General features: G+C 41.8%; 63 protein-coding genes and 21 tRNA genes. 25 read left to right on the plus strand and 59 right to left on the minus strand.

The genetic code is table 11. The features are described from left to right. Nucleotides 1-16 precede the first annotated feature (16 nt). Nucleotides 17-238: a hypothetical protein gene (locus tag H6G92_RS28505; protein WP_190898846.1), complete on the minus strand. Its 222-nt coding sequence runs from the start codon at nucleotides 236-238 to the stop codon at nucleotides 17-19. A 32-nt stretch (nucleotides 239-270) separates the two neighbouring features. Then, nucleotides 271-405 (minus strand): hypothetical protein, encoded by a 135-nt coding sequence (locus tag H6G92_RS40505; RefSeq protein WP_277926787.1) that lies wholly within the window; start codon nucleotides 403-405, stop codon nucleotides 271-273. Nucleotides 406-443: 38 nt separating this feature from the next. Between H6G92_RS40505 and H6G92_RS28510 the strand changes: the two genes are divergently transcribed. Further along, nucleotides 444-617, plus strand: a complete 174-nt coding sequence (locus tag H6G92_RS28510; protein ID WP_190898848.1) for a hypothetical protein — start codon at nucleotides 444-446, stop codon at nucleotides 615-617. Nucleotides 618-721: 104 nt separating this feature from the next. Here the strand turns inward: H6G92_RS28510 and H6G92_RS28515 are convergent, their stop codons facing one another. After that, nucleotides 722-946 (minus strand): hypothetical protein, encoded by a 225-nt coding sequence (locus H6G92_RS28515; RefSeq protein WP_190898850.1) that lies wholly within the window; start codon nucleotides 944-946, stop codon nucleotides 722-724. Between the two features lie 710 nt (nucleotides 947-1,656). Between H6G92_RS28515 and H6G92_RS28520 the strand changes: the two genes are divergently transcribed. From H6G92_RS28520 to H6G92_RS28530, 3 genes are all read left to right on the plus strand, one after another. Further along, the gene (locus tag H6G92_RS28520) at nucleotides 1,657-1,953 is read left to right on the plus strand and encodes a hypothetical protein (protein ID WP_190898928.1); all 297 of its coding nucleotides are present in this window, start codon (nucleotides 1,657-1,659) and stop codon (nucleotides 1,951-1,953) included. Between the two features lie 608 nt (nucleotides 1,954-2,561). Then, entirely contained in the window at nucleotides 2,562-2,873 is a 312-nt protein-coding gene (locus H6G92_RS28525; RefSeq protein WP_190898852.1) for a hypothetical protein, read from the plus strand. A gap of 12 nt (nucleotides 2,874-2,885) precedes the next feature. After that, nucleotides 2,886-3,089 (plus strand): hypothetical protein, encoded by a 204-nt coding sequence (locus H6G92_RS28530; RefSeq protein ID WP_190898854.1) that lies wholly within the window; start codon nucleotides 2,886-2,888, stop codon nucleotides 3,087-3,089. A gap of 797 nt (nucleotides 3,090-3,886) precedes the next feature. Here H6G92_RS28530 and H6G92_RS28535 read toward each other — a convergent pair. The 3 genes from H6G92_RS28535 to H6G92_RS28545 form a co-directional block, all read right to left on the minus strand. Further along, nucleotides 3,887-4,126: a hypothetical protein gene (locus H6G92_RS28535; RefSeq protein ID WP_190898856.1), complete on the minus strand. Its 240-nt coding sequence runs from the start codon at nucleotides 4,124-4,126 to the stop codon at nucleotides 3,887-3,889. A gap of 121 nt (nucleotides 4,127-4,247) precedes the next feature. Next, entirely contained in the window at nucleotides 4,248-4,463 is a 216-nt protein-coding gene (locus tag H6G92_RS28540; RefSeq protein ID WP_104909965.1) for a Nif11-like leader peptide family natural product precursor, read from the minus strand. A gap of 195 nt (nucleotides 4,464-4,658) precedes the next feature. Beyond that, on the minus strand, nucleotides 4,659-6,491 hold the full coding sequence (locus H6G92_RS28545) for a protelomerase family protein (protein WP_190898858.1): 1,833 nt from the start codon (nucleotides 6,489-6,491) through the stop codon (nucleotides 4,659-4,661). A gap of 191 nt (nucleotides 6,492-6,682) precedes the next feature. On the opposite strand from H6G92_RS28545, the gene H6G92_RS28550 reads away from it, so the two are divergent. Next, nucleotides 6,683-6,844 carry a hypothetical protein gene (locus H6G92_RS28550; protein WP_176726887.1) on the plus strand — a complete coding sequence of 54 codons (162 nt, stop codon included), beginning with the start codon at nucleotides 6,683-6,685 and terminating at the stop codon, nucleotides 6,842-6,844. 37 nt (nucleotides 6,845-6,881) lie between these two features. Here H6G92_RS28550 and H6G92_RS28555 read toward each other — a convergent pair whose 3' ends face one another. The 8 genes from H6G92_RS28555 to H6G92_RS28590 form a co-directional block, all read right to left on the minus strand. Next, the gene (locus tag H6G92_RS28555) at nucleotides 6,882-7,388 is read right to left on the minus strand and encodes a GIY-YIG nuclease family protein (protein ID WP_242059341.1); all 507 of its coding nucleotides are present in this window, start codon (nucleotides 7,386-7,388) and stop codon (nucleotides 6,882-6,884) included. Between the two features lie 4 nt (nucleotides 7,389-7,392). Next, a complete protein-coding gene (locus H6G92_RS28560; protein WP_190898860.1) occupies nucleotides 7,393-9,564 on the minus strand; it encodes a hypothetical protein in 2,172 nt (723 codons plus the stop codon). Then, on the minus strand, nucleotides 9,561-10,226 hold the full coding sequence (locus H6G92_RS28565) for a hypothetical protein (protein WP_190898862.1): 666 nt from the start codon (nucleotides 10,224-10,226) through the stop codon (nucleotides 9,561-9,563). Before H6G92_RS28565 ends, H6G92_RS28560 begins: the two co-directional genes overlap by 4 nt. Beyond that, entirely contained in the window at nucleotides 10,213-10,407 is a 195-nt protein-coding gene (locus tag H6G92_RS28570) for a hypothetical protein (protein ID WP_190898864.1), read from the minus strand. Before H6G92_RS28570 ends, H6G92_RS28565 begins: the two co-directional genes overlap by 14 nt. Nucleotides 10,408-10,493: 86 nt before the next feature. After that, the gene (locus H6G92_RS28575) at nucleotides 10,494-10,703 is read right to left on the minus strand and encodes a hypothetical protein (RefSeq protein ID WP_190898865.1); all 210 of its coding nucleotides are present in this window, start codon (nucleotides 10,701-10,703) and stop codon (nucleotides 10,494-10,496) included. A gap of 110 nt (nucleotides 10,704-10,813) precedes the next feature. Next, on the minus strand, nucleotides 10,814-11,050 hold the full coding sequence (locus tag H6G92_RS28580; protein ID WP_242059342.1) for a hypothetical protein: 237 nt from the start codon (nucleotides 11,048-11,050) through the stop codon (nucleotides 10,814-10,816). Between the two features lie 67 nt (nucleotides 11,051-11,117). Further along, nucleotides 11,118-11,762 (minus strand): hypothetical protein, encoded by a 645-nt coding sequence (locus H6G92_RS28585; protein ID WP_190898867.1) that lies wholly within the window; start codon nucleotides 11,760-11,762, stop codon nucleotides 11,118-11,120. 3 nt (nucleotides 11,763-11,765) lie between these two features. Beyond that, a complete protein-coding gene (locus H6G92_RS28590) occupies nucleotides 11,766-12,134 on the minus strand; it encodes a hypothetical protein (protein WP_190898869.1) in 369 nt (122 codons plus the stop codon). A 291-nt stretch (nucleotides 12,135-12,425) separates the two neighbouring features. Between H6G92_RS28590 and H6G92_RS28595 the strand changes: the two genes are divergently transcribed. The 10 genes from H6G92_RS28595 to H6G92_RS28640 all read left to right on the plus strand — a co-directional run bounded on the left by H6G92_RS28595 (nucleotide 12,426) and on the right by H6G92_RS28640 (nucleotide 22,973). Beyond that, complete coding sequence (locus tag H6G92_RS28595; protein WP_167407759.1) at nucleotides 12,426-12,572, plus strand: hypothetical protein; 147 nt, start codon at nucleotides 12,426-12,428, stop codon at nucleotides 12,570-12,572. A gap of 54 nt (nucleotides 12,573-12,626) precedes the next feature. After that, entirely contained in the window at nucleotides 12,627-13,286 is a 660-nt protein-coding gene (locus H6G92_RS28600) for a Uma2 family endonuclease (RefSeq protein WP_190898871.1), read from the plus strand. Beyond that, entirely contained in the window at nucleotides 13,279-13,449 is a 171-nt protein-coding gene (locus H6G92_RS28605) for a hypothetical protein (protein WP_190898873.1), read from the plus strand. Before H6G92_RS28600 ends, H6G92_RS28605 begins: the two co-directional genes overlap by 8 nt. A gap of 351 nt (nucleotides 13,450-13,800) precedes the next feature. Continuing rightward, a complete protein-coding gene (locus tag H6G92_RS28610) occupies nucleotides 13,801-14,130 on the plus strand; it encodes a hypothetical protein (RefSeq protein WP_190898875.1) in 330 nt (109 codons plus the stop codon). After that, nucleotides 14,127-17,975 carry a plasmid replication protein, CyRepA1 family gene (locus H6G92_RS28615; protein ID WP_190898877.1) on the plus strand — a complete coding sequence of 1,283 codons (3,849 nt, stop codon included), beginning with the start codon at nucleotides 14,127-14,129 and terminating at the stop codon, nucleotides 17,973-17,975. The genes H6G92_RS28610 and H6G92_RS28615 overlap by 4 nt, the downstream gene beginning before the upstream one ends. A gap of 234 nt (nucleotides 17,976-18,209) precedes the next feature. Then, on the plus strand, nucleotides 18,210-19,391 hold the full coding sequence (locus H6G92_RS28620; RefSeq protein ID WP_190898879.1) for a hypothetical protein: 1,182 nt from the start codon (nucleotides 18,210-18,212) through the stop codon (nucleotides 19,389-19,391). Next, entirely contained in the window at nucleotides 19,388-20,566 is a 1,179-nt protein-coding gene (locus tag H6G92_RS28625) for a glutathionylspermidine synthase family protein (protein ID WP_190898882.1), read from the plus strand. The genes H6G92_RS28620 and H6G92_RS28625 overlap by 4 nt, the downstream gene beginning before the upstream one ends. Before the next feature lie 349 nt (nucleotides 20,567-20,915). After that, nucleotides 20,916-21,728 (plus strand): tryptophan-rich sensory protein, encoded by an 813-nt coding sequence (locus H6G92_RS28630; protein ID WP_190898883.1) that lies wholly within the window; start codon nucleotides 20,916-20,918, stop codon nucleotides 21,726-21,728. Between the two features lie 119 nt (nucleotides 21,729-21,847). Continuing rightward, nucleotides 21,848-22,651 (plus strand): aldo/keto reductase, encoded by an 804-nt coding sequence (locus tag H6G92_RS28635; protein ID WP_190898884.1) that lies wholly within the window; start codon nucleotides 21,848-21,850, stop codon nucleotides 22,649-22,651. Between the two features lie 91 nt (nucleotides 22,652-22,742). Continuing rightward, nucleotides 22,743-22,973 (plus strand): hypothetical protein, encoded by a 231-nt coding sequence (locus H6G92_RS28640; RefSeq protein ID WP_190898886.1) that lies wholly within the window; start codon nucleotides 22,743-22,745, stop codon nucleotides 22,971-22,973. 22 nt (nucleotides 22,974-22,995) lie between these two features. On the opposite strand, the gene H6G92_RS28645 is transcribed toward H6G92_RS28640, so the two are convergent. The 30 genes from H6G92_RS28645 to H6G92_RS28790 all read right to left on the minus strand — a co-directional run bounded on the left by H6G92_RS28645 (nucleotide 22,996) and on the right by H6G92_RS28790 (nucleotide 30,890). Then, nucleotides 22,996-23,955: a ParB/RepB/Spo0J family partition protein gene (locus H6G92_RS28645; protein WP_190898887.1), complete on the minus strand. Its 960-nt coding sequence runs from the start codon at nucleotides 23,953-23,955 to the stop codon at nucleotides 22,996-22,998. After that, nucleotides 23,952-24,719, minus strand: coding sequence for a ParA family protein (locus H6G92_RS28650; RefSeq protein WP_114084207.1), 768 nt, complete (start codon nucleotides 24,717-24,719; stop codon nucleotides 23,952-23,954). The genes H6G92_RS28645 and H6G92_RS28650 overlap by 4 nt, the downstream gene beginning before the upstream one ends. 373 nt (nucleotides 24,720-25,092) lie before the next feature. Continuing rightward, nucleotides 25,093-25,175, minus strand: a tRNA-Ser gene (locus H6G92_RS28655). Between the two features lie 93 nt (nucleotides 25,176-25,268). Further along, nucleotides 25,269-25,342: transfer RNA gene (locus H6G92_RS28660), tRNA-Ala, on the minus strand. A 5-nt stretch (nucleotides 25,343-25,347) separates the two neighbouring features. Then, a tRNA-Arg gene (locus H6G92_RS28665) sits at nucleotides 25,348-25,421 on the minus strand. Nucleotides 25,422-25,427: 6 nt separating this feature from the next. Beyond that, nucleotides 25,428-25,503, minus strand: a tRNA-Val gene (locus tag H6G92_RS28670). Between the two features lie 5 nt (nucleotides 25,504-25,508). Then, a tRNA-Gly gene (locus H6G92_RS28675) sits at nucleotides 25,509-25,579 on the minus strand. A gap of 8 nt (nucleotides 25,580-25,587) precedes the next feature. Further along, nucleotides 25,588-25,660: transfer RNA gene (locus H6G92_RS28680), tRNA-Thr, on the minus strand. A gap of 3 nt (nucleotides 25,661-25,663) precedes the next feature. Then, nucleotides 25,664-25,741: transfer RNA gene (locus tag H6G92_RS28685), tRNA-Met, on the minus strand. A gap of 2 nt (nucleotides 25,742-25,743) precedes the next feature. Then, nucleotides 25,744-25,817: transfer RNA gene (locus tag H6G92_RS28690), tRNA-Leu, on the minus strand. A 50-nt stretch (nucleotides 25,818-25,867) separates the two neighbouring features. Beyond that, nucleotides 25,868-25,940: transfer RNA gene (locus H6G92_RS28695), tRNA-Lys, on the minus strand. Nucleotides 25,941-25,962: 22 nt separating this feature from the next. After that, nucleotides 25,963-26,091 (minus strand): hypothetical protein, encoded by a 129-nt coding sequence (locus H6G92_RS40510; RefSeq protein WP_256090779.1) that lies wholly within the window; start codon nucleotides 26,089-26,091, stop codon nucleotides 25,963-25,965. 102 nt (nucleotides 26,092-26,193) lie between these two features. After that, nucleotides 26,194-26,267, minus strand: a tRNA-Gln gene (locus tag H6G92_RS28705). Between the two features lie 5 nt (nucleotides 26,268-26,272). Beyond that, nucleotides 26,273-26,347: transfer RNA gene (locus H6G92_RS28710), tRNA-Asn, on the minus strand. Between the two features lie 9 nt (nucleotides 26,348-26,356). Then, nucleotides 26,357-26,430 (minus strand) — tRNA-Phe (locus H6G92_RS28715). Nucleotides 26,431-26,436: 6 nt separating this feature from the next. Continuing rightward, nucleotides 26,437-26,510, minus strand: a tRNA-Arg gene (locus H6G92_RS28720). A gap of 6 nt (nucleotides 26,511-26,516) precedes the next feature. Next, nucleotides 26,517-26,604: transfer RNA gene (locus H6G92_RS28725), tRNA-Ser, on the minus strand. A 62-nt stretch (nucleotides 26,605-26,666) separates the two neighbouring features. Continuing rightward, nucleotides 26,667-26,735: transfer RNA gene (locus tag H6G92_RS28730), tRNA-Lys, on the minus strand. Nucleotides 26,736-26,760: 25 nt separating this feature from the next. Next, a tRNA-Trp gene (locus H6G92_RS28735) sits at nucleotides 26,761-26,831 on the minus strand. 2 nt (nucleotides 26,832-26,833) lie between these two features. Continuing rightward, nucleotides 26,834-26,908 (minus strand) — tRNA-Ile (locus H6G92_RS28740). Between the two features lie 5 nt (nucleotides 26,909-26,913). Next, a tRNA-Cys gene (locus H6G92_RS28745) sits at nucleotides 26,914-26,987 on the minus strand. 6 nt (nucleotides 26,988-26,993) lie between these two features. Next, nucleotides 26,994-27,067 (minus strand) — tRNA-Arg (locus H6G92_RS28750). Nucleotides 27,068-27,070: 3 nt separating this feature from the next. After that, nucleotides 27,071-27,147, minus strand: a tRNA-Glu gene (locus H6G92_RS28755). A 3-nt stretch (nucleotides 27,148-27,150) separates the two neighbouring features. Beyond that, nucleotides 27,151-27,226 (minus strand) — tRNA-Asp (locus H6G92_RS28760). Between the two features lie 202 nt (nucleotides 27,227-27,428). Next, nucleotides 27,429-27,965, minus strand: coding sequence for an HNH endonuclease (locus tag H6G92_RS28765; protein ID WP_190898922.1), 537 nt, complete (start codon nucleotides 27,963-27,965; stop codon nucleotides 27,429-27,431). A 78-nt stretch (nucleotides 27,966-28,043) separates the two neighbouring features. After that, nucleotides 28,044-28,262: a hypothetical protein gene (locus H6G92_RS28770; protein ID WP_190898888.1), complete on the minus strand. Its 219-nt coding sequence runs from the start codon at nucleotides 28,260-28,262 to the stop codon at nucleotides 28,044-28,046. A gap of 224 nt (nucleotides 28,263-28,486) precedes the next feature. Continuing rightward, complete coding sequence (locus H6G92_RS28775) at nucleotides 28,487-28,783, minus strand: HNH endonuclease (RefSeq protein WP_190898889.1); 297 nt, start codon at nucleotides 28,781-28,783, stop codon at nucleotides 28,487-28,489. Nucleotides 28,784-28,839: 56 nt separating this feature from the next. Continuing rightward, nucleotides 28,840-29,028: a hypothetical protein gene (locus H6G92_RS28780; RefSeq protein WP_190898890.1), complete on the minus strand. Its 189-nt coding sequence runs from the start codon at nucleotides 29,026-29,028 to the stop codon at nucleotides 28,840-28,842. A 44-nt stretch (nucleotides 29,029-29,072) separates the two neighbouring features. Continuing rightward, nucleotides 29,073-30,185: a tyrosine-type recombinase/integrase gene (locus tag H6G92_RS28785; RefSeq protein WP_242059344.1), complete on the minus strand. Its 1,113-nt coding sequence runs from the start codon at nucleotides 30,183-30,185 to the stop codon at nucleotides 29,073-29,075. A 189-nt stretch (nucleotides 30,186-30,374) separates the two neighbouring features. Further along, on the minus strand, nucleotides 30,375-30,890 hold the full coding sequence (locus H6G92_RS28790) for a hypothetical protein (RefSeq protein ID WP_190898891.1): 516 nt from the start codon (nucleotides 30,888-30,890) through the stop codon (nucleotides 30,375-30,377). A 155-nt stretch (nucleotides 30,891-31,045) separates the two neighbouring features. On the opposite strand from H6G92_RS28790, the gene H6G92_RS28795 reads away from it, so the two are divergent. Both H6G92_RS28795 and H6G92_RS28800 read left to right on the plus strand, forming a co-directional pair. Further along, nucleotides 31,046-31,870: a hypothetical protein gene (locus H6G92_RS28795; RefSeq protein ID WP_190898892.1), complete on the plus strand. Its 825-nt coding sequence runs from the start codon at nucleotides 31,046-31,048 to the stop codon at nucleotides 31,868-31,870. 197 nt (nucleotides 31,871-32,067) lie between these two features. Continuing rightward, complete coding sequence (locus H6G92_RS28800; RefSeq protein WP_190898893.1) at nucleotides 32,068-32,931, plus strand: DNA/RNA non-specific endonuclease; 864 nt, start codon at nucleotides 32,068-32,070, stop codon at nucleotides 32,929-32,931. A gap of 5 nt (nucleotides 32,932-32,936) precedes the next feature. On the opposite strand, the gene H6G92_RS28805 is transcribed toward H6G92_RS28800, so the two are convergent. Continuing rightward, a complete protein-coding gene (locus H6G92_RS28805; RefSeq protein ID WP_190898894.1) occupies nucleotides 32,937-33,341 on the minus strand; it encodes a nuclease A inhibitor family protein in 405 nt (134 codons plus the stop codon). A gap of 309 nt (nucleotides 33,342-33,650) precedes the next feature. Here H6G92_RS28805 and H6G92_RS28810 point away from each other — a divergent pair, with 309 nt between their 5' ends. Beyond that, nucleotides 33,651-34,076, plus strand: coding sequence for a hypothetical protein (locus H6G92_RS28810; RefSeq protein ID WP_190898896.1), 426 nt, complete (start codon nucleotides 33,651-33,653; stop codon nucleotides 34,074-34,076). A 67-nt stretch (nucleotides 34,077-34,143) separates the two neighbouring features. Here the strand turns inward: H6G92_RS28810 and H6G92_RS28815 are convergent, their stop codons facing one another. Then, nucleotides 34,144-34,494, minus strand: a complete 351-nt coding sequence (locus H6G92_RS28815; RefSeq protein ID WP_190898897.1) for a hypothetical protein — start codon at nucleotides 34,492-34,494, stop codon at nucleotides 34,144-34,146. 239 nt (nucleotides 34,495-34,733) lie between these two features. Between H6G92_RS28815 and H6G92_RS28820 the strand changes: the two genes are divergently transcribed. Further along, nucleotides 34,734-35,531, plus strand: coding sequence for a peroxiredoxin-like family protein (locus H6G92_RS28820; RefSeq protein WP_190898898.1), 798 nt, complete (start codon nucleotides 34,734-34,736; stop codon nucleotides 35,529-35,531). Between the two features lie 28 nt (nucleotides 35,532-35,559). Here the strand turns inward: H6G92_RS28820 and H6G92_RS28825 are convergent, their stop codons facing one another. From H6G92_RS28825 to H6G92_RS28855, 7 genes are all read right to left on the minus strand, one after another. Continuing rightward, nucleotides 35,560-35,697: a hypothetical protein gene (locus H6G92_RS28825; protein ID WP_190898899.1), complete on the minus strand. Its 138-nt coding sequence runs from the start codon at nucleotides 35,695-35,697 to the stop codon at nucleotides 35,560-35,562. A gap of 72 nt (nucleotides 35,698-35,769) precedes the next feature. Then, nucleotides 35,770-36,099 (minus strand): hypothetical protein, encoded by a 330-nt coding sequence (locus H6G92_RS28830; RefSeq protein ID WP_190898900.1) that lies wholly within the window; start codon nucleotides 36,097-36,099, stop codon nucleotides 35,770-35,772. A 58-nt stretch (nucleotides 36,100-36,157) separates the two neighbouring features. After that, entirely contained in the window at nucleotides 36,158-36,373 is a 216-nt protein-coding gene (locus H6G92_RS28835; protein WP_190898901.1) for a hypothetical protein, read from the minus strand. Nucleotides 36,374-36,504: 131 nt separating this feature from the next. After that, the gene (locus tag H6G92_RS28840) at nucleotides 36,505-37,926 is read right to left on the minus strand and encodes an FAD-dependent oxidoreductase (protein WP_199345014.1); all 1,422 of its coding nucleotides are present in this window, start codon (nucleotides 37,924-37,926) and stop codon (nucleotides 36,505-36,507) included. A gap of 497 nt (nucleotides 37,927-38,423) precedes the next feature. Beyond that, nucleotides 38,424-38,876: an Hsp20/alpha crystallin family protein gene (locus tag H6G92_RS28845; RefSeq protein ID WP_190898903.1), complete on the minus strand. Its 453-nt coding sequence runs from the start codon at nucleotides 38,874-38,876 to the stop codon at nucleotides 38,424-38,426. Between the two features lie 587 nt (nucleotides 38,877-39,463). Beyond that, nucleotides 39,464-40,024 (minus strand): GIY-YIG nuclease family protein, encoded by a 561-nt coding sequence (locus tag H6G92_RS28850; protein WP_313890003.1) that lies wholly within the window; start codon nucleotides 40,022-40,024, stop codon nucleotides 39,464-39,466. 143 nt (nucleotides 40,025-40,167) lie between these two features. After that, complete coding sequence (locus H6G92_RS28855) at nucleotides 40,168-40,974, minus strand: class I SAM-dependent methyltransferase (protein ID WP_190898905.1); 807 nt, start codon at nucleotides 40,972-40,974, stop codon at nucleotides 40,168-40,170. 41 nt (nucleotides 40,975-41,015) lie between these two features. Here H6G92_RS28855 and H6G92_RS28860 point away from each other — a divergent pair, with 41 nt between their 5' ends. From H6G92_RS28860 to H6G92_RS28870, 3 genes are all read left to right on the plus strand, one after another. After that, a complete protein-coding gene (locus tag H6G92_RS28860) occupies nucleotides 41,016-41,354 on the plus strand; it encodes a hypothetical protein (RefSeq protein ID WP_190898907.1) in 339 nt (112 codons plus the stop codon). Between the two features lie 797 nt (nucleotides 41,355-42,151). Next, the gene (locus H6G92_RS28865) at nucleotides 42,152-42,346 is read left to right on the plus strand and encodes a hypothetical protein (protein WP_190898910.1); all 195 of its coding nucleotides are present in this window, start codon (nucleotides 42,152-42,154) and stop codon (nucleotides 42,344-42,346) included. Nucleotides 42,347-42,508: 162 nt separating this feature from the next. Further along, nucleotides 42,509-42,889 (plus strand): hypothetical protein, encoded by a 381-nt coding sequence (locus H6G92_RS28870; RefSeq protein WP_190898912.1) that lies wholly within the window; start codon nucleotides 42,509-42,511, stop codon nucleotides 42,887-42,889. Between the two features lie 656 nt (nucleotides 42,890-43,545). On the opposite strand, the gene H6G92_RS28875 is transcribed toward H6G92_RS28870, so the two are convergent. From H6G92_RS28875 to H6G92_RS28895, 5 genes are all read right to left on the minus strand, one after another. Then, a complete protein-coding gene (locus tag H6G92_RS28875; RefSeq protein ID WP_190898914.1) occupies nucleotides 43,546-44,259 on the minus strand; it encodes a hypothetical protein in 714 nt (237 codons plus the stop codon). A 734-nt stretch (nucleotides 44,260-44,993) separates the two neighbouring features. Beyond that, complete coding sequence (locus tag H6G92_RS39750) at nucleotides 44,994-45,134, minus strand: hypothetical protein (RefSeq protein WP_242059345.1); 141 nt, start codon at nucleotides 45,132-45,134, stop codon at nucleotides 44,994-44,996. 950 nt (nucleotides 45,135-46,084) lie between these two features. Then, a complete protein-coding gene (locus H6G92_RS28885) occupies nucleotides 46,085-46,288 on the minus strand; it encodes a hypothetical protein (protein WP_190898854.1) in 204 nt (67 codons plus the stop codon). 12 nt (nucleotides 46,289-46,300) lie between these two features. Further along, on the minus strand, nucleotides 46,301-46,612 hold the full coding sequence (locus tag H6G92_RS28890; protein ID WP_190898852.1) for a hypothetical protein: 312 nt from the start codon (nucleotides 46,610-46,612) through the stop codon (nucleotides 46,301-46,303). A 608-nt stretch (nucleotides 46,613-47,220) separates the two neighbouring features. After that, nucleotides 47,221-47,517: a hypothetical protein gene (locus H6G92_RS28895; RefSeq protein WP_190898916.1), complete on the minus strand. Its 297-nt coding sequence runs from the start codon at nucleotides 47,515-47,517 to the stop codon at nucleotides 47,221-47,223. A 710-nt stretch (nucleotides 47,518-48,227) separates the two neighbouring features. On the opposite strand from H6G92_RS28895, the gene H6G92_RS28900 reads away from it, so the two are divergent. Further along, on the plus strand, nucleotides 48,228-48,452 hold the full coding sequence (locus H6G92_RS28900) for a hypothetical protein (protein WP_190898850.1): 225 nt from the start codon (nucleotides 48,228-48,230) through the stop codon (nucleotides 48,450-48,452). Nucleotides 48,453-48,556: 104 nt separating this feature from the next. On the opposite strand, the gene H6G92_RS28905 is transcribed toward H6G92_RS28900, so the two are convergent. Beyond that, nucleotides 48,557-48,730, minus strand: a complete 174-nt coding sequence (locus H6G92_RS28905; RefSeq protein WP_190898848.1) for a hypothetical protein — start codon at nucleotides 48,728-48,730, stop codon at nucleotides 48,557-48,559. A gap of 38 nt (nucleotides 48,731-48,768) precedes the next feature. Between H6G92_RS28905 and H6G92_RS40515 the strand changes: the two genes are divergently transcribed. After that, on the plus strand, nucleotides 48,769-48,903 hold the full coding sequence (locus H6G92_RS40515) for a hypothetical protein (RefSeq protein ID WP_277926787.1): 135 nt from the start codon (nucleotides 48,769-48,771) through the stop codon (nucleotides 48,901-48,903). Between the two features lie 32 nt (nucleotides 48,904-48,935). Further along, nucleotides 48,936-49,157 carry a hypothetical protein gene (locus H6G92_RS28910; protein ID WP_190898846.1) on the plus strand — a complete coding sequence of 74 codons (222 nt, stop codon included), beginning with the start codon at nucleotides 48,936-48,938 and terminating at the stop codon, nucleotides 49,155-49,157. Nucleotides 49,158-49,173 lie beyond the last annotated feature (16 nt).

The raw sequence follows: 49,173 nt of genomic DNA on the forward strand, positions 1-49,173 counted from the left end.
CGGTTGAAATTCTCAATCAGGGTTTAAAAGATTTGGTTGAGGAAGCTTCTAAATATAAAAAGTCACAGTGATTCGCGAATATCATTCGCGAACCAATTTCCCCTTTCCACATCCCGTGAAAAGTCAGATACTGATGAATCCAGACCCCAGATTCAGACATTGGTTCATTGACCAGATGCTGCCTGATTTCCTTTAATTGTTGAAGCTTCTCTATGATTTGGTCAATGCGATCTGTCATGGTAGTTACAAGAGTTATGCCTATTGAAAATTTTAAGGCATAACTACTTTAACTGCGAAGCGGTGTCCGCGATGGCTACACCCGCCAAAGGCATCGCCTACCGAGCGCGAGAGCATCTCTAAGACGGCTGGCAATTTCCCCAGGTGTGTATGGCAGCTACGCTCCATATTGCATCTATCCGGTTAGACATTTTTACTAACTAGTTTTGAGATTGATAACAGGTTGTGAATATTGGCTAGGAGGTGAACTGCGATCGCTTGCCTCACCCCTTCAGACGTTAAAGCCACCGCTCTTGATTTTGCTCCCGGCAGTAGTTAGACAATGGCCGCGATGCCTGCGGTTCTTGCTAGCCGAAGCACCTTCTTCGGCCTATGCTTAATTCCCGAAGCGATCGCTTTATCCCAATTAATTCTCTAGCAACTTACTGATGCTAGCTTTTATACGGTTTTTGGTAGTCACCACTGAGAATAGCCGTATTTTGTATCAAGCTCTGATACCGTAGTCACGCCCTCTATATAAATAGATATTAATCATCATGACTACCAAATTCATCGTGACTACCAAACCATGACTACCAAACCCCAAATCCCCAATCTCAATTCTTGGCTTGGCTACGGGCAACCACTTCATTTCTGTACTAGCTTGGCAATGCTGGTTTTTATACGGTTTTTGGTAGTCACCACTGAGAATAGCCGTATTTTGTATCAAATTCTGATACCGTAGTCACGCCTTCTATATAAATAGATATTAACTATCATGACTACCAAATTCATCGTGACTACCAGACCATGACTACCAAAACCCTAAACCTCCAATCTCAATTCTTAGCATGACTACGGACGAGCGCATCATTTCTGTACCCACTTGGTAATGCTGGGTTTTATACAAAATTGGTAGTCACCACTGAGAATAGCCGCATTTTGTATCAAATTCTGATACCGTAGTCACGCCTTCTATATAAATAGATATTAACTATCATGACTACCAAATTCATCGTGACTACCAAACCATGACTACCAAAAACCCAAATCCCCAATCTCAATTCTTGAGGTGACTACGGGCGTAGCTTGCCGCCAACTCTTGGAGACGCACTCACGTTTGGCATCGCTTCATTTTTGTACTCACTTAGCAATGCTAGTTTTTATACAATACTTAGTAGTCACCACTGAGAATAGCGGCATTTTGTATCAAATTCTGATACCGTAGTCACGCCCTCTATATAAATAGATATTAACCATCATGACTACCAAATTCATCATGACTACCAGACCATGACTACCAAAACCCTAAATCTCCAATATATTTTTAGGTTATTGGGCCACCAGGGCAGGGCGATCGCTCCTACTCCCTTGACACTAGCTTGACTGTATTGAACATTAGACGTTAGACGTTAGACGTTAGGCGTTGGGCGTTGGGCGTTGGGTGTTGGGCGTTGGGCGTTGGGTGTTGGGCGTTGGTCATTAGTCATTGGTCATTGGTCATTGGGTGTTGGGTGTTGGGTGTTGGGTGTTGAATGTTGGGTGTTGGGTGTTGGGTGTTGGGTGTTGGGTGTTGGGTGTTGGGTGTTGGGTGTTGGGTGTTGGGTGTTGGGTGTTGGGTGTTGGGTGTTGGGTGTTGGGTGTTGGGTGTTGGGTGTTGGGTGTTGGGGAAGAGGCGATGCCAAAGGCAAGCTACGCTCTACTCCCCTGGTGGCCCGATTAAACATTGAAGATTAGGGATTGGGTGAAATGGGCGTTGTCATTCCATCTGTGAAACCTGATCTTGTTTTGTCGTTCTTTTGTCGTTCTTTTGTAGTCAATTTGATCTGATTGCGATCGCCTCTGCCATCTCACCCAATACTGCTAAAATAATTTTTTACTCGAAATTTTCATTTTTTCGCCTCAAACGCCATGCAAAAATGGCTCAAATTTAAGTTACCCAAAATAAGCGTAATGGGTACGGTTATTTTATTCTCTAAACGAAGAATTGTTGACAGCAAAAAATAGCGATTCCCCAAACTAGTCCTAGAGCTGTCCTAGAACAGTCGTAGACTAGTCGTAGAGAAATTAGCAATTGCTCCCCGTGATTCCCGAAACTAGTCATACAGCAATCCTAGAGCAGTCGCAGACTAGTCCTAGAACAGTCCTAGAGAAATTGTGATTTGGTATACAATTTTGCTATTTAAAACCCACTAATTACATAGACTTAGTGGGGATTATGACTGAGTTTGTAAAGGAAAATATTTCGGTTAGACTTTAATTCAGTTCTGCATTTTGATTCTGCAAAGTGATATTGCTCCCGCGACGCTGCTGTGATTAATCCACACAAATTTTTGCATAAAAAAATGAAACAGAGCCAACAAGTAATTCTTTCAATTAAGCGAAGGGTAGACACTATCGACGGGCAGATAATTAGTTATCTGAAAACAGAACCTTTTGGTTTAGGCAACTTACCTCAAATAGTGATGTTGACCCTCAAACAATATTGGTTGCCTTTCACCATCTCTGCTGATTCCGTCGATGGTGAAGAACTCAGGCAGAAGGCAATTTGGTCAATTAAAAAATTAGAAGCACAGGCGGCTTTGATTCGTGAGGTTTTTCTGGAATCTCATGTCAAAGACGACGCTGGTGATAGTCTACCCGCCCACCGGAGGTGATCTCTCCTAACAGTGGCGTGGTCAGGTGACACGATCGCTCTGTGTTACCTTGCCTCCCAATTGAGATTTTGGTTGTCACACAAAGCGATCGCTTCTCTCCACTCCCAATACCAAACGGTATTGGGAACTTTTGCATTGAGGGAAGCAGGAGGGAAAGAACTAATTGTCTATCAACTCTTTCCTCCCCTGCCCCTCTGCTCTAGACCTCTGCTTTGATTGGATATTGCAGTTGTAAAACCTCAGTCGCTTTTGTAGTCCTTTTGTAGTTTTATCGGACTCATTTTTGGCTGATTCTTGATTTTTACCTCAACAAACTTTCCGCCAAATATGGCGTACTGTGCGTCAAAAAAAGATGGATTACAGCGCTTAAAACCTTTTAAGCTTGTTTAAAATTAGTAGGTAAATATGGGGATAAATCGGGTGACTTTTGGGATTTATTGGGAATTATTGAGCTAATGAGAATTTGGTGACTGGAAGATGTTGAAGAGGTAAAAAAATCAGCGATGAATTTGAATTTGCGTTCTGGAGGATTGGGATATATTGAGTTTAATTGGTGAGAATTGGGGAAAATCGGGAATTTTGGCGATTTTCGGTGTCATGCACAAAACAGCAAAATCAAAGCACAATTGTAATCTTTCACAAGATTTATTTACAAAGGCTGAAGGTATTACGGTATAGGCGTTTTCGCCTTTTAGGAACCATTCTTAACAAGGGGTCAAAAACGGGGTAAATTTTTGTAGATTTAATGTTGAATCTTGGTTCTCTTTCCAGGGGAATGCTCAACGTTCACTTTGTTTGTGATCTCCAGCCCGATAACGCCGCTTTAGTTTCTCCCTGCCTTAAAACCTTCACCGTTCAAAAATTCTTCATTTATCAGCAACAGAATTTTATCTGTACACTTCCCCTTGTTGGCATAGCTGGCATAGACAATAAAAAGCCCTCTAAAAATTGATTCTAAAGGGCAGTGGGAAAAATTATTTGGTGTGAAGAGCTAGATGTACTAGGTTCTGTTGCTAGATACGATCAGAGTTGTCCCCAATCGGATCTTCAGTAACTACAGGTTGAAATTCATCAAATCCGGTTATTGCTGGGGGAAATGTTGTCCAGAAGTTCCATTCCACTGCGGATAATTTAGGAAATTTCGGGGCATCGAAAGAAGGGAGCAGTTGCAAAGATATCTGGAAGTAACGGATGAGCAGGTGTTGGGGGCGGCGGCGAGTTTGGCGATGTTGTCGCCTGTGGGTAGAAGTCATGTAGAGATATTTGCCCATTCACTACATTTACGCGGCTTATTTCTCATCCTGGGGAGAACCTAAAAGCGATCGCTATTCATCCCTCTGCCTTCTGCCTTTTTCAAAAATTCTCGCGTGACCCCTAGTTGTACTCTCCAGGAAGATCAGTTTTTCTAACAGTAATGCTGCCAACTTTCTTGCCTGACATTCTCAATAATTCATCACCTGAAAATTCAAAACCAAGCTTTAGTGCTATTCGCGCAATATCATCTGCGGTTGGTGCTGCAAGCACCTCGTTTTTAAGTTCAGGTTCAGACTGCATTTTCTTTAAAAATGCTTCGATTTGCTCAAAAGCCATATTTAAAATTTGATCCTCGCTAGCTACTCGTAATATAAAGAAAAACAGCAGTATATTTTTTAAGACTAGCAGCACAAGGGTATCAAGATTCGGGGGAAAGATGATTATAGCGACGCGCTGATCTTCATTTATCAGAATCTTGCTTATAAGAAATCACGTTTTGATAAGTAATCATTATCCTACTCCAGATCCGTTTCAGCTTCTCCCTGCCTTAAAGCCTTCCCCGCTTAGAAATTCTTCATTTACTAGCAACAAAATTTTATTTGTGTCCTTGCCTTTGTTGGCATAGCTAGCAGGGTTACTGGGATCTTTTTTATTCTCCATACCGAATTTCGCGTTATGGCTGATTATTTCGTCTTTGTGTTGCTCAATCCAGTCGCGTACCAACAAGCCGTTACAGCCTGATAAATCTCTCAAAGCTTGGTTAGTAATTGCTAGGCGATCGCTGTCCCCAGTTGCCACAGTATCGTTATAAAGACAAATTGCCTGATAAGACCTACGAATTTTTTCTACAGCTGCTAAGGTTGCCTTGCTCCCCCAGACCTCAGCATCAGTTTTGGCTTGCCAGTCAATCTCTTCTTTGATGGGTGTGACTTTGGCGGCCGTAGCCTTGGCAGACGGGGCGATTGCTCCCCCAAGAGTAACCTTGTTCACCACTTCAATAATTTTCGCTTCTAACCAAGAATCTAGCTCGGTAACGTTGAGAGTAACTGTTTGTGGTTGCTGTGGTGCTGTGGTTTCCATTGCTGCTTTCTCCTGTTGTAATTGGTTATTGGCTTGCTCTAACTGGTTATTTGTTTCAGTTAACTGCTTAATTTCTGCTTCTAACTGGGCAATTAATCGCTGTGATTCCTGTAACTGCTTCGCAACATCAACGCGGTTTTTGTGGTGTTCAATCAAACGGCTGACTACCGATTGCTGATTTGGTAAATTCCATTGGGCTTGCAATTCCTTGAGATATTCAAAATCAGCAGGGATAGCCCGAACTTGAACTAGTTTTTCTTTCTCTGGTGCATCTGGGAAGCCTACAGGCTTTATGGTGTAGTAGTCTGCATACCCCAAAGTGGTTACAAGGTTTTGTAAATCCCGATCAGTGGGAGCATCCTTGACAAAGTGTCCAGCTAACCTTGCAGCATGGAGCATTTTAGAACCTGTTGAACCCTGGCAATCCCTCTCTGTAGCCAGCGCTAAATATGCAGCCCGGAGCGCTTTGCAGTTGTCTTGTTCTTCCCCGTGTCGGAAATTTAAGATGGGGGCAATGTCTCCCTTATCCCCAAAGTACGCCCGTACTACCCGATTCAATGAACCGTTGCGGCGGCTGTCAATGGCGCGGTTTTGTGCTGCTACATCTGTAAGATTTTCGTTAGCCACCTCTGTTAAAAGTGCTTTAGTTGATGGTTCTTTTCTTAGCCAGTTCAACCGCTCGATGACGTAACTAGCAGGGTAAAGGGTAGCGATCGCAAATACTGGCTGATCTCCCCGTTTCTTCCCTTGTCCAGTGAACATTACCTGATAGCTTTGACCCTCAACAGCTGCAAACTTAGCACGAGCGAGAATTTCATGGGGACGGCGGCCGGTGGCAGCAATCAAGCCTACTGCTACCTCATGGAGGTCTTGGGATTCTAGCAGTTTACCCGTTACCTCTAAATATTCGTCTGGGCTGATTTCTTGAGCATTGTCTAGGCGTAAGCTTACCCGTGTGGTTTCGTTGCGTTCTTCCCAGTCTTTCTTATCCAGACCACACAGCAATAAAACATAGTGCTTTAACTCATAACCTGTTACGTTGCCTTGGGCATCATGCTTGGGTACAGAATCAGCGTTTTTCCCTTGATCTAAGGGGAGTGACTTGAATTTTTTATAGAAGCCAGCCCGACTCAGCACAGTACCTAAGCTTTTAATGCTGTAGCTGGTTTTGGTGTTAATAAACTCGTTAAAAGCTTCGCAGTGTGGCTTGATATCTTCAAGGCTTTGCAAATCCTTGACCGCTTCAAAAAGTTGCTCCACTTGCTCTTGAACTGCTTTTGACATCTGACTGACTCCCTTTTATTTCTAAACTGTTATTAATCTAACTAACAAGTTATTTAATGTCAATAACCTGTAAGATATATTTAACAGGTTATTGAAGTTAAATAACAGGTTAAGCTACGCTAATAACAGGTTGAAAAAACCACAGAAAAAGCGGGCTACTAACCCGCAGCTTAAAAATAAAAGGTATTCTCATGTTACTCACAATTGCTAAACCTCAACAATTCCAACCTACTAGCGACTACTTTGACGGAGAATTCGACGCGGCGATTGGATTACCACCCAAAAGCCAGGATGGAGACTACTGGCGGGGATATCTCGCCAAGGTAAACGAGACTGGTAACACACCGTTCTAAAACCCAAAGGGAGGCTAACAACCTCCCTTAATTTTGCTTACTTTGTCAATTTCTCTTGTGGCTGTATCACGGAGTTAACTGGTTGATTTGTAAATCTGCCAGCGATCGCACCCACGGACAATAGCCCGATCATGCTGAAAATGATTAGCTTAATTGGCAAGTCGCTAATGCTAAAGACGTGTAGCGATCGCTTCTCAAATTCCCAGTTAACCATCAGAAATTGCACTGGATTAAAATCAAACCACTCTTGACTTTTGATTAACTCAACATTGCATTGGCTAAATTGTTGATGTAATTCACCCTCTACATCTGCCATATCCTCTACATAAATAGTCTTGAGGATTTTCACGTTACAAGGTGGTTGATTCCTATGAAAGTTATCAAGTCGAGCTTCGGGATTACGAGATAACCCAATTTTGCAACGACGGAGGTAACAACCAGGAATTAGCCCGTGATAGCCCTCTGCTTCCATTAAATAGATAAATCCCGGCTCATGGTCATTTTTAGGCTGATAGATAAGTGTCGTAATATCATCCAAGTCCATATATTTATTTCCAAACTATTTTGTTAGAAACTGTTATTTTTTTGCAGTTCAAACAGTAATATCTTTTATCCTTTCTCACGGTTAGATTTGCGTGACCACAGTGGGGACAATAAGGCTTTGTGTCACTTTGGCGGCTACCCCCTATAGTCGGAAATGACGCGACTGACATCACCGTGTCAGTGCTTACTGTGCTTGGCTTTAAAGTATCCCTTGTCAATCTCGTGTCATTCGTGTCAGGGGACTTGGCAACCCTTGCCAGTCGCTTTGTATCCTCTATTTCTTGATAGTTAAAACTGACTTTATCTAAATTAGGTAAAAAATAAAGTTTGGGTGAGCGAGAATCGACTACTAAGGCTACTCTTAATAATCTCGCATCATCGGTAACTAACTCATTTTTATGGTCGATGTATTCTTCAATTGCGTCTAAGTTCCGAATCAACTTAGCCAAGTTAGACTCGCTGTTTTTCCCCTTGCCGTAGGTATTCAGATAATGTCTGATTTTGGGAATGCCAATGATTATTTCGGTAAAAAGTGACCGATCATCATTAGTAAAACCTGGGATTTGTTTGGTCATCACTGATTGACCAGACACAATCCAGCCGATGTTATTATGACCAAACTGTTTCAGAATCTTCTTGAGGTTTTCCCCTGCCTTGTATGGCTCACTGCAAGAATTTAGGGTGTTATCTAATTCATCCCATGCCCAAATTTGAAAGAAGTTAGCAGCGAATGTGGGGTTTTGAACTCGAAAATTTCCGTCGTCTAGGCAATCATCAAAGGATTTAATCGCGGCTGTTGTGTCGCCATACTTAAGGAAATGCTCTAAAGGATAGTTGCTATCTTTGAGTGAAGCAACAGCACCAGGATAAGACACTGTAACCAGAGTATTAGGCACTTTCTCGCCCTTGCCAGTATTGCCACGAGTACAACCAGCTTTGAGAATTTCGCTAATCATTACCGCAGTGGTTGGGGTTTTACCAACGCCCGGATCTGCAATCAGCCGATAGCGGATAGGGTGAGAAGTGACGTAGTTTATAAATTCGTCAGGAGTCCCAACCATCAGCTTAATTTCATCTGTTTTGATGGCTGGGCCCATACGGTAACTGACCACAATACAATCGGTTATTTCTAGCTTGCGAACGCTTGTTATTTTGAATAGTCCTAACTTTTTAGCCAGCGTGTCAGAATGTTTGCTGATTGCTTCTGCAATGGCTTTGGGATGCACAGACCGGGAATAGCCATAGCCAATGTCTACAACACCGTCAGGCTTCACCTGAAAGCCTTTAACGCTCAAAGCTAGCCTGAGATCACTAAACAAGGTACGCGCTATTTCGTTGGCGATTTTCCCGTTGATATCAAAGCCAAATTCACCATACACGGGTTCTATTAAATCACCAAGCAATTGTTGCTGTAGCTGACCTATACGCTCGTTTAGTAATTCGATTTGCAAAAGATAATTTTGGCGCTCACTAGCGATTGCCTCCCCAACCTCATCTAAATTTTCGTTGTAGCTACTTGCTAAACTCTTGATAATTTCTGCTTTGCTTTGATGTCCGTGCGCTACCTTCTCACCCCAGGATTGCAGCCGTCTAAATAACTGCATAGCTTCACTGGTTATCGAGTCATGCTCTAAGTAAATTTTCTCTAATTCCTGAGACTTAGCAAGTTGAAAACGTTGATTAGCTTCCGTTTCTACTTGAGATTTAAAGTTAAATTCCCATTGCTCACATTCGGATTCTAAATATTCAATACGTTGTTTTTCTTGCTGTGATTGGGTAAACGCTTGGTTCAACTTAGCTTGCAGTTGGGCAATTAAACCCGTGTTTTCTAGCTTGCTGTGACCTAACGAGTTGATGGTATTTCTTGCTTCTTTGAGTTCATCTCTCAAGGATTCTAGCTGGCTGCTAGCGTTAGTTAACTTTGACTTGCAAGTGTCAAAATCCCTAATTATTTTATGCAGTGTCTTACCTGCTTGTTCGTTTTTACTTTCAGCATCATTTAGCAATCTCTGTGATTTATTATCCGCGATAAAGTAAGTAATAAAACTTGCTGGGAATGCTCCCACACCAAGCATAGAGATTACTTTGGCTATATCGTTGGTGAACCCTCCAGAAGCTACTGCCAAGCCAGCGCACAAGCTAAAAGCACTTAGCCCTAAGCTGTAGGATAATCTCATGATTTTACCTCCAGATAATCACCCAATTGGGCTTTGAAGCTTGCTAGATTGCCCTGTGATTCAACAGTTTTTAGTCGCAATTCTTCAGCTTTAATTTGTGCTTGTAACAACTTTTGATTTAGTTCGTCTTTGCTATAAACCGAGATATTCGTGTCAGCGCTCGTCTTAACTTGACTAACATCTAAAGCAACTGATTTTTGGGTAGTTACCTCTTTTTGATTAAGGTAATCCAAATAATTACCCTTGACTTTTTCAATCTCGGTAGCTGCTTGGATGCCAGCGCCAAAAGCCTTTGAGTGTTTACCAATTACAGTAAATTTCTCGCGTGTTAGGTCGAGCGCTGCCCCGGTCAATTTGAGCGATCGCGTTGCACCTTCATAGATTTTCATCCCTTTATCAAGCTGGCTTTGAGTTGCCTGTGGGAGAGTTTCGGGAGGATTTAGGGGATCTGAAATATGGTATTGATTGGGTTGGAATGGTGGCATCATTCCCGGTACTAAGTCAGGGGTGACAGTTAGTAAGCCAGGGATGCGGCTATCTATGGGAGTAGTCGCAGGGGTAGCAGATGTGGAATTAGTGCTAGATGTCGAGTTTTGGTTACGCCCTGCTAACTTCTCAGCTACAGCTTTCGCGGCTGCTTTTGTAGTGTCAATTCTTGCCATTGCTCAAAAACTTTCTAGTGTTCAGTAAGGATTGATATTTAATTTCTAATTGCCTAAATGCCTTGTCTATTTCGCTAAATTCAAGTGCTAATTCCTCATCTAAGTCATATTTTTTCAGGACTTTGTTTAGCTCTTTCTCATCCGTCTTTGCATTCTCAATTTGACTATTTAGTTCGTCCATATTGCTAATAAGAAATTGCAAAATTAAAAAAGCCAATCAGCGAACTTATCTGAATATGCGTCATGGCTTTGATATTTTTTAGCAAATTAGTTGAGCTTTGTGAGAGCTAGATATTCAACATCATCAATAGCCGCTAACACCTCATTTAGTGCTTGAACTGCGTCGCCTAACATCAAATCATTGTTAGTTGAAAAATATTCATGCTGTTGGATTTTCTGATAGTTAGCATCGCTCAAAACTACTTGTAAGGATGCTGAACAACCTCTCAGAATTGCTTTGATTTGTTCTGTATTCATGAGATAATTTTTCTGTAGTTTTCATCGGCGGAGACTGCATTCCATTTGCTATTCACAGGCGATCGCTTACTTTGTCCAAGACAGCGATTGCTTTGTATTGCCACCGAAAATCATTCTGTAAAACCTTCAAACCGAGATACTTCTAACTCAGCATTAGCAGCCGATTCCAAGTAGTTGAAATATTGCTTAACGTCACCAAGAGCTACATCACAATCAAAACGCAAGCCTTTAAACTGTGGATGCTGGCGAATTTGCCCAAGTAATTCCTGAGCTTGAGCAACTAGCTCTGGTAAGGAATTACCGCTCATATTTACCTCTGATTCAATGCCGGAAATTGTAAAAGTCATGGCGTTAGTACTCTTTCTAATAACCAGTTAACAAAGTCGAGGGGAGATAACAGGATGTTGATCGCTCTCACGCGATTAGCTTTTTTCCCAGTTCGGTGATGATGCCTTCAATTTCTTGGGTCAGGTCAGTTTCATCTGGGGTAACTTCTGGCTTTTGTTGTGCAAGTCCAGCCAAATCTCTAATCGCTCCCAAATATCCTTGCTTTTGGTGTTGCCAGTGCTGATTGATACTCTCTGTTAGTTCCGTATCTCGCACAGCTAAGTTATTTAGAATCAGTTGGTTCTTAACTTGGGCTATAGCGTCTACTGCTGCAATTTCTTCTGATGCCTGCCTAGTTAGCTGTTCAATCAGCGTCATTTGGGCGTTAGGGCTTGAGCCGGGGGTAGGGGCTGTTAGATGTTGCTGTTGCCCTTGTAGGGATAGGGCATTTTGTGGCTGTTCTGTAGCTGGCTCAGATGTTTGCTGTGTTAAATTTTGTGAATTTTCAGGTAACTCTGAGGTGCTAGCCACAACTGGCAATTCTGGTTGAAAGTATAAGGCGATCGCTTCTAAATCTAATTCCGAAACTGCCTTTACAGTGTCGAAATCATCAGGGCGAACATGGCTTAAAGCCAGTCTCAAGCTCTGTTCCGTGGTCATATATCTTAAGCAAGCATCATGAATGCTTACTGTGTCTGCTGTTGGTGCTGTGGTTCTCTTCCGTGTTGCCATGATTTACGCTCCCTTTTGGATTTTTTGGATTTGCTGGAATGCTTGCTGATAGCGGTATCTAGAAAAATCATTCGGGTTTTTGGCGATATAGCCTTTGACCCGTTCGCTGCGTCGTAGCTGTGCCATTAGCCGCCCTACTCTGCCCAAAACCCATGCTTGGTAGGGTGATAAGGGTGATTCCCGGTCGTAGCTGCCATCGTGGTTTTTTGGGTAGGCATCTCTGAAACTGGGAATTCTCCAGAAGGCTAAATTCTCCCAAGTGACCAAAGTAGAACGGCTTACACCCAAAACCTCAGCTAAATATGTCTTGGTAGATGGAAAATCTAAAAATAAATCTAAATCTGTAGAGTGTTTACTCCGTCTAGGTTTCATGGGTTTACTACAGTAATCAATGTGAATCAGATAGTAACTAGCTAGCAATCAGAAGAAGTACACATCACGATGTAGCACCTAAACGCTAAACCCCTTACTGTGTAAGTCGCTGGGGTACTCGTAGGACGCTAATTAGTGACTTGTTGTTGATCGATTGCTTCTCTGTTGATATAGTAATTAAAGGTGAGTCACCTGTCAATACTATGATTCAAAACTGGTCAATAAAACTCAAGAGGAATGATAATTAGGCATAGTGACTCACTGTTATGTATGCCTTCTAAAAAACCACAAATGACAATCCGTATAGAAGAGGATGAATATAAATATCTACAAAGCTGGGCGAATAAAGAGTTTTTAACGGTTCCCCAATTGACTAGGGTGCTAGTAAAACGCGCGATCGCCGAACAAAAGAAACTAGAACAAAATAAATCAGCATGACAGAAGCACAAATCTAAGTAGCGATCGCCAAAAGATAAAACGGGAGAATTGACAATGGTCAGCAGTCTTAAAGAACTAATTGATGAGCCAGAATTGGGTCATACCTCAGACCCAGAGGAAAGGTTTATCAGCAGTGGTGTGAGTTGGGAGAGTTATGAATCGCTACTAGTCAAACTAGAAAACAACTCTCATTACCGTGTTACTTATTTAGATGGAATATTAGAGATAGTGTCGCCATCAATCAGACATGAAAAAATCAAAACGAATTTAGGGATGCTGTTAGAGCGTTTCTTTTACAGCAAGCGTATTCGTTTTGTACCTATGGGAAGTTCTACTTTTAGAAACAAAGCAAAAAAAGCAGGTGCGGAACCAGACGAATGTTACTGCATAGGTGAAGAGAAAAGTGTACCGGACTTAGCCATAGAAGTAGTTCTCACCAGTGGCAACATAAGTAAATTGGAAATCTACCGAAGATTAGGAGTTGCAGAAGTTTGGTTCTGGGAGAGAAACCAGTTTAAGCTATACCACCTACGGGACAATTCCCAGACTGAGCTTGCCACCATTTACCCTGATACTTATGGCTATGAGCTTAGGGCAGCAAGCGAAATACTGCCAGGATTAGACATTTCCTTGCTAGAGCAATGCATTACAATTTCAGATTCAATTCAAGCTATTGATGAATTTGAACAGGGGCTAAAAGCGGACAATGAGTGAAACAGATAGCGCCGCGATCGCTCAACTCTACGAGAGATTAGAGCGATTTGAGGCGAACACAAATAGAACCTTGTCCTGTCAGACAGTACTTTTAGAAGAAGTTTTACGGATACTCCGCGATGCAAAAGGCGGCAAGCTACGCAATGGCGGTACTGGTATATGAAGAGATTTCCAAAGTATGCGATCCCCTTACCAATAGTTTGTATTTTTGAGGACTACACAAAAGATATAAAATCTTAGCTTAATTCATCTAGAGTTCACAAAATAACTAGCAAAAAAAATGCTAGCTACACAGCCCTCAGCTTTTTGAGTGCGATCGCAGGGATTAGTCAATCAATCCACCACGGTAAGCAAAAGCAGCGCACAAAGAAACGTTTAGTAGACGTTTCAGCCCCCGGACTCTGCAACCAGCAAGTCTAATTAAATTTATAACTATTTCAAGCTTACCGACTAATCCCTACAATCTGCAAATTTAAAAGTTAAGGGGCTGTCCAAACCAACAAAGGACAACCCAATGAATAAACCCCTCACTTTTGACAGACAGGGGTTTGCGAATGAAAAGCCTAGTATTCTAACGCAAACTTTCCCCAACAATCAAGAATCTCGAATTTCGGAATTATCAAACCATATAAGCGATCGCCGAACTAGCACCAAATATTTAAAAGCGGGTTGCTGTGACGTTGCTCTAAGACCATGCCCCGACCCGGATTTACTGCGATCGCCCAACCTCAACTTAGAGGAGTCCTTTTACTTACAGCGATTAGTAAAGCAAGGCATGTTTAGTGGTCAGGTGGCCGCCGTACTTCTCCAAATTGAAGCCAAGGTTGGAGGGGTGGCAGTATGAATCACAAAGGATTCGGCAAGATAGCCTCACCCCAAAAATCACTAAATCAAGAACTAAGGCAGGTTTTTAGAAAATTCAACAAGCGAGGTAAGCTCAGAAGTACCCCTTGGGCTTTGCATGAAGTCTCAAGACTTGAGTCCAGAGATGGAAAAGTCCATCAAGTTGTTGTAGCCGACAACCAAAATGACATGGCGCAAGGCGATGCCTGCTCTGGGCGTAGCCATCACCATGATAGCGAAATTCAACCACTGGGTAATTATCAAGGATTCAAAGAGCCATCCGCACCTTATACTTTGCCAGCCAGAGAAGATTTTGAAGCAAGCCACTGGCAAGAGTGGGGTGAGAGTGGGATTGACAGTGAGATAGCGGCACTTAACTTCAAATCGCTGTCAGGGAATGCCGCTTTTGATTACTTGCTCTACTCCGATAAAATCAGCCGCCGTAACGATGGGCGGCTACGCGATGGGGATATGCGGCGATATGCTCACCTGTCTAATGGTGGTTGGTGGTGTAGCGGAATAAATATTATCACTGGTGAAGATTCCGATTGGGGATGCTTCAAGCCCAACACGCCAAGAATAGATGAGGGTAACAGCAAGGCAATTAAGTATGAGCATCCCCCCAAAGTTGACACAGAAATTTTTGCCTTACGGATTCCCGCCCGGATCTGGGAATTAATTAGCCGCCACTACGATGTGACACTACCAGAAAATTACCAAAGTTTACCTTTTGGTGATTTTTGGCGATGGGTGAGAGAGAATACCCAAATTCCCGTTATCATCTGCGAGGGTGCTAAAAAAGCAGCTGCAATCTTATCTTGTGGTTATGTCGCCATTGGTATACCCGGAGTATGGGGAGGCCGTCGCCAACCAAAGGATGAATATGGCGAAAATAACGGCGCACCGTACCTAATCCCACAGTTAGCCGCTTATGCTCAATCAGGCAGGCGAATTTATTTCTGTTTCGATGCCGATGTGAAGCGCACCACGGTTAGAAGCGTGAATGGTGCGATCGCTAAAACTGCCAAGCTTTTATCTTTGCGTGGCTGTGAAGTCCGAGTAATGGGGTGGCATTTGGCATTAGGCAAAGGGATTGATGATGTACTAGCTGCTTACGGCCGCGACCAATTTGATACTATTTACTGCGATGCTCTGAAATTAGATGAGTGGAACACCAAGCAACTAAGGCGGCTCACATACACCCCAGATTTGAACTTAAATCAGCGTTACTTGGGTGAGTTGGCTATTCCTTTGGGTAAGCAGCTAATAGGCTTGAAATCGCCAAAGAACACAGGTAAAACTCACTTGCTTCAGTGGCTAACTGACCCGATAATTCGCGCTGGTGAGAGGAGAGTGTTAGTAATTACCCATCGGGTGCAACTGGCAACCCAGCTTGTAAAAAAACTGGGATTACCTTTCATTACCGAAGTGAAGCAGACTGAGCAAGGCTCACATTTCGGAATGGGGTTAGTAATTGATAGCTTACATCCAAAAAGCCAAGCCAAATTTAACCCTGATGAGTGGAAAGGGTGCTGGTTGATTTTGGATGAAATCATGCAGCTAATCTGGCATTTGTTGAGCAGTTCGACTTGTCAGAGCGATCGCGTAGCCATCATCAAAAATTTCAAACGCCTGCTAATGAATGTTGTTAATTATGGTGGGAAAATCTTCATTGCTGATGCTGACTTAAACGATATTGGCATTGACTTTATCAAAGGACTAATTGGGCAAGAGATTGACACTTTTATCGTGGAAAATACATTTCAGTTTGTAGAGCCTTGGCAGGTAAATTTAGTACAGGGTAATAATCCAGCACAATTAGTAAAAATCCTTACCCAAAAACTAGAGAATGGGGATAAGTGTTTTGTTGCTTTGTCTGGACAACGGGCTAGTTCTAAATGGGGTTCTCGCAATTTGGAGGCGTACTATAAAAAACTGCTGCCACACCTGAGAATTTTACGAATTGATTCTAAAAGTACAACTACTCTTGGTCATCCGGCTTTTGGCTGTACAGATGATTTAAATGAAGTAATTAAAAACTATGACCTCGTTCTAACTACCTCGACCATTGAGACTGGGGTATCAATTGAAGAAAAGCATTTTGATTATGTTTTTGGGATTTTTCAAGGCGTACAAACTACCGATGGTGTCAGACAGCATTTATCACGTTACCGCCCTCCAGTCCCTCGTTACATCTGGCTTAATCCAGTAGGCATCAATAGGGTAGGCAATGGCTCCAATAGTGTCAAGGCATTACTAGCAGGTGAGTACATCAAGAATAAAGCCAATATTAAAAAGCTCGTTGATTTGGGATTTGAGGAATCGATAGAAGGCAATTTTGAGAGCATTTGCATTAATACTTGGGCGAAGTTAGGGGCAATCATCAATGATGGAATGAATAGCTATGAATCGCAAATTATTAGTGATTTGAAATCTGAGGGACATATCATCTGTGAAGTCAGCGCAGATGAGTTACCCGAACCCGCAGAAGTAGAAACTACTAAGCAAGAAATTTACAAAAACTGCAAATCAGAATATGCGGGACACTGTGAAAACGTCACCACATCTGAAAGCATTACAGATGAACAGTTTTTGAAACTAGATAAACAGAATTGCAAAACTGAGTCCGAACAGTTAAAACACAGAAAAGGTGAGATTGAAAGGCGTTATAACGTGACCGTTACTCCCGAATTAGTAGAGAAAGATGATAAAAACTGGTATTCTATAATTCGACTAGATTACTACCTTGGCGTGGGTAGGGAATTTCTACCGGATAGAGAAATAAACGTCATGTCTACCGCTTTAAAAAATGGCGGTGGAGATTATTTCATTCCCGATACTAATAAAAGCTTTATTGGGAAAAAAATTGATGCTTTAGACTGGATTGGGTACAAAGAGCTTCGAGAAACGGACGGATTGAGCAACAATCACCCATTAGCACAAGCAGTATTTGAGAAAGCAAAAACTCATCAGTCCGATTTGAGCTTAATTCTTGGCGCTAAGAGTAATATGTTTGCAAAGCTAAATACTCCCATGCAAGTCTGTCAAAAACTAGCATCTCTTACTGGGTATAAATTCCCTCGATTGCGGCGAGAGGGAACACGAGGCAACCAAGTCTGGATTTACGGTGTTCCCGCGCCAGACTTCCAAAAAGATGATGAGGGGAATCTGGTTTTGGTCGATGGTCGCGCTGTTCCCGTTAGCGATCGCCGAGAGGAAGTTTTCACGGCATGGGTAGAGCGCGATATCCTAGCCAGAGAAAAAGCCGCCAAAGCAAAACTAGAGGCACAAGTACAAGCAACAATTCCCAATTGCCAATTGTCAGCACTTGCAGAAACCGAAATTAATACGCTGACCACATTACAAGAACAGTACGCAGAGCAAAAAACACAGACCCTAACAGAAGAAGTTGAGTCAATAGTCATCACTCATAACTCAGGAAATCAGGCGATGGCTACGCCCAGAGCAGGCATCTCGGTTGAGTTACCAGTTGAAAATCAGCAACCAAGAGAAGCGGTAATTGAAAAACTACTAAAAATTTCTAACTGGGGAGAAGTTGCGGTGAGCCAAGCCGAGATTAATGAAGTTTGGCCCCTACTCTCAGAAAACCAGCGTTCGCATCTGTGGCAACTTCATCAAAAATATCAGCAGCAATTGTCTTTAGAGGAATTGGCACAGCAGGCGATCGCTACACAAGCTGAAATTAAGGAAACGGGTTTTGGTTCCCACTTCCGAAGCTATGTTTTGAAAGCTGTCTTCAGGGGAATAGCGATCGCGAGGAAATGCTGGGGCGACAAGCAAGAATGCTCAATACCTTTAAATCAACTATTGCTAGCCACTGGTTAGAGTTTGTGTACCTAGTCAATTTTCAGAACACCAAACAATCATGACAAAAACAAAAATATCATATTTAGCAACCCCTGAAGAGGTAGCGGAGTATTGGCAAGTCCTTTTGCAGACTTTCTGATGGATTAGACCAGATAAAAAACAGTTGAAATCCATCACTCGCTAATTTCGTGTTCAAACTTGATAAATAACGGGAACAATAATTATGTAGATGTATAAATATATAAAATAACAATGAGTGGAAAAAAGAAACCCTGGCTGCCTATAGTTATCGCAGCAGTTTTAAGTTGGTTTGGCGTTAGTAAAATCCTGCAAATTACGAAAGATTATTCAGCACACCAACAAGCAATTACCGATGTACAGGCAATCGTTAATGAAAATAGTAATATTAATAGTATTCCCAATTTGGATGCTTTAAAAGCAAACCAAACCAAGATACAGCAAACAATTGAACAGCTAAAAATAGTTCCAAATCTACCAGGATATCCATATCAAAATGCCCAAAATCAAATATCACAGTTAAATCAATTACTTGCTAAACTTGACTCAAAAATCCAGGTTGAAGAAGCAGCTTTCAATAATTTACAAGCTGCACTTAAATTAGATGAGGAAGCAGCAATACTAGTCCAAGAGAAAGCTTACTCCAATAATTGGCAAGAAGCGAAAGGTAAATGGCAGCAGGCAATTAGCATTTTAGAAAAAATTCCTACAGCTACCTATGTTTCCGATACAGCAAAGCTTGGAATATTATCTGTAAAACGCAACTTTAATGATGTAGATAAGGTGATTACAAGTGAACAGAAATCACTTCAAAACTTTTCATCAGCAGTTGAATTAGCTCAAAAAGCTACTAACCTTACTAAAGATACTACATTAATCACATTACCTGAATTATTGAATGCAAAGTTGCAATGGCAGCAGGCAATTAATTTACTTGCAAATGTTTCTTCGGCAACTAATCTATCTTTGAAAGCACAATCCCAACTTAGCATTTATCGCAATAATTATCGCCAAGTTAGTAATGCAATTGATGAAATTAAAAAATGTCTAACACAAAAAACTAGTTTTGAGAGTGAATGTACAGCAAACATCTCATTATATATTAGTCCTCCTGAAACCCTAACCGCATTGCTCGAAGATATCAAAAAAGAAGAAGATGCTAATAATCAAATTGCTTCTTCTGAATTTAACAGTACATCTGGTACTTCCTCAGATACTTCAGATGAATCTAGCAGTAGTAACTATAGCGGCTATAGTGGTGGTTACAGTAGTGGTTATCGTAGCCATTCCGGTTCAGTTTCCGTAAATGGATACACTCGTAGAGATGGAACTTACGTCAATAGTCACACCCGCAGCGCTCCAGGTTCTCGTGTAAGTGGTTTTGGTAGTTTTCGTTCTGGAGGAGCGAGTTCATGAACGATGTTAGGAATAAGTTTTACCAGCAGCATCAAGATATATTTAGCTGGTACGATGCCGATGAATATGCTTGCTATGAGGTGTTAATGGTTGCACCGGAAACCATAGAAAAAATCAAGCAAGCAGCAACAAGAGTTTGGCAGGTTTTAAACCATGCGGCTCTGGTTATGAAACAGTTTGATGAACGGACTCTAATTGAATTTGATTATCCTCAATCAACCCTACGATTAATCAAAAATAATAAGCAAGTGCCTTTTATTGCCCGATGCGATTTTGCAGTTGTTGGTGATAATATCTACCTGCTTGAATGTAATGCGGAAGTGGCGACTTTTATAGTCGAAACATTCAAAATAAATGGGATAGTCGCTAAACATTTTGGGAAAGTAGACCCGAATATTAACGCTGAAGCAGTTCTTCAAATAGGGCTTAATCAATATATTGAAGAATCTGCCAAATATCTCAATAAATCTCCTGAAGACTGCAATATTATCTTTGCAGCCCTATCTGAAGCTCTCGAAGATATTGGTACTGTTGAATATTTAATGTCTTTGTGCCATTATCAATCTGCTTTTTGTCCAATCGAAAGTATTGCAATGGATGAGGATGGCTGCTACGACCATAGAGGTGAAGCAGTCGATATAATCTACCGCATATACCCAACAGAATGGATGGTAGAAGATAAAGATCCCGAATTTGGAGTAAGTCTCTGGGATTATTTTGAACCATTAGTCTATTCAAGGAAGCTAGCTTTAATTAATCCTGTCAGTGCTTTTGTAATGCAAAATAAAGCGTTAATGGCTTTAATTACAGAATTAGGAGTTGATTTTTTTAGTCAGAATAATTTGGCAGGATTTGAACATTTTTTACCTACATTTATGGAACAAGATAAAATCAATCCTCCCTTAGTGTCAAAACCTACTTGGGGGAGAGAAGGGAGAGAAGTTAAAGTTATTAAAAGTAATCAAGAAATAGCTTGTAACCCAGACCCAGAGTACGCTTATTTTGCTAAAATTTACCAAAAATATGCTGATTTACCAATTATCAAAGTAGAAGGAGAAGAGTATAGATTGCAGTTATCTTGCTTTTTGATCAATGGCGTTGCTGAAGGAGTGGCAGCAAGAATTGGTAAAGATGTGATTAATAATAACTCGAAATTTCTGCCAATTGGGTTTTAGGGGGAGAAGGGAAGAAACGGGAAAGTCGAATTTAGAATTTACCACCCAGCAGGCAAGGCAAGAAGGCGAACGCTTAACTTTGGGATTGAATCATGAACACGCTCTAAAGACTTGATAAAATTCTGAAAAGTCATAATTGTAGACAATTAAGATTGAATCAGACCATACTTGCAACTTACTGGGATTCCCAATTTGGGAATCTGGAAGTTTCGTTGTAGATTCCACTTCGGTCTGGTCATGCAGGGATCGCTCTTTTTCCTCATTGACTTGCTCAATATGACTGTGGTTTATATGCGTCGCTCTTTTTGGGATGTAAGCTAAAAGCACAAAAGATATGAGTTAACATCCTATGCAGCAGTCCACAAAAGGCAATTACCGGGATCTTTGGCGGCAGCTTGTTACTTTGGCTGCAATCTTTGGTGCTTTCGTTATCAACGTAGTATCGAACATTTTTCCGCTCAATGGACTCAGCATAGGGGAAATTTCCAATACTTTGTTTAAAAATGTCCTGATTATCCCTGCTAATTACGCCTTTGCTATTTGGGGGCTGATTTACCTTGGGTTGTTTGCTTTTGGGGTATACCAAGCTCTACCTGACCAACGAGATGACCCTGATTTACGTAAGACAGGTTATCTGTTGGTGATTGCCTGTGTTGCTCAAAGTATCTGGGTTTATCTGTTTTTGTCTCGGCTGTTTGCTCTTTCTGTAATTGCAATGCTTTTGATTCTGTTGCCCCTGATTGCTGTCTATGTGCAGTTAGAAATTGGCAATAAGCGTGTACCTCGGCTCAAGAAATGGTGTATTCAGTTTCCGATTAGCATTTATCTAGGCTGGATTAGCGTGGCAACCATTGTCAACGTAGCGTGTGCCTTGTATTTTCACGGGTGGAATGGTTGGGGGATTTCTGCTGTAATCTGGACTCTCATAATGTTATTGATAGCAACAGCAGTTGCAGCATTTATTGTCATCCAGCGTCGAGACATCGCTTATACAGGAGTAATACTCTGGGCATTGGTAGCGATGGCTGCGCCAAGGTCTGCGACCAACGCACTCAAACACTTTGATAACTCAATGCTCAGAAATGCTGCGTTGGTTTTGGCAATTGTCCTAGTTTTGACCGCTACGATTAACAGCTTACGCCCCCAACAAGAACATATTTAAGTGCGATGGCGTACCCGCCCACTGTAGGCTCACGCCCAAAAATTAACATTCATTGATGATGTCCTCACTAGCACCCTATTGGCGTAATACACTCAAAGTAAGAAGTCGGGTAGTTGACCGTGGAATTATCAACACTACAAGGACAACCAGCAAGTATTCTCGGTTTAGCAGGGCAATCGATAGATGCTGCAACTGTTTTGTTGGCATTTGAGGCGGGAATTAATTACTTTTTCTTTTACAATCTGGAATCTGAAAACTTTTTGGGTGGCTTAAAACCTCTGTTGCTAACAAAGCGTGAGCAAGTCTTGGTGGCAACGGGGAGTGAAAACCGAGATATACAATCTTTACGCCTTTACCTCGACTCTGTGCGCCATTGTTTAAATGTCGAAATGGTAGATGTATTTTTTATTGAATATGTCTCCCCTGCTGATGACATGACCCAGGTTCAGGTGTTGCTTGATGAACTTCGTTTGTGGAAGGATTCTGGACTTGTACGCTACGTGGGAGTTACCACACACAATCAAGCCATAGCTTTAGAAATGATAGAACGTCATCAGTGTGATGTGTTAATGCACCGTTACAATATGGCACATCGCAAGGCTGAACAAAACGTTTTGCCTGCCGCTCAAAAAGTTGGTATTCCCGTGGTGGCATTCACTTGCACGCGCTGGGGAACGTTACTCAAAGGTCATCACAACTGGTACGGAAAGTTACCCACGGCAGCAGATTGTTATCGCTATGCGTTAAATCATTCAGGGGTGCGTCTGGCGCTGACCGCCCCCAAAACTAGGCAGCAATTAGAAGAAAATCTTGCTGTTCTGTACGCACCCCAAATTGAAGCCCAAGAAGTAGCTAAATGGCACTCATACGGGAACTTAATTTATGGAACTGGGCAAGATGCGTTTGATACTCAATGGGTTTGAAAGGTGGAATGGTTGAGGGGAGCGATCGCACTGTGAGATAGCCACGTAATAGATGCTTGAATATAGAAGTCAACAAAAACCAATTATACCCATGTCAGAAATTGAAAACTTAGGAGTGAGTGTAGAGGAATATTTGGATGGATTGGCAGCAGGGATTGATGTTTTGGAATTGAAGCGGTTAGAAGCAAGGGGAATTCCCACAAACCTAGCTTTAGAAGTGATGGCGATTATGCCAAAGGTAATTGATGGCACGGCTACTCCTGAAGAGGTTGTCCGAGGGCTAATGATTATGTCGCCATCCTTAAGACAGCAAATTGAATAGTTTCAAGAATTACCACATTGGTTTACTTTGGATTGTCGTCTTGGATCAGTGCATCTAACTGAGCTAACAACTTCTCTACCTTCGCTTTTTTCTTTGGGTCGTCCCAAACTTGAGATTTTTTTAAGCGGCGAAATGTGTCATCAGCTAGGTCTTTTAATGATGGTGTTTCTGATTTAGTCTGCTGTTCAATTTCTTTGATTTTGCGTTTAATTTCGCTCAATGAGAGATTTAAGACTTTCGCATCTTCTAAAAATTGTTTTCTTGTTTTTTCATCTTGAATTCGGGCGATCGCCAGTGCTTTGGTATATTCAATCTGTCCATAACGTAGCACTTCCAGCACATCTGGAGGTAAATTGAGTAATGGTAGGCGATTTTTGACAAACGATTGCCAACTCATCCGTCCCAAAGATGAAAATAACTCTTCAATTATCTTGGTTTCTGGTTGAGACATAACGTTATGTCTCAGTTCGGAATTTTCCTCATAGCGATCGCAAACGTTTCTCATCCGGTTGAGATGACTAATTACTTCATCTCGTGTCATCTCTAACCGCAACACCAACAATTCCAGGATACCTTCAGTTTCTTCTAGGGGGTTGAGGTCTTCGCGTTGCAGGTTTTCAACGAGGCGCACTTGGTATGCAGTTGCATCGTCCATTTCCCTGGAAATAATGAGAACCTCAGTTAATGCTGCCATTGATGCGGCTCTATAGCGTCTTTCCCCTGCGACTACTTCATAACCGCCTCCAGGAAGGGGACGCACTAATAAAGGTTCGAGAATACCCAGTTCTTTTATCGAGCGTGATAGTTCTTCAAGCTTTTTAAGGTCGAAGTAGCGCCGGGGCTGGGACTGTGGCAGTTTGATTAAGTTGATGGCAACAGTAGTTGGTGAATTAGCAGTACTTTGGGTTTGGTTAAAGCTTTCGCCTAGTAGGGCAGCTACACCTTTTAACTGGCTGGTATAGGGTTGGTCTTTTTTGCTCACTGTAGTTTTTCTAAACTGAGGGCGATTTTTTTTAGTACAGCGACGGCAGGATGTTTGGGATTGTATAGTGCTAAGGGTATGCGTGCCTCACTTGCATCAGCAAAGGCAATAGATTTAGGAATGGGTTCGTAAACTGTGGCCAGGGGTGAAAGTTGTTCTGTGATAGCTTTCATGGTTCTGCTTTCTTGGGCAGTACGTGCATCATACATTGTGGGGATGAAGCCAGCAATTGTAAGTGTTTTATTAGCACCTTTGCGGAGTGTGGCTACAGTTCTTAATAGTAAGTCAGTTCCTTGAAAGGATTTGAATTGGCACTGAATAGGTACTAAGACATGGGTTGCTGCTACTAAGCTAATAACGCTGAGGATGCCTAAAGATGGAGGACAATCTATCAAAATAAAATCATAGTTGTCTAAAATGGGGGCAAGTGCATTTTTGAGGCGCATTTCCCGCATCAAGGCGGCAACCAGTTCAAGTTCAGCAGCGCTTAAGTTGATGTTAGCTGGAACCAAACCCATGCTGTGAATCAGTTCAGGATGAATTGCTAACGGTTCTTCACCCACCACTGCCTCATAGACAGTTTTGGTGGTACTTTCCGGTTCTAACCCCATAAATGTTGTGAGTGACGCTTGGGGGTCAAGGTCTATCAGAAGAACGCGGTTTTTCTTTTTTTGAGCGAGGTGATAGCCCAAGTTCATTGTTAAACTTGTCTTTCCTACTCCCCCTGATTGATTAAATAGCGCAATAATACGGGTTTTGCTCACGAGTGATAAATTACAGTTGTAATTAAAATGCCTCTAATACAGGCAGATTGTAGCTCTGGAATAAAGGTAATACAACTGGAAACAGTACATTTATCACAAATTAAGGTTGTAAGAGCTGTAAGGTAGTTGTCAAGCTTCTTGGTCAGAAGACGATCGCACTTCTTTTGTTTTGTGCGATGCTTGACTCAAACAAAAAGGCGATCGCAGCAGGAAACACTAGATCGCCTTTCCTCTAAGAAAAATCGTTAGTTGAAAGCCTGAGCGATGCCTGCGGCGGCCTACGCCTACACAAAAAAATCCACCAAGGAGGTACTGCCCCTCCTATGTCTGTGTTATCAGCACAGCGCCTCACTTTTCGGCTTCAGGTGGAAGGCGGAAGATGGAGGAATTGAACCCCCAGGTGTTACCCTGCTCTAGTTTTCAAGACTAGTTGCCCTCCCTTGAGCAGCATCTTCCATATAAACAAGGGGTATCTGAGGAGACTTGAACTCCCTAATGACTGGTTCCACAAACCAGCGCCGCGACCGCTTTGGCTTCAGATACCAAGAGTGGATACTGGTCGGATTTGAACCGACATCTTTCTGCTTGCAAGGCAGACGCTTTCCCAGTTAAGCTACAGACCCATGAGCAGGAGTGGTAGGGGTCGAACCTACATTGGTCGATTTAGAAGATCGATGCCCTCATCCATTAGGCGACACTCCCATAAATTGGTAGCCCCGGCAGGGATTGAACCCGCGACTTCCTCTTTGTAAGAGAGGCACTCTCCCAACTGAGTTACAGGGCTAAGAAAGCGATCGACGAGATTTGAACTCGTACCGTGAGTTTGGAAGACTCTGATGCTGCCGTTACACCACGATCGCATTAGTCAAGCTGGTGACAGGAGTTGAACCTGCAACCTACTGATTACAAGTCAGTTGCTCTGCCAATTGAGCTACACCAGCATTTGGTAGCGGAGCCGGGATTTGAACCCGGTATGTGAAGGCTTATGAGACCCCAGAGCGCACCATAGCTCCATCTCCGCGAGTACCCCTGACAGGAATCGAACCTGCAACAAACCCGGTTTAAGCGGGCTACGTCTGCCAATTGCGTCACAGGGGTAAAATTTGGTGGGCGCTACAGGAGTTGAACCTGTGGAGCGCCTGATTAAGTAGGCTATGTAGGGATCGAACCTACGCATCTTTCGCTTAAGAGGCGACTGCTTTACCACTTAGCTAATAGCCCAAGGCATCAGACTCAAAAGTTCTTATACTCCATCCACTACGCTTTGCAGTTGCTCTTCGATGACAGTTAGCGCATCGAACTTCACACTTTTCAATTTCTTTTGAAATGCTGTCAACACCCATTCCTGCATAAACCATTCTTGATATGCCATATTTCTTTTGTTGAATGTGATCGAATTCAAGAACGATGGGATCTGCCTCGCCACAGTCAACACAGCTACCTCTTCCAATTGGGCTACAGGAGTATATATAGGCTGGGAAGGAAGGAATCGAACCCTCAAACTTCGCATTCAAAGTGCGACGGCTTTGCCTGTTTGCCTACTTCCCAATAAATGGCTGCCCCAGTAAGAGTCGAACTTACAACCTCGCGGTTAACAGCCGCTTGCTCTGCCATTGAGCTATGGGGCAATGTGCCAGTCCCCCAGGTCAGTATCGAACTGACGACCTTCTGTTCTTCAGACAGACGCTACTACCAACTGAGCTACCAGGGGATAAGGCGAGAACGGAAGGACTTGAACCTTCACTCTTCAGTTTCGTAGACTGATGTGTTATCCAGTTACACCACGTTCTCATAAGGCGGAGAGAGAGGGAGTTGAACCCACAGTGAGATGCTGAATCCCACGACTGTTTAGCAAACAGCTTGCCCTGCCAATAGCAATCTCTCCATAATGGGCCGGGTAGGATTTGAACCCCATGTATGCCATGTAAGTTGAAAAAGCTATTGATTCACACACAGGAATTGAACCTGCTCACGACTGTTTAAGAGACAGTTGCCTTACCATTAGGCGAGTATGTAAGCTTTTTCGGTCAGGACACGGCAACGCACAGACAAGGATTTGAACCCTGACCAAAGGTTTTGGAGACCCTGATGCTGCCATTACACCATCTGTGCATTGGTAGCAGCGACGGGAGTTGAACCCGCATATTCTCGGTTATGAGCCGAGTACCTTGCCGTTAGGTGACGCTGCAACGTTTGGAGTCCAGGGCGAGAGTCGAACTCGCACAGTCGGTTTTGCAGACCAACACCGTACCATTAGGCGACCTGGACATACTACGAGGACGACAGGAATCGAACCTGTGACCACTTGCCTCGGAAACAAGCGCTCTTTCCGACTGAGCTACATCCTCATTTGGAAGCCTTGACGGGAGTTGCACCCGCTTCTCCTTGACTGAGAATCAAAGCGACTTGTCTATTTGTCCACAAGGCTACACGGGGATGATGAGATTTGAACTCACGATCTTTCGCTCGACAGGCGACTGCTTTAAACCAGACTAAGCTACACCCCCACGTTGGATGGCAATTATTTAGTTTTCATGGTTCAGAAGTGTTTGCGCTATGCCTTTTTGAGAGGCTGTAGTGCTTCACTACATTTATACTACATAACGTATTACAAGATGTCAAGGGCATACTACAAACTTTTTCAAAGAACTGAGAGGGCAGTGTTATGTAATCGAGCTTATTGCCCTCTCTGACTAGGTTTGAAGTTAATTACTCGTTCTCACTCAGGCGTTGTGCGTTCCAAAACTGTTCAGCAAATGCTACTGCTGGGTGAATTGGGGCTTTAGGCTTACTTTTGAGAACCATTCCAGCTTCATGAGATAACCGATCGCTCTTGATTGAATTACACTTCTCACACGCTGTTACAACGTTGTCCCAACTGTGCTGCCCACCTTTTGAGCGGGGAATTACATGGTCGAGCGTCAGACGCTTGCTGCTGCCGCAGTATTGGCAGGTGTGGTTGTCTCGCTTGAGTACTTCACGCCGATTTACAGGTGGTACTTTCCAGTGGCGTTCGGGATTACCAACGGTCAAGCGAATATGTTCAGGAACTTGTAGTACGACGCTGGGTGAACGAACTTCCCACTGCTTTGTACTGCCAAAATCCAACGACTCAGCCTGACCAGTAACTAACAGCACGATTGCTCGTTTGATGTTGATACGTGCCAGTGGTAGGTAGTTCTTAGAGAACACCACCACCGAATTTTGTAATATATGTGGTTGCTGACTTTGCTGTTGAGCTTGCATACCTTGATTCACTCCTCAAAAAACAACCCCCGCCTCTGAGATTCAGGAGCGGGGGTCAGATAGTTGATACTTTTTGCCCTATGTTGGTGCTGTAAGACATTTGCACCTCCCGCTTTGGATAAGTTGGTCTAGATTCAGCCATTCGGCAATTGCTCCGAAAATGCCAACACTTGCAGATTTATCGCCGACAAACAGATACATTTCCTCAAACGCAAACAGCGCGAATACTCTACCTAAACCCTTGTCGGGTCGGCAATGCACCGTGCTACTAATGGTTGAAGAGAATCTGCTGATCATTGAAGATTTGTAGTATTTGTAATTAAGAATTATTTTAATAATACATTTGTAGTATAGTTTTGTCTACTACATAGTTTTCCAGACGATAACCAGCCTGCGCGTTTGTAATATCCAGCCGCGCTCAGGTCTTCAAACACGCTGTCAAATTGGGGATGGGTTGACGGAAAAATCTTTCTCAGGCGATCGCTGAATTGCGATTAGTTCTTGAGTATCATCATCCATACTTACCACAAAGATAACTGCCCCGGTGAAACATTTGATTTACCACCTTGATGGTAATGAAGGTGACAAGCACTGCACAGAGCTATAAGGTTGCCTCTGTGATTATTTGCTGGATTTCTGTCCCAATGGTGTACCTGTAGCGTGTACACTCTACGTTTTGAGCGTGTAATCTCTGATGTTTTTTCACCAGGGGCAATGCACTGTAACCCGCACTTTTGACAACGCCACTGGGCTTGTTGCTTAATTGCAGTGGCAAGTTCTGACCAATTATCTGGGTACAGAGAATGGGTAAACGTCATTGCTTGTAATACAACTGAGGCTTGACTAATTGTAATATGAATAACAGTGCAAAAGCCTATTCTTCATCATTGCCGTATGTCACGCAAGGACTGTCAATTATGAGTGCTGGCTCAAATGAATTGCAGAAAATGACGGTAGAACAATTAACCCCAAATTCTTCTGGGTGAATGCACTCTATCGCTCCTTCTACTAAGGCATGGAAAGCACAATCATTGCAGATAGTCTGACATTCGCCCACTGTCATTGCTCCTCTATTAAATTAGAACAAGTAATGACTTAATTATCCAATCAAAACCTCGGCAGCACTGTACCCGTGCCCGCGTCTTTCTTCGTGCGGACATAAGCCTTTGTTGTATCGGTTTTACTGTGCCCCAACTGGTTTTGCACCTCAAAAACATTTTTATGCTCGACTGCTCTTGTCGCGTGAGAATGGCGTAACCAGTGACATGAAAACTTCACCTTTGCCACCTCGGAGATATCCTGAATCAACCTTTTTATTGCCCGATCGCTCAACGGCAACCCCCTTTTTGCAGGGTCTGGCGACATATTGGGAAACACCGGCACCTTGTCCCCAGCCATACCCCGATACTTCTTAAACTGCGATGATGTCTCGTGGTCTAACCCTATCTCCCGGTACTTTCCCCCCTTCCCTCGAAACTTAATTGTGTAATACCCCCACTGCCTATCATCCGGTGTTGGGTCTGGCTGCCATTTAAAATTGCTCCAATACAAACCTGGATAATCTTCCTTGGGTAACCTGGGTTCGTTACCTGGAACCGTCACCCGACCCACCTCGCCAACCCGCATCCCACTGTAAAAAAGCAGACAGAAAACCAGCCAGTGCTTCCCTCCCAACTGCTTGGCAGCATGAGCCAACTTCGCCATCTCAAAATCTTCAAGATACCGCTCCGCTTTGGGCAAATCGCTGAAGTTGTCGTAGCTTATCGTACTTGCAATATTCCGCAAAAAGTACCCAACATTCTCCGCACTGCCGTAACTCCACAGAGAACGCAACATCAATACTTGGTTAGATTTAGTATAAGGGGAAACCTCACCCCAAGAGGCAATAAATTCAAGTAACTTTGGTTGCTGAATTAATCTTAAATCAGGTATACCTTCATTGCATACCCAATCGAGTAATTTTTGACCAAAATGATAGTATTTCCGCTTAGTTTGCTCGCGGTTTTGGCTTCCAGCCCAAGCTAAAATTAATTCCTCATCATTAGCAACCGCAGGCGTGCGGTAATAATATTGCCGAATTACCTCCTCTACCAACTCCGGCGTTACTTGAGGATTAGGATTAGTGTTTTTAATTACACTTGGTTGTGGAGTAGTAGAGAGAATTTCGACCTGCGCCACCTCAATATTAGTAACATCCATCTGGTCTTTAGGGTTACGCAATGATAAATATATAGCTTCCTGGAAGTGCTGTTTCAGGAAGCTTTTATATTCTACGATAGCGCAGTGGATATGCGGGTATTGCCTGGGTAAGCCACATTGAAGATGCTTGAAGCGATAAGGCAGTATGAAGCGGCACTGTGCCTTATCGCTTTAAGCACAATTAATTAGCCAAAGGTTGCGCCAAATCGTTTATTTCACTGGATGGTAAAGTCCGTCTTTTGCATTCCATTCCCAACCTATGCCTCTGGGGTCACGGTTACGAGTCCAACTGATAAATTCTTTGGTGGTGAGTTTTTCTCGTTCCGGTGCGAGGCTCGACGGACTTAAACCTAGTCGCGGCGCTAGATTTTCAGGGGGCAATGCAAGCAGTTCAACTGGGGAAAGTTGGTATAGGTTAGCTTGTCTTCTTTGTTTGGGTTGACTGTTGTATCGAGTTGATGAAATAGCCCGTTCCAATTTTTCCAGATGCTTGGAGATAGCCTCTAGTTTGGTTTCCAGCTTCTCCTCCAGCTGCTTAACTGATTTACTGCTTGGGGCAACATCGATATCAATATTGCTATCAAACTTGGAGATCAATTCTTCTAAGCCTTGCAGTAAGGCAATTGTATGCCCTTGGCGATGCAGCCGCGATAGTTCTCTGACTACTGGAATTAGGGCAGTAGGGACGCGAATCATTTCGCTTGGTGGGGTCTTGTCGTCAGCCATTTGATATCAGTTTTGATAGCAATGAAATAATTGTAAAGCCAAAGCGAGTGTCAGGAATACAATGTAATTATTGTGCTTCAGCATATGAGCAAGATTAGTAGTAATACTTGTTGTGAAATACAAAGCTTATACAAATAGTTAGGAGCTAATAGCAAATGAGTAATACAAAAAATAACGAAAATAATACATGGAAGAAATACCTTGAATATACAGCAGCCTTTTTAGGAATTCTATCTACAGGGTTAGGTATATTTATTACTATTAATACAATATCTATAAATGAAAAGATAAACGAACTTCAAAAAGCGAATTTGAATTTGGATAAACAACTTAAGGGAATGGATGTACAAATGAAAGAAAATGCGTTAATTAAAGATAAATTTGATAATTCAGTTCGTCTTGAATCTGAGTTTAAAATTTTTAATGCTAATGCTTTCGCAAGTAATTATAGAGAAAATAGCTTGCAAATTATGTGGCTAGATAACAAGATTCAGCAGGATATAGAAAAGTGGCTTGGAGATTGGATAAATTACAATAGACTTATGACAGGTTCATCCAAAGGTGGACTATTTGCTCGTCAAATAGTTTGTTTGCGAATTATAAATGCTGGAAATATTCCTGCAAGAAAGATTAAGGTGATAGCTAAACAAGCAAACTTTGATAATATAAGTGGTAAATTTCAAAAGCCTTACTATGAGGTAGATACAAATGAATTAATTTGGCAGAATAAAGAAATAGAAATTGGTGATTTAGCAGAATCTTCTCAGAAAGAATTGCTTAAGACTCAGATGCTTATTCCTCTTGCTCATATCTCAGGAAGTAACAGATATTTTGGTCAAGTCATAGTTCCTTTAGAGTTAACCTGGCATGATGAAAGAAAAAACACAATACAAAAAATTTCCATTGATATCAAAAGCAATAGTGCGCTCAAAAATGAACTACAGAGTTCTATGCTTGGTGTATCTAAATCTAGTTTCTGAAGTATAACAATCCGGTTGCACAGTAATGTGTAGTTTGACGACATGGGGCAGTAATTAGCCAATGATTGCGCGATCGCCCTCTTCAATTTCTTAGAGGAAAGTAGGACGGCAGCAAGCTACGCTCTTGTATTGAAAAACTGGACATCCCCTCAAAAATGGTGATGATTAATTTAATCTGCAATCTTTTTCTAAAATTTATGCGTTTAATCAATCATTTTCAGGGTTTAGCTGTTGCCACTGCATTAATTGCTCTGTTGGGATGTTCGCCAGCGCAAACCCAGGTGCCAACACCGACAATAGAAAAACCATTACAGCCAACGCCGATTGTATCTACCTCAATAAGCCCTCACCTGCTGTTGGGCAATCCCAGCAGCGCAACTCCCACAAAGCTTACGCCTGATAATTACCTCATGGTAAAAAACCAGTACGCACTTTCCTACAATCAAAGCAAGGGAACTGCCAACTGGGTAGTTTGGCAGTTAAATAAGTCATGGCTTGGCGATGCTGAACGCCAAAATAACTTCCGCCCTGATAATACTTTGCCTACTGGTTGGACGCGAATAACTCCCAGTGCTTACACAGGCTCAGGTTACGACCGAGGCCATATTGCACCATCGGGCGATCGCACCAAGACGATAGAGGATAATGCTGCCACTTTCCTGATGACCAACATGATGCCCCAGACACCGGACAACAACCGGAACACTTGGGGGAATTTAGAAGACTATTGTCGAGAACTGGTAAGTCTTGGAAAAGAACTTTATATTGTAGCTGGGCCTGCGGGAAGTCAAGGTGAACCCCTCAAAGGTAAGGTGACAGTTCCTAAATCAACTTGGAAGATAATTGTGGTTTTAGATAGCCCCGGCTCTGGACTTGATGGTATTACTGCTAATACTCGCGTTATTGCGGTTAATATTCCCAACGAGCAAGAAATCAACAACGATTGGAGAGCTTATAAAGTAAGTGTTGATGAATTAGAAAAACTCACAGGCTATGATTTTCTCTCTAATATTTCCCCAAATATTCAAGAAGTTATTGAAAGCAAAGTAGATAATTTGTAAACAGGTCAAGTTTCAACAACTTTTGTGGACAGTCCGATACTGTCTCCCGATGGAGTTTGACCAATAACATAGACATCAATCTCTATTTTCCCAAGGCGATACACCTGTAGATTGCTCAGGTTTTCTTCGAGTGTCTGCACAAGAGTTTGAAATCGTTTGACGGTTGCTTTCTCTTCTTCCTCATGCCAATCTTCTGCTGTCGTTGCTACACTAAAAAAATCGTCAACCTCCTCGACTTGAACGGGCGTATCTTGAGGATGATTTGTCAGTTTTAAGACTTTTTCAGGCGTTGCAGGTGCAATATTTGACCACAATAAAACTTCAAACGGGTACTCCGACTCGCTCATAAACAGCAAGCCGTCAGATGCGCGTTTTAGCTGTTCTAAAATTTCTGAATTAGTTTTAGTCATAAGCACTTAATAGAGCGTAGTTTACCGCCGCAGGTTAGGCATCGCACATAAAATACTATCCACCTCGCCGTGCATCCACCACACCCGTAAGCCGCATTTATTAACCGAGGCGAACGCTGCTTGGCAGATAGATTTACAAGCGACACCGATAGCGTAGCGTTAGCGACGCAGGAGCGTCATAGCCCGCCGCAGGCATCGCCTCATACACTGTGCAAAATATTCGGGTGGCAAGTATTTTATTATACCTTGTATAATAAAGCCATTATTTTTGAATTTCCTCCAGCCAACTCTAGTAAGGGAAAAAGTTATATGAAACTAATTAAAAAAGTTTTAGCAATCTGTTTTCTATTATTTGGCATTCCCTTTTCTGCTGTGATGATTCTGGACATTCTTAATCCAAAAACGGCTTCTCAAGACAAACAAAATGCTGTAGCTGCTTTAACTATTCTTACTATTCCATCGACAATTTTAGGAAGCTATTTGAGTTGGTCTTTAGTGCAGCAGAACCGAAAACAACAAGCATTACTTGTTGAATCAGAACAACAGCGTCTTCAGTTAGTGTTCTTAGAATTAATTGAGCAAAATGCTGGCAGAATAACGGTATTGCAACTGGCGAGAAATGCTAACATATCAACCCAGTCTGCTAAACAATATTTAGATGAGAAAGCCAAGGAACTCAATGCTTCTTTTGAAGTAAATGAGGATGGTAATGTTTTGTATCGGTTCTCTTTGTAAGACTGGTACGATTACAGCAGTTCAGGTCATGTTCCATCGGGTGAGCGCTGCGCGTTATCGGTTCGCCCTACACGGTATCATCCATCCAGCCACACTCAGAGCAATCCCAATGCACCCGTGCTGTGTAGTCGCGGTCAAACTCATGCTGGCACTGGGGACACTTGCCAGTAAATAAAGGATGGGTATCTAGCAGTTCTAGCTGTTGCTGTTGAGTCAAGCGCTGCTGTGGTTGCAGTATTAATTCATCGTTGTAATAACTGGCCCCCTCCGGTTCCCACAGTTCTGCTGGTTCGGCGTTGGGGTCAAGTCGAAAGTCCAAACAACTATCCCCCTTTGGCCCTGCTGGGTGAACGACACAGACGAGGTGAGGATCATGTGAGTAGAGGAGACAGCGATCGCATTGAGGAATTTTAGTCATAGTACCAGTTATACACCCTACTTTTTCCTCGCTTGATTTTATGGAGGGCGATCGCTTATGGTGGGCGCAAGAGCGCCATCGCTTTATAACGTAATGGGTCAGGCGAGTTTCTCAATAGGAGTGGTTGTCAGGATGTGCGGAGGATGGAGTCATACTGGCTCTTTGAAGGGGGATTGTATTTCTTTTGACAATAAATTGGACTAAAATTGGATAGCTAAATAGCAGTTAATAGCTTGTAAATGAATCCCTACACTATCTTTAATCAGACCGAACTTCAGCGTGTTAGTGATGGCATGACCCGACCCCTACTAGAAAATTGCGAGACTGCCTCACATATCCTTATTTTAGTCTGGCCACAACTTGGGGATTTTGATAGTCTGGAATATGCATGGTGGTTACAGCGCGAAGGTGAAAAATTGCCTCCTGAAAAACTTGCTATTCGTGCAGTAGGAATTGGCTCACGCGCCTCTGGAACAAGATTCTGTGAATATACAGGATTTCCACCCCAAAATTTATTTATTGAACCTAATGGAGAACTACATCACCAACTCAATCTTTATTCAGGTCTCAATCTTTCTCTCCCTGGACTTGACCCTGCTCAGAAAGCTTGGCTAAATCTACTGTTAATGTGTGCAGGGTTTGGAAGTCCTGGAACGCTAAGAGAAGTTTTTCGGGGATACAGGGGAGATCGTCAAGCCCCTCAACTAATTCTTGATGATGAAATTATTCAAGGTACTCCTCTACCTGCTTTTAAAGGCTCATTTTTCCAATTAGCTGGCGGCAATGGTTTTCAACGTCCCTTTGAATTAGCTACTCTACGGCTACGGAATATGGTGGAAGTTCTGAGCAATTGGCGAACTTATGTACCTAATTCTGCCTACTTAACTCAGCGTGGTGGAACTTTTCTGTTTGATAACAAAGGCCAGTTACTTTACTCTCATCGAGATCCAGGAATTTTGGGCTTTGCTGCTAATATGAGTCAGCCCCTATCATTTTTATCCTTGATGGAAACAGATAGCTTTCCCTCAACTCACTAATTCCTAATTGCTATTTCAATTTTGGTGTTTATCCTCTAAGAATTTCAGGAGACAGGCGATCGCTCAACCAAGTTAAGGATGCGTAGTTTACTGTCACAGACATCTCTCCTTCCATAATTAAGAAGTTGTCAGGAATTAAAGCAATCACTTCCAGCGGCCGTGACATTAGCGCTCACCCGCTTTTCAAAAAATCTACAAATTTATGAAACTCAATTACAGAAACAATTTAAACCTATTGTTAATCTGATAATAATTCCGTTAAATCCATACCATATATATAATAAGGATTTCGGTATTCTTCTGGAATATCATTCATTGATTCACTATTTTCTTGCAGATATTTACTATTACTCTCTTGATGCCTTTTAAGTTTTTGATGTATGGGTGAAGATTTATCTTTTTTACCGCTATTAATATAGTTTAAAATATCTTTCCTTAACTTATTCAATCTATTATGAGTAGCTAAAGGATTATCTGAAGATAGAGTATAAGCTGTTCTATAGTCATGCCCAGCCTCTCTCAATCTCTTCCATTCTTCGCATCTGGACTTTTGATTTAATGGTTCCATTGGATTAAATCTATCGTTGTAATTGCCAGTATATTTAAATTAGTTTAATTATTATATATTACCTACCTAGATAATCCCTTATTTTGCTACAGCAGACATTGGAGCATACATCAAGCGCATAACACCATTCGAGAACATGAAAACCACCAACGCGATGCCTGCGGCGGGCGGGTACGCCATCGCTCTCTCCAATCAAGAGAGGAAACTTTATATGTAGGTTATGATGAGCGTAGGCGTAGCCCACCGCAGGTATCGCAGTCAAGAAAATTGACATAGTTTTTCTATAATTTCCTCATATATAATTTTCATGTACATTGTTTCGCCTTATTTAACAAAGTAGTTTAAGATGAACTGGAATTTATTTAAAGCGATCGCTGACGGTTCATTCGGTAAGCAATCAGAAAATCACTGATCTACCAACAGGTTGTCCCCACTTCTATTCCAGTTTTGATCACTCTTCTTGATGATTCGCTGTAACACCTGCCTTAGAACACTGGGATGTAAAAATACACTGGGGGGTTTAAGTAGGTGCATCACTTCTAAGAAAAGCTTGTGGATGTCAGGGCTTTGGGCAGCCAGCAGCAACATTTGATCTAGATAGTACTGCATGAGTTGCGTCATCCAATTGGGTCGTCCGCCCACAGTAGTATGCCAGCGAAAATCTTCACCTGTTGCCATTAGCCAAGGGACTGCAATTATTTTGCTAAGTTGCTTTTGAAAGCTTTGGGATAGCCCGACTAAATTTCCATCAGCATGGCGAGATAATTGCTTACTCAAAGACTCATCTAACGTCAATGCACCTAGAGCCGCAGTAGTCATGCCTTGTCCATAGACGGGATTGAAAGCACAAACAGCATCACCTATTACCACAAACCCTGACGGCAATCTCGACAGTTTTTCATAGTGAAGCCACCTATTTTCCGTGCGGTGATAGGCTCTCACGGGCGAAATGGCTTGAGCATCTTTAATTGCTTCGTAGATAATTGGATTGCGTAAGCTACGAGCAAAGTCTAAAAACCCAGCTTCGTCAGTTGGTGGATAATCTCGACCAATTCCAGCAAGTGTAACTATCCAACGATTTCCTTCAATCGCAAACATTCCACCACTGCGTGTGCCTGGGGCTTTTGCCGTTACTAATGCACCTTGCCAATCAGTCTGAAAGTTTTCTGGAAGTTCATATAAGCGACTAGCATAGCCCAAAAAGGAATTAATCACAGTTTCTTTGGGTGGTGTATAACCCATTGCTTCTAACCACCGAGGAGCGAGAGAATTACGTCCGCTAGCATCTACTACTAAATCAGCAGTGAAATCTGTTTGTCTAGGAGAGCTATCTTGCCTCTCATCAAATTTTCGACGTACCTGCACACCCGTGACCTGAGTTTTGTTGGGGTTAGACAGCAATCCAGTAACAATTGCTGCTTGTACAAATACAACACGGTTATTAGTAGCTAAACGACGGCGGATAATCCATTCGAGTAAGTTCCGACTTAAACTGTAGACGTTCAAATCGGAATTAAAGCGGGGTGTCCATCCTCCTAAGCCATACCACAGGTAATCAGCACTGGCGTTAATGGCGACTGCGCCGGATGCCGCTAATTCAGTCTGGATACCTGGAAAAAGCTGTTCTAAGATATCCAAACCCCGTTTGAGTAAGACGTGGAGATGATGAGCTTGGGGTACACCAGGACGCTGTTCTGGTTGAGCGCTCAAATGATCGCGTTCGATAATTGTTACCCGGTTAAAGTATTTAGTCAGCACTTGCGCTGCTAACAGTCCAGCGATACTTCCCCCAATGACAAGAGCGTGGCGTTCGTTTAGTTGGGTCATAGTTGAATTGAACATCTGATATCCATGAATCCATAGTTACAGACTCTCATCTGAACATATAACAGGTGATACTTCAATTATCCATAACGTACCAGTATCTTCGGTGCGATGCCTACGGCGGATGGGTACGCCATTGCACATTTACTATGTATTTTCTAGTACATTACTAGCCAGTTGTATGTAGCGAAGCGATGACCGAGCGCTGTGGGTTGGCTGCTGAGTTCTACAGCGTTGGGTCAACAACTGGCGATTTGTGGCTGTTCTGTTCTGTTGATATCTCATTTAAACGGCAATTCAGAGAGTTGTGATGCCAAATTGCCAGAACCTTTGAACATAGCGGTGTAACTTCAACTTTTTCACAAGAGGAAAGCCCAAAGAGCAACACCGGACAGCCCCTCAAAGTAGACATCGCATACAAAAGGGCTTGGTCATGTCATAACCAAGCTCTTAGCTATCTCAATCAATTATTGGAGGTAGAGTAGTCTCATCAGAACCAATTAGGTAGCAGGAAGTTCTAAATTAACCTTGACAACTTTGTTCTTTTCTTGCTCAGTTTTTGGCAGTGTCAAATTCAAAATGCCGTCTTTATAATCTGCGGTGACATTGGTATTTTGAATTCGAGCAGATAGAGGAATTACACGTTGGAATTTACCATAGTAGAATTCACTTCTTGTAGTGCCATTGTTTTGGGTTTTAGTTTGGGACTTGCGTTCACCGCTAATGTGAACAGCGTCTTGGGTGACTTGAATATCCAGGTCTTTAGCCTCTAGTCCTGGCAGTTCTAGCTTGAGATGAATCGCATCATCAGTTTCGTGCAACTCAGCCGCCGGAACTCTGATAAAATCTCTGTCAAACCGTGCAGATGGTACTCTGGTATCTCCAAGTAAGCCATTGATGTGACGTTCTAAAGCGTTCAATTCTTGCCAGGGGTTGTAACGAACTAGTGCCATAACTCTTTTTCGGAAAAATTCAGTTCTTGTTTAATCGTTTTTGCACTTGGTTTTGTGCTTATGTATTCATAATAAGTATGGTTAAAATTCCTGTAAATTCGGTTCTCACCACCTAATAAAAGGATGATTACCGCACTATCTTAGGTATGAAAAAAGATTACGGTTTACTCGAATTTTAAGGTTCGGCAAACCCGAATAAGAACTATTAATACCAATAATAATCAACTAATTATTCTGCTGTTGAAAGGGATAGTGCAGCCAGGCGTTGCTTATATTTCCAAAACAACAACACCCAAGCTCTAGTCACTTAGTTATTTCCTCACATCCATCATTCGTTCAGGGTTGTACTGATTAAAGTCTACTGAGCAATCAGTTACAGCGCCCTCTGTTTACCACTAGGAGGAAATATCAGCGTTCGAGTTGGGTGTTGTTAGTTGACGAGACAGATTGCAATATAACAGCGTCTTTACCTCTTACTAAATTGAACATCGGCTGTCAAATCTGCCTATGAAGCTATAGGGCTTCAATTAATAAGTTATCACTCTATTAAAAGAGCAGGTTTACTTTGATACTAAACTTTACTTTTTCTAACTAAACGGCTGACCCCATCTCTCCCAATTCTCTTTGTTGAACGGCGATCGCCACTTCAAAATCAAGTTCAATTCCAATTCTTGCCGTGAGCGTCGTTCAATAGGCGTATCCCACCAAAAAGCGGCGTTTACTGCTGTTTGCAACCCATAGCGATAATGTAAGTCCTGATAGCTTGCTATGTAATCCTTGCAGGCGTGAATCCCTTTCCAGCGCTTGTTACTTCTGCAAGTTTCCCCCACATATAAAATCAGGTCAGCCGCAGAGTCAACGATGAAGTACAGACACGCATCGCCGGGGCTATCAGCTGGCATCCTCCAAAAAGAGAGCGATTGCACCTGTAACTGCAACGGATCAATCCGGTCTGGGTCGCAGTGGTTGGGTGCAATGTCGAATAATGTCGCCTGCTGCACTGGCTTGGTTTCCCTTACCCGTTGCTGATAGTCCAAAATTTGAGCTTTCCACTTCAGCAGGGCATCAGCACTCATCACCAGCCCCTCTGCTCTACGTGCTGGTGTGGGTTTCACTTCTGGAAATAGGTTTAGTTGATTGGGTTCCAAGGGTATTACGGGGAGCGTGCCGACTAGCTGATTATCCCCCAGAACTGAAGTGAGATAAACCTGTTAAAGGGTTTAGGAGGGCGATGCCTACGGCGGGCGGGTACGCCATCGCATTCTTTGAAACCGGAACCGGAACAATAAACTTATTTTTGCGCCCAAACCTGCGTGACGCGAGGGATGCAAAATATTGTTGTTTCGTCAGCAGCCAATGCCCTTATTTGGGCAATCGTCTGGTCAATCTCTTCTTGTGTTGTCAGTCCAGCTTCAATGAAAGCATCAACTGCCTCAAATAATGATAAATCAACTAGGCGCTTGGTGTTAGAGCGCACTACAACGGGTTGCACCAAAGAAACGGATGGTGCAACCAACCCAACATCCTGAAAAACTCGGTATAGCGTGGTTCCAAGACGAAAATGCTGACCGCGAATGTCGCTGATAGCTAAGAAAAGTTCAAAACAACGCTCATAAGCTGGGGATGGCGGATCACAAAAGGCACAGCTAAAGTCTGCTTCCTCGCACACCATTAATCCACCAGGCTTAAGAAGCGATCGCATTTGGTCGAGTGCATCAGCAGGACGAGTTAAGTGCATTAGCAAAAAGCGGCAGTAAACCAAGTCAAAAGATTCTTTAGGTAATCCTATATCGTAGGCATTGCCAAGGGTAAATTTTATATTGCTTAAACCCTGAGCCTGTGAATTCTGCTGCGCCTTTTCTAGCTGTGCAGCACTCATATCTACACCAAAAACGGAGCCGCCAGAACCAACCTGTTGGGCCAGCCAGTTAGAAACATTACCAGTTCCGCAACCAATGTCAGCTACTAACATTCCTCGCTCAAGTCCAACTTGCCGGAATAAGAATTCTGTATAGGGCTTGTGGATGATGTTGAGGATTGAAAGCCGATGTGCGCCTAACTCCCCTGTGGCAAGTGTATAACGATCATCTTGCGCCATTTTTATCCCCCATACTACATACAACCTTCAGACTTCGGTAATTGTATAGCTCCTCTGACCGTTTAGATACAGCCAAGCAATTACAGTCAGCACAGCGCGTAACTGCTCAACTAGAGGCGGAAGTTAAGCAGTTACGGCAAGCCAATAACCAGTTAGAGCAAGTCAATAACCAATTAGAAACAACTAACCAACAATTACAACAGGAGAAAGCAGTAAAGGATGAGGTGATTAGCCATAATGCTAAGTTCGGTATGGAAAACAAGAAAGACCCCAGTAATCCTGCCAGCTATGCCAACAAGGGCAAGGACACAGATAAAATTCTGTTGCTGATAAATGAAGAATTTCTAAGTGGGGAAGGCTTTAAGGCGGGGAGAAATTAAAGTTATTTTTTCCCTTACAAACTAATTACATAATCACCACTAAGTTTATGTAATTAGTGGATTTTAAATGACGAAATTGTATACCAAACTACATTTTCTCCAGACTATGCCACAACTTAGCTTGGACTATTCCTAGACTATGCCACAACTTAGCGCTCTTAATCAGTTTTTTCAATTTGTAAATTCCCTAGACTAAGCTTGGACTATCCTTAGACTATGCCACAACTTAGCGTAGGGAATCACTATTTTTTGTCTGCAACAATTCTTCGATTAAAGAATAAGATAACCATACTCACTATGGTTATTTTAGGTTATTTTCATTTCAGCCATTTTCGCAGAGCATTTAAAGCGAAAAAATGATTTATTCGGGTCAAAAATTATTTTAGTAGAGGAAGATGCCGGAAGCGATCGCGCCGGAGTCCCAATTAGATGAGGCGATTTTATTCGCGGTCAGAAATTGAAACTTCAAAAGTTATGCTAATTTTCCAGATATTAAAACTGAAGTTGGCAAGCGATTGCTATAGCTATCAGCCAACTTTGGAGCGCGGTTACAGGAGTTATGCCACAGAAAAATAATAAGCATAACTATTGGGGTGATGATGTAACCGCTCGGTAGGTGATCGCCTTGGGAAGAAATAAGTTTGGTAAAAGACAGTTTCCATAACCTATTTTTCAAACCCATCGCCTACTATGCACAAACTACAGAAGTACGACAAAAGTATTGGCGGTAGGGGAGCGGAAGTGATCGCCTTGCAATTACTAACCAAGCGCTCAGGGATTTATCAGGCTGTAAGAGCTTGCTAGTACGTGATTGGATTGAACAGGACAAAGACGAAATAATCAGCCATAATGCTAAGTTCGGCATGGAAAATAAGAAAGACCCCAGTAACCCTGCCAGCTATGCTAATAAAGGAAAGAACACAGATAAAATTTTGTTGCTGATTAATGAAGAGTTTCTCAGTGGTGAAAGTTTTCGCAAAAATAAAAATTGAGGATAGGTAAGTTGAACGATGTTCTTCTCATCTGTTGGGATTTAGCGATATTTAAAATAGCTGATAAACGTAAAGCATGAAGTGAGAATTAAGATTTTAAGGGCTATATATTAAGAATATGCAGACATATTAAGTATAATTATTTTATAGATATTTACATTTATGTTTTTATTTTTAACGGCAATAATTACTTTTTTTGTTCTTTTAATTTTATCATCTGCTGTGTTTGATTTGCTCCCAAAAGCTATTTCTAACAATAAATCTATTTTCAATATAGTTACGATTGTAGTTACTTCTTTGATCGTTGTTCCGCCAATGATTTGGATGTATCGTAATTTTGACACTTTATACCATCCAATAGGAGAAATAAATCATTGGCAGAATCTTGATAATGTGGGTAATTTTATTTTTTTATGGTCTTTGGTAATTTTATTTACTTATATTTTTTCTAATGTTTTAAAGTTCCTAATCAAAATATTAAGAATAAATTTTAATGAAGAACAAAAAACAAAAGTTTTTTATATAAGGTTTATTTTTTATTAATTATGCTGTGTATAGTTGTTTCTATCTTTTGGAATATGGATTTCTTAAGTAGAAATTCTGTAGTGCCGCAACAACAAGAATGTACTAAGTTTGAGCCTCCAACCGGAAAAGGTCTTGGTAGGTATCTCAAGTGCGATTAATTATTATTAATAATAAGATATCTTCTAAAAATTTGGTATGCCTTAATATTTTAAGCAGCCTGCAACATGATTTAATGGGTTTTTGCAAAAGGATTCTTGGGCTTGAGAAGAATTCTATCACCCAATCTATAAATTGTGATCGCCAAAAATAACCTCTTGATTCAGGATGTTGTTTCAGGAGTGTAGTATGGTCTTAATCCTTACTCTATATCTGTTTTACCTTGATGTCGTTTAAGTCATATTTCCCGACTTCTCACCGAGTTTGGACTAATTGGCATTTAGCAGCAATGATATAGAAGGCAAGGGAAAGTTACCCAACTTCTTGTAGAGGCTGAGTTAAGCAAAATCGTTGTTAGATGGGAACGGCAAAAGGTTTTTTTGATGCATTCATTGACCTTGCTACCATCCACAGCTGGATTAACAAAATATTCTTAGTGGGATAGATTCAAGTAATTTTTCTCAAAAAGTATATGAAATAGTAACCATAAAGGTACTTATTCATACATACTTAAAATGTTAAAAAAATTTTGATTTTTCTTGCCAATAATTTTGAACAACATAAGAATAGCTTCCTTGAATATTCTTAACTAAGAAATCTATACATTCTAGTGCAAGTATTTTTTTTATTTCATTTTGTTCTCTTGCTACTTTTTCTAAATCGTTATAGTTAGCTTGTATCCTTTCTGCTTCTATCCCATACCGATAATAAGCAATATATGTCCTTATTGATCCCGCAAACCCACCATAATTAGGATCAATTTTAAAAATTTTTTTTACTTCAGTTAATTTTAAATCTCCAATTATTATTTCAGGTATTTCTTGATCAACAATTTCTAAAACTTCAATTAAGTTCTCTCTCTGAAAATTTGGAAGTGGATACGAAGTAGATATCTGAGTTATAAAATATGGTAATTGTAAGTAATCATAAATTGCGCGTATAAAGTCATTATCTAACTTGTTTTCTATTGGCGCTAAAAGTTCATCACGCAAATTTTGAGAAAACAAACTATCCTTTTTAATTTTATTAATAATTGTTTTAATATCTAATATTCGACTTGACTCTATTTCAAACCGATAATTATTGAATGTTTCTAAATAATTATTATGAACTATTTTAAATTGAGAAAAAACTGGTTCGATAAAATTGTCTAAATAATTTTGCTTATTTTCTTTAAATTTATCGCTCCGATTAAAAATAAAATCAACTAATGCAATGATTTCCGCTATCATTTGTAAATTGTCCTAATTAAATAAATTGCTTGTTTATAAAGTATCTAGAAACATGGACTAAGTTAAAAATCTTTCAATTTGAAAAGCAAGCCACCAGCAAAACTTACAAGTATATGACGAAAATTTAACCAAAGTGATTACAGTTAAATTTAATACCTTAGGTACTATAGTTTCTTTTTCCCCTCTAGTTTGAATACCATCAATTGCGGCATAAGCAAGGTCTAGCTCAACGTAAAACATTTTTTCTGCTAGTTCGTCTTTTTTGATGTATTGTCATACCAATAAAATTGGGTTCATTTGAGAGCAATATTTAAGCAAAAATTCCTATCTGTATAAAACCTTTCTGACTTTCTGAGAAGTCCAATTGACATGAACCGCTATTTTTATACGTACCAGCCTTGCGGTTTTAACCTGATAAAAGCTGCTCGGTCTTTGATTTTCTGTTATCCGTCAGCTGTTTTCAATCTATAGTTCTATTTTAGCCAACGTTTAACTTTTATTTGATGTTCAGAAAGTATATTTACAATGGAAACCCTACGAGACTTTAGGCAATTCTAACTTTTGTTTCAACTTTACATAATTTCTTCCCCTAACGGGGATGGAAACACATCCAGAACGACAGCTACCTTGACATCCGGCATTCTTTACAAACACCTTGCGGGGCAAGGGGATTGAAACTTAGATTTGGACTAACTAAGTTAGTTGAAATTAGACGGTTCCACAACCTATTACCCCTAGCGGGAACTATTCGCATTAATTTCTAGCTTTTCATCAACTTCTATCTCTACACCACCTCTACCAACAGGTGACAGCATCGCCAAACTCGCAGCCGCACCCAATACCTGCTCATCCGTTACTTCCAGATATCTTTGCAACTGCTCCCTTCTTTCGATGCCCCGAAATTTCCTAAATTATCCGCAGTGGAATGGAACTTCTGGACAACATTTCCCCCAGCAATAACCGGATTTGATGAATTTCAACCTGTAGTTACTGAAGATCCGATTGGGGACAACTCTGATCGTATCTAGCAACAGAACCTAGTACATCTAGCTCTTCACACCAAATAATTTTTCCCACTGCCCTTTAGAATCAATTTTTAGAGGGCTTTTTATTGTCTATGCCAGCTATGCCAACAAGGGGAAGTGTACAGATAAAATTCTGTTGCTGATAAATGAAGAATTTTTGAACGGTGAAGGTTTTAAGGCAGGGAGAAACTAAAGCGGCGTTATCGGGCTGGAGATCACAAACAAAGTGAACGTTGAGCATTCCCCTGGAAAGAGAACCAAGATTCAACATTAAATCTACAAAAATTTACCCCGTTTTTGACCCCTTGTTAAGAATGGTTCCTAAAAGGCGAAAACGCCTATACCGTAATACCTTCAGCCTTTGTAAATAAATCTTGTGAAAGATTACAATTGTGCTTTGATTTTGCTGTTTTGTGCATGACACCGAAAATCGCCAAAATTCCCGATTTTCCCCAATTCTCACCAATTAAACTCAATATATCCCAATCCTCCAGAACGCAAATTCAAATTCATCGCTGATTTTTTTACCTCTTCAACATCTTCCAGTCACCAAATTCTCATTAGCTCAATAATTCCCAATAAATCCCAAAAGTCACCCGATTTATCCCCATATTTACCTACTAATTTTAAACAAGCTTAAAAGGTTTTAAGCGCTGTAATCCATCTTTTTTTGACGCACAGTACGCCATATTTGGCGGAAAGTTTGTTGAGGTAAAAATCAAGAATCAGCCAAAAATGAGTCCGATAAAACTACAAAAGGACTACAAAAGCGACTGAGGTTTTACAACTGCAATATCCAATCAAAGCAGAGGTCTAGAGCAGAGGGGCAGGGGAGGAAAGAGTTGATAGACAATTAGTTCTTTCCCTCCTGCTTCCCTCAATGCAAAAGTTCCCAATACCGTTTGGTATTGGGAGTGGAGAGAAGCGATCGCTTTGTGTGACAACCAAAATCTCAATTGGGAGGCAAGGTAACACAGAGCGATCGTGTCACCTGACCACGCCACTGTTAGGAGAGATCACCTCCGGTGGGCGGGTAGACTATCACCAGCGTCGTCTTTGACATGAGATTCCAGAAAAACCTCACGAATCAAAGCCGCCTGTGCTTCTAATTTTTTAATTGACCAAATTGCCTTCTGCCTGAGTTCTTCACCATCGACGGAATCAGCAGAGATGGTGAAAGGCAACCAATATTGTTTGAGGGTCAACATCACTATTTGAGGTAAGTTGCCTAAACCAAAAGGTTCTGTTTTCAGATAACTAATTATCTGCCCGTCGATAGTGTCTACCCTTCGCTTAATTGAAAGAATTACTTGTTGGCTCTGTTTCATTTTTTTATGCAAAAATTTGTGTGGATTAATCACAGCAGCGTCGCGGGAGCAATATCACTTTGCAGAATCAAAATGCAGAACTGAATTAAAGTCTAACCGAAATATTTTCCTTTACAAACTCAGTCATAATCCCCACTAAGTCTATGTAATTAGTGGGTTTTAAATAGCAAAATTGTATACCAAATCACAATTTCTCTAGGACTGTTCTAGGACTAGTCTGCGACTGCTCTAGGATTGCTGTATGACTAGTTTCGGGAATCACGGGGAGCAATTGCTAATTTCTCTACGACTAGTCTACGACTGTTCTAGGACAGCTCTAGGACTAGTTTGGGGAATCGCTATTTTTTGCTGTCAACAATTCTTCGTTTAGAGAATAAAATAACCGTACCCATTACGCTTATTTTGGGTAACTTAAATTTGAGCCATTTTTGCATGGCGTTTGAGGCGAAAAAATGAAAATTTCGAGTAAAAAATTATTTTAGCAGTATTGGGTGAGATGGCAGAGGCGATCGCAATCAGATCAAATTGACTACAAAAGAACGACAAAAGAACGACAAAACAAGATCAGGTTTCACAGATGGAATGACAACGCCCATTTCACCCAATCCCTAATCTTCAATGTTTAATCGGGCCACCAGGGGAGTAGAGCGTAGCTTGCCTTTGGCATCGCCTCTTCCCCAACCCCCAACACCCAACACCCAACACCCAACACCCAACACCCAACACCCAACACCCAACACCCAACACCCAACACCCAACACCCAACACCCAACACCCAACACCCAACACCCAACACCCAACACCCAACATTCAACACCCAACACCCAACACCCAACACCCAATGACCAATGACCAATGACTAATGACCAACGCCCAACACCCAACGCCCAACGCCCAACACCCAACGCCCAACGCCCAACGCCTAACGTCTAACGTCTAACGTCTAATGTTCAATACAGTCAAGCTAGTGTCAAGGGAGTAGGAGCGATCGCCCTGCCCTGGTGGCCCAATAACCTAAAAATATATTGGAGATTTAGGGTTTTGGTAGTCATGGTCTGGTAGTCATGATGAATTTGGTAGTCATGATGGTTAATATCTATTTATATAGAGGGCGTGACTACGGTATCAGAATTTGATACAAAATGCCGCTATTCTCAGTGGTGACTACTAAGTATTGTATAAAAACTAGCATTGCTAAGTGAGTACAAAAATGAAGCGATGCCAAACGTGAGTGCGTCTCCAAGAGTTGGCGGCAAGCTACGCCCGTAGTCACCTCAAGAATTGAGATTGGGGATTTGGGTTTTTGGTAGTCATGGTTTGGTAGTCACGATGAATTTGGTAGTCATGATAGTTAATATCTATTTATATAGAAGGCGTGACTACGGTATCAGAATTTGATACAAAATGCGGCTATTCTCAGTGGTGACTACCAATTTTGTATAAAACCCAGCATTACCAAGTGGGTACAGAAATGATGCGCTCGTCCGTAGTCATGCTAAGAATTGAGATTGGAGGTTTAGGGTTTTGGTAGTCATGGTCTGGTAGTCACGATGAATTTGGTAGTCATGATAGTTAATATCTATTTATATAGAAGGCGTGACTACGGTATCAGAATTTGATACAAAATACGGCTATTCTCAGTGGTGACTACCAAAAACCGTATAAAAACCAGCATTGCCAAGCTAGTACAGAAATGAAGTGGTTGCCCGTAGCCAAGCCAAGAATTGAGATTGGGGATTTGGGGTTTGGTAGTCATGGTTTGGTAGTCACGATGAATTTGGTAGTCATGATGATTAATATCTATTTATATAGAGGGCGTGACTACGGTATCAGAGCTTGATACAAAATACGGCTATTCTCAGTGGTGACTACCAAAAACCGTATAAAAGCTAGCATCAGTAAGTTGCTAGAGAATTAATTGGGATAAAGCGATCGCTTCGGGAATTAAGCATAGGCCGAAGAAGGTGCTTCGGCTAGCAAGAACCGCAGGCATCGCGGCCATTGTCTAACTACTGCCGGGAGCAAAATCAAGAGCGGTGGCTTTAACGTCTGAAGGGGTGAGGCAAGCGATCGCAGTTCACCTCCTAGCCAATATTCACAACCTGTTATCAATCTCAAAACTAGTTAGTAAAAATGTCTAACCGGATAGATGCAATATGGAGCGTAGCTGCCATACACACCTGGGGAAATTGCCAGCCGTCTTAGAGATGCTCTCGCGCTCGGTAGGCGATGCCTTTGGCGGGTGTAGCCATCGCGGACACCGCTTCGCAGTTAAAGTAGTTATGCCTTAAAATTTTCAATAGGCATAACTCTTGTAACTACCATGACAGATCGCATTGACCAAATCATAGAGAAGCTTCAACAATTAAAGGAAATCAGGCAGCATCTGGTCAATGAACCAATGTCTGAATCTGGGGTCTGGATTCATCAGTATCTGACTTTTCACGGGATGTGGAAAGGGGAAATTGGTTCGCGAATGATATTCGCGAATCACTGTGACTTTTTATATTTAGAAGCTTCCTCAACCAAATCTTTTAAACCCTGATTGAGAATTTCAACCG

This window comes from Nostoc foliaceum FACHB-393, from assembly GCF_014698505.1.
GTDB classification, from domain to species: Bacteria; Cyanobacteriota; Cyanobacteriia; order Cyanobacteriales; family Nostocaceae; genus Nostoc; species Nostoc foliaceum_A.

Bases quoted from the DNA above. Each gene is read 5' to 3' on its own strand.
- H6G92_RS28505 (WP_190898846.1), bottom strand. From the start codon at position 238: ATGACAGATCGCATTGACCAAATCATAGAGAAGCTTCAACAATTAAAG.
- H6G92_RS40505 (WP_277926787.1), bottom strand. From the start codon at position 405: ATGGAGCGTAGCTGCCATACACACCTGGGGAAATTGCCAGCCGTCTTA.
- H6G92_RS28525 (WP_190898852.1), top strand. From the start codon at position 2,562: ATGAAACAGAGCCAACAAGTAATTCTTTCAATTAAGCGAAGGGTAGAC.
- H6G92_RS28535 (WP_190898856.1), bottom strand. From the start codon at position 4,126: ATGACTTCTACCCACAGGCGACAACATCGCCAAACTCGCCGCCGCCCC.
- H6G92_RS28540 (WP_104909965.1), bottom strand. From the start codon at position 4,463: ATGGCTTTTGAGCAAATCGAAGCATTTTTAAAGAAAATGCAGTCTGAA.
- H6G92_RS28545 (WP_190898858.1), bottom strand. From the start codon at position 6,491: ATGTCAAAAGCAGTTCAAGAGCAAGTGGAGCAACTTTTTGAAGCGGTC.
- H6G92_RS28550 (WP_176726887.1), top strand. From the start codon at position 6,683: ATGTTACTCACAATTGCTAAACCTCAACAATTCCAACCTACTAGCGAC.
- H6G92_RS28555 (WP_242059341.1), bottom strand. From the start codon at position 7,388: ATGGACTTGGATGATATTACGACACTTATCTATCAGCCTAAAAATGAC.
- H6G92_RS28560 (WP_190898860.1), bottom strand. From the start codon at position 9,564: ATGAGATTATCCTACAGCTTAGGGCTAAGTGCTTTTAGCTTGTGCGCT.
- H6G92_RS28565 (WP_190898862.1), bottom strand. From the start codon at position 10,226: ATGGCAAGAATTGACACTACAAAAGCAGCCGCGAAAGCTGTAGCTGAG.
- H6G92_RS28570 (WP_190898864.1), bottom strand. From the start codon at position 10,407: ATGGACGAACTAAATAGTCAAATTGAGAATGCAAAGACGGATGAGAAA.
- H6G92_RS28575 (WP_190898865.1), bottom strand. From the start codon at position 10,703: ATGAATACAGAACAAATCAAAGCAATTCTGAGAGGTTGTTCAGCATCC.
- H6G92_RS28580 (WP_242059342.1), bottom strand. From the start codon at position 11,050: ATGACTTTTACAATTTCCGGCATTGAATCAGAGGTAAATATGAGCGGT.
- H6G92_RS28585 (WP_190898867.1), bottom strand. From the start codon at position 11,762: ATGGCAACACGGAAGAGAACCACAGCACCAACAGCAGACACAGTAAGC.
- H6G92_RS28590 (WP_190898869.1), bottom strand. From the start codon at position 12,134: ATGAAACCTAGACGGAGTAAACACTCTACAGATTTAGATTTATTTTTA.
- H6G92_RS28595 (WP_167407759.1), top strand. From the start codon at position 12,426: ATGACAATCCGTATAGAAGAGGATGAATATAAATATCTACAAAGCTGG.
- H6G92_RS28600 (WP_190898871.1), top strand. From the start codon at position 12,627: ATGGTCAGCAGTCTTAAAGAACTAATTGATGAGCCAGAATTGGGTCAT.
- H6G92_RS28605 (WP_190898873.1), top strand. From the start codon at position 13,279: ATGAGTGAAACAGATAGCGCCGCGATCGCTCAACTCTACGAGAGATTA.
- H6G92_RS28610 (WP_190898875.1), top strand. From the start codon at position 13,801: ATGAATAAACCCCTCACTTTTGACAGACAGGGGTTTGCGAATGAAAAG.
- H6G92_RS28615 (WP_190898877.1), top strand. From the start codon at position 14,127: ATGAATCACAAAGGATTCGGCAAGATAGCCTCACCCCAAAAATCACTA.
- H6G92_RS28620 (WP_190898879.1), top strand. From the start codon at position 18,210: ATGAGTGGAAAAAAGAAACCCTGGCTGCCTATAGTTATCGCAGCAGTT.
- H6G92_RS28625 (WP_190898882.1), top strand. From the start codon at position 19,388: ATGAACGATGTTAGGAATAAGTTTTACCAGCAGCATCAAGATATATTT.
- H6G92_RS28630 (WP_190898883.1), top strand. From the start codon at position 20,916: ATGCAGCAGTCCACAAAAGGCAATTACCGGGATCTTTGGCGGCAGCTT.
- H6G92_RS28640 (WP_190898886.1), top strand. From the start codon at position 22,743: ATGTCAGAAATTGAAAACTTAGGAGTGAGTGTAGAGGAATATTTGGAT.
- H6G92_RS40510 (WP_256090779.1), bottom strand. From the start codon at position 26,091: ATGGCATATCAAGAATGGTTTATGCAGGAATGGGTGTTGACAGCATTT.
- H6G92_RS28765 (WP_190898922.1), bottom strand. From the start codon at position 27,965: ATGCAAGCTCAACAGCAAAGTCAGCAACCACATATATTACAAAATTCG.
- H6G92_RS28770 (WP_190898888.1), bottom strand. From the start codon at position 28,262: ATGATCAGCAGATTCTCTTCAACCATTAGTAGCACGGTGCATTGCCGA.
- H6G92_RS28775 (WP_190898889.1), bottom strand. From the start codon at position 28,783: ATGACGTTTACCCATTCTCTGTACCCAGATAATTGGTCAGAACTTGCC.
- H6G92_RS28780 (WP_190898890.1), bottom strand. From the start codon at position 29,028: ATGACAGTGGGCGAATGTCAGACTATCTGCAATGATTGTGCTTTCCAT.
- H6G92_RS28790 (WP_190898891.1), bottom strand. From the start codon at position 30,890: ATGGCTGACGACAAGACCCCACCAAGCGAAATGATTCGCGTCCCTACT.
- H6G92_RS28795 (WP_190898892.1), top strand. From the start codon at position 31,046: ATGAGTAATACAAAAAATAACGAAAATAATACATGGAAGAAATACCTT.
- H6G92_RS28800 (WP_190898893.1), top strand. From the start codon at position 32,068: ATGCGTTTAATCAATCATTTTCAGGGTTTAGCTGTTGCCACTGCATTA.
- H6G92_RS28805 (WP_190898894.1), bottom strand. From the start codon at position 33,341: ATGACTAAAACTAATTCAGAAATTTTAGAACAGCTAAAACGCGCATCT.
- H6G92_RS28810 (WP_190898896.1), top strand. From the start codon at position 33,651: ATGAAACTAATTAAAAAAGTTTTAGCAATCTGTTTTCTATTATTTGGC.
- H6G92_RS28815 (WP_190898897.1), bottom strand. From the start codon at position 34,494: ATGACTAAAATTCCTCAATGCGATCGCTGTCTCCTCTACTCACATGAT.
- H6G92_RS28820 (WP_190898898.1), top strand. From the start codon at position 34,734: ATGAATCCCTACACTATCTTTAATCAGACCGAACTTCAGCGTGTTAGT.
- H6G92_RS28825 (WP_190898899.1), bottom strand. From the start codon at position 35,697: ATGTCACGGCCGCTGGAAGTGATTGCTTTAATTCCTGACAACTTCTTA.
- H6G92_RS28830 (WP_190898900.1), bottom strand. From the start codon at position 36,099: ATGGAACCATTAAATCAAAAGTCCAGATGCGAAGAATGGAAGAGATTG.
- H6G92_RS28835 (WP_190898901.1), bottom strand. From the start codon at position 36,373: ATGTCAATTTTCTTGACTGCGATACCTGCGGTGGGCTACGCCTACGCT.
- H6G92_RS28840 (WP_199345014.1), bottom strand. From the start codon at position 37,926: ATGACCCAACTAAACGAACGCCACGCTCTTGTCATTGGGGGAAGTATC.
- H6G92_RS28845 (WP_190898903.1), bottom strand. From the start codon at position 38,876: ATGGCACTAGTTCGTTACAACCCCTGGCAAGAATTGAACGCTTTAGAA.
- H6G92_RS28855 (WP_190898905.1), bottom strand. From the start codon at position 40,974: ATGGCGCAAGATGATCGTTATACACTTGCCACAGGGGAGTTAGGCGCA.
- H6G92_RS28870 (WP_190898912.1), top strand. From the start codon at position 42,509: ATGTTTTTATTTTTAACGGCAATAATTACTTTTTTTGTTCTTTTAATT.
- H6G92_RS28875 (WP_190898914.1), bottom strand. From the start codon at position 44,259: ATGATAGCGGAAATCATTGCATTAGTTGATTTTATTTTTAATCGGAGC.
- H6G92_RS28890 (WP_190898852.1), bottom strand. From the start codon at position 46,612: ATGAAACAGAGCCAACAAGTAATTCTTTCAATTAAGCGAAGGGTAGAC.
- H6G92_RS40515 (WP_277926787.1), top strand. From the start codon at position 48,769: ATGGAGCGTAGCTGCCATACACACCTGGGGAAATTGCCAGCCGTCTTA.
- H6G92_RS28910 (WP_190898846.1), top strand. From the start codon at position 48,936: ATGACAGATCGCATTGACCAAATCATAGAGAAGCTTCAACAATTAAAG.